General features: G+C 66.0%; 52 protein-coding genes, 4 tRNA genes and 1 pseudogene (1 of these 57 cut by a window edge). 37 read left to right on the forward strand and 20 right to left on the reverse strand.

Features of this window, described 5'->3' with window-relative positions; genetic code table 11:
- On the reverse strand, positions 1-130 hold the beginning of the coding sequence (locus BSZ40_RS03840) for an AMIN-like domain-containing (lipo)protein (protein WP_073823491.1). The gene continues 557 nt to the left of window position 1, outside the view; only the first 130 of its 687 coding nucleotides appear in the window; it begins with the start codon at positions 128-130; the stop codon falls past the left edge of the window.
- Between the two features lie 45 nt (positions 131-175).
- On the opposite strand from BSZ40_RS03840, the gene BSZ40_RS03845 reads away from it, so the two are divergent.
- The 4 genes from BSZ40_RS03845 to BSZ40_RS03860 all read left to right on the forward strand — a co-directional run bounded on the left by BSZ40_RS03845 (position 176) and on the right by BSZ40_RS03860 (position 4,188).
- Positions 176-1,306, forward strand: coding sequence for a D-alanine--D-alanine ligase family protein (locus tag BSZ40_RS03845; RefSeq protein WP_073823493.1), 1,131 nt, complete (start codon positions 176-178; stop codon positions 1,304-1,306).
- A 118-nt stretch (positions 1,307-1,424) separates the two neighbouring features.
- Entirely contained in the window at positions 1,425-1,706 is a 282-nt protein-coding gene (locus BSZ40_RS03850; RefSeq protein ID WP_073823495.1) for a FeoA family protein, read from the forward strand.
- Positions 1,703-3,655, forward strand: a complete 1,953-nt coding sequence (feoB, locus tag BSZ40_RS03855; RefSeq protein WP_073823497.1) for a ferrous iron transporter B — start codon at positions 1,703-1,705, stop codon at positions 3,653-3,655. Before BSZ40_RS03850 ends, feoB begins: the two co-directional genes overlap by 4 nt.
- Entirely contained in the window at positions 3,652-4,188 is a 537-nt protein-coding gene (locus tag BSZ40_RS03860; protein WP_073823499.1) for a NifU family protein, read from the forward strand. The genes feoB and BSZ40_RS03860 overlap by 4 nt, the downstream gene beginning before the upstream one ends.
- Here the strand turns inward: BSZ40_RS03860 and BSZ40_RS03865 are convergent.
- Positions 4,185-4,553, reverse strand: a complete 369-nt coding sequence (locus BSZ40_RS03865) for a hypothetical protein (protein WP_073823501.1) — start codon at positions 4,551-4,553, stop codon at positions 4,185-4,187. The two genes, BSZ40_RS03860 and BSZ40_RS03865, sit on opposite strands and share 4 nt — an antisense overlap.
- A gap of 131 nt (positions 4,554-4,684) precedes the next feature.
- Here BSZ40_RS03865 and BSZ40_RS03870 point away from each other — a divergent pair, with 131 nt between their 5' ends.
- The 4 genes from BSZ40_RS03870 (at position 4,685) to BSZ40_RS03885 (ending at position 10,411) form a co-directional block, all read left to right on the forward strand.
- The gene (locus BSZ40_RS03870; protein WP_073823503.1) at positions 4,685-5,602 is read left to right on the forward strand and encodes an ATP-grasp domain-containing protein; all 918 of its coding nucleotides are present in this window, start codon (positions 4,685-4,687) and stop codon (positions 5,600-5,602) included.
- 140 nt (positions 5,603-5,742) lie between these two features.
- Positions 5,743-8,967 carry a bifunctional lysylphosphatidylglycerol synthetase/lysine--tRNA ligase LysX gene (gene lysX, locus BSZ40_RS03875; protein WP_245793818.1) on the forward strand — a complete coding sequence of 1,075 codons (3,225 nt, stop codon included), beginning with the start codon at positions 5,743-5,745 and terminating at the stop codon, positions 8,965-8,967.
- Entirely contained in the window at positions 8,964-9,632 is a 669-nt protein-coding gene (locus BSZ40_RS03880; protein ID WP_073823507.1) for a DUF998 domain-containing protein, read from the forward strand. The genes lysX and BSZ40_RS03880 overlap by 4 nt, the downstream gene beginning before the upstream one ends.
- Before the next feature lie 5 nt (positions 9,633-9,637).
- Complete coding sequence (locus BSZ40_RS03885; protein WP_073823509.1) at positions 9,638-10,411, forward strand: alpha/beta fold hydrolase; 774 nt, start codon at positions 9,638-9,640, stop codon at positions 10,409-10,411.
- Between the two features lie 153 nt (positions 10,412-10,564).
- On the opposite strand, the gene BSZ40_RS12345 is transcribed toward BSZ40_RS03885, so the two are convergent.
- A complete protein-coding gene (locus tag BSZ40_RS12345; protein WP_073823511.1) occupies positions 10,565-11,245 on the reverse strand; it encodes a TetR/AcrR family transcriptional regulator in 681 nt (226 codons plus the stop codon).
- Positions 11,246-11,320: 75 nt separating this feature from the next.
- On the opposite strand from BSZ40_RS12345, the gene BSZ40_RS03895 reads away from it, so the two are divergent.
- Both BSZ40_RS03895 and BSZ40_RS03900 read left to right on the forward strand, forming a co-directional pair.
- Positions 11,321-12,442 (forward strand): ABC transporter permease, encoded by a 1,122-nt coding sequence (locus BSZ40_RS03895; RefSeq protein ID WP_187343207.1) that lies wholly within the window; start codon positions 11,321-11,323, stop codon positions 12,440-12,442.
- On the forward strand, positions 12,439-14,292 hold the full coding sequence (locus tag BSZ40_RS03900; protein WP_073823513.1) for an ATP-binding cassette domain-containing protein: 1,854 nt from the start codon (positions 12,439-12,441) through the stop codon (positions 14,290-14,292). Before BSZ40_RS03895 ends, BSZ40_RS03900 begins: the two co-directional genes overlap by 4 nt.
- Here the strand turns inward: BSZ40_RS03900 and BSZ40_RS03905 are convergent.
- On the reverse strand, positions 14,266-14,751 hold the full coding sequence (locus tag BSZ40_RS03905) for a methyltransferase family protein (protein ID WP_073823806.1): 486 nt from the start codon (positions 14,749-14,751) through the stop codon (positions 14,266-14,268). The genes BSZ40_RS03900 and BSZ40_RS03905 overlap by 27 nt on opposite strands.
- A 147-nt stretch (positions 14,752-14,898) precedes the next feature.
- Here BSZ40_RS03905 and BSZ40_RS03910 point away from each other — a divergent pair, with 147 nt between their 5' ends.
- The gene (locus tag BSZ40_RS03910) at positions 14,899-15,207 is read left to right on the forward strand and encodes a hypothetical protein (protein WP_185695844.1); all 309 of its coding nucleotides are present in this window, start codon (positions 14,899-14,901) and stop codon (positions 15,205-15,207) included.
- Between the two features lie 172 nt (positions 15,208-15,379).
- Positions 15,380-16,897 carry a hypothetical protein gene (locus tag BSZ40_RS03915; protein WP_073823515.1) on the forward strand — a complete coding sequence of 506 codons (1,518 nt, stop codon included), beginning with the start codon at positions 15,380-15,382 and terminating at the stop codon, positions 16,895-16,897.
- Here BSZ40_RS03915 and BSZ40_RS03920 read toward each other — a convergent pair.
- Entirely contained in the window at positions 16,848-17,756 is a 909-nt protein-coding gene (locus BSZ40_RS03920) for a DNA adenine methylase (RefSeq protein WP_073823810.1), read from the reverse strand. The genes BSZ40_RS03915 and BSZ40_RS03920 overlap by 50 nt on opposite strands.
- Before the next feature lie 638 nt (positions 17,757-18,394).
- On the opposite strand from BSZ40_RS03920, the gene BSZ40_RS12530 reads away from it, so the two are divergent.
- Positions 18,395-18,748 (forward strand): DNA-processing protein DprA, encoded by a 354-nt coding sequence (locus BSZ40_RS12530; RefSeq protein WP_073823517.1) that lies wholly within the window; start codon positions 18,395-18,397, stop codon positions 18,746-18,748.
- Positions 18,630-18,911, forward strand: coding sequence for a DNA-processing protein DprA (locus tag BSZ40_RS12485; protein WP_073823520.1), 282 nt, complete (start codon positions 18,630-18,632; stop codon positions 18,909-18,911). Before BSZ40_RS12530 ends, BSZ40_RS12485 begins: the two co-directional genes overlap by 119 nt.
- 221 nt (positions 18,912-19,132) lie before the next feature.
- Here BSZ40_RS12485 and BSZ40_RS03940 read toward each other — a convergent pair.
- Positions 19,133-19,205: transfer RNA gene (locus tag BSZ40_RS03940), tRNA-His, on the reverse strand.
- Positions 19,206-19,519: 314 nt separating this feature from the next.
- Positions 19,520-20,131 (reverse strand): annotated as a pseudogene (gene orn, locus BSZ40_RS03945) (oligoribonuclease); the annotation flags it as partial.
- 93 nt (positions 20,132-20,224) lie between these two features.
- Between orn and ilvA the strand changes: the two are divergent.
- Positions 20,225-21,463 (forward strand): threonine ammonia-lyase IlvA, encoded by a 1,239-nt coding sequence (gene ilvA / locus BSZ40_RS03950; protein WP_245793823.1) that lies wholly within the window; start codon positions 20,225-20,227, stop codon positions 21,461-21,463.
- Here ilvA and BSZ40_RS11840 read toward each other — a convergent pair whose 3' ends face one another.
- A complete protein-coding gene (locus BSZ40_RS11840) occupies positions 21,464-22,195 on the reverse strand; it encodes a septum formation family protein (RefSeq protein ID WP_158020861.1) in 732 nt (243 codons plus the stop codon). It abuts the gene before it with no gap.
- A gap of 2,352 nt (positions 22,196-24,547) precedes the next feature.
- A tRNA-Arg gene (locus tag BSZ40_RS03965) sits at positions 24,548-24,623 on the reverse strand.
- A gap of 172 nt (positions 24,624-24,795) precedes the next feature.
- Here BSZ40_RS03965 and BSZ40_RS03970 point away from each other — a divergent pair.
- Positions 24,796-25,359: a single-stranded DNA-binding protein gene (locus tag BSZ40_RS03970; protein ID WP_073823528.1), complete on the forward strand. Its 564-nt coding sequence runs from the start codon at positions 24,796-24,798 to the stop codon at positions 25,357-25,359.
- Between the two features lie 121 nt (positions 25,360-25,480).
- Positions 25,481-27,163 carry an energy-dependent translational throttle protein EttA gene (gene ettA, locus BSZ40_RS03975; protein WP_073823816.1) on the forward strand — a complete coding sequence of 561 codons (1,683 nt, stop codon included), beginning with the start codon at positions 25,481-25,483 and terminating at the stop codon, positions 27,161-27,163.
- Between the two features lie 55 nt (positions 27,164-27,218).
- Here the strand turns inward: ettA and BSZ40_RS03980 are convergent, their stop codons facing one another.
- Positions 27,219-28,208, reverse strand: coding sequence for an acyl-CoA thioesterase (locus BSZ40_RS03980; protein WP_073823530.1), 990 nt, complete (start codon positions 28,206-28,208; stop codon positions 27,219-27,221).
- The gene (ptsP, locus tag BSZ40_RS03985) at positions 28,205-29,896 is read right to left on the reverse strand and encodes a phosphoenolpyruvate--protein phosphotransferase (RefSeq protein ID WP_073823531.1); all 1,692 of its coding nucleotides are present in this window, start codon (positions 29,894-29,896) and stop codon (positions 28,205-28,207) included. The genes BSZ40_RS03980 and ptsP overlap by 4 nt, the downstream gene beginning before the upstream one ends.
- A 166-nt stretch (positions 29,897-30,062) precedes the next feature.
- On the opposite strand from ptsP, the gene BSZ40_RS03990 reads away from it, so the two are divergent.
- The 3 genes from BSZ40_RS03990 (at position 30,063) to BSZ40_RS12350 (ending at position 35,161) form a co-directional block, all read left to right on the forward strand.
- Positions 30,063-30,317 (forward strand): PTS sugar transporter subunit IIB, encoded by a 255-nt coding sequence (locus BSZ40_RS03990; protein WP_073823818.1) that lies wholly within the window; start codon positions 30,063-30,065, stop codon positions 30,315-30,317.
- A 74-nt stretch (positions 30,318-30,391) separates the two neighbouring features.
- The gene (gene malQ, locus BSZ40_RS03995; protein WP_073823533.1) at positions 30,392-32,527 is read left to right on the forward strand and encodes a 4-alpha-glucanotransferase; all 2,136 of its coding nucleotides are present in this window, start codon (positions 30,392-30,394) and stop codon (positions 32,525-32,527) included.
- Positions 32,528-32,824: 297 nt separating this feature from the next.
- Positions 32,825-35,161, forward strand: a complete 2,337-nt coding sequence (locus BSZ40_RS12350; RefSeq protein WP_158020862.1) for a DUF5979 domain-containing protein — start codon at positions 32,825-32,827, stop codon at positions 35,159-35,161.
- Between the two features lie 49 nt (positions 35,162-35,210).
- Here the strand turns inward: BSZ40_RS12350 and BSZ40_RS04005 are convergent, their stop codons facing one another.
- From BSZ40_RS04005 to BSZ40_RS04015, 3 genes are read right to left on the reverse strand one after another with little or no spacing between them, the layout of a single operon-like run.
- Positions 35,211-35,888: an HAD family hydrolase gene (locus BSZ40_RS04005; protein ID WP_158020863.1), complete on the reverse strand. Its 678-nt coding sequence runs from the start codon at positions 35,886-35,888 to the stop codon at positions 35,211-35,213.
- 41 nt (positions 35,889-35,929) lie between these two features.
- Positions 35,930-36,376 (reverse strand): PTS sugar transporter subunit IIA, encoded by a 447-nt coding sequence (locus tag BSZ40_RS04010; protein WP_073823538.1) that lies wholly within the window; start codon positions 36,374-36,376, stop codon positions 35,930-35,932.
- Entirely contained in the window at positions 36,373-36,603 is a 231-nt protein-coding gene (locus BSZ40_RS04015; RefSeq protein WP_073823540.1) for a PTS sugar transporter subunit IIB, read from the reverse strand. Before BSZ40_RS04015 ends, BSZ40_RS04010 begins: the two co-directional genes overlap by 4 nt.
- A gap of 584 nt (positions 36,604-37,187) precedes the next feature.
- Here BSZ40_RS04015 and nagE point away from each other — a divergent pair.
- The 3 genes from nagE (at position 37,188) to BSZ40_RS04030 (ending at position 39,744) form a co-directional block, all read left to right on the forward strand.
- The gene (gene nagE, locus BSZ40_RS04020; protein ID WP_245793826.1) at positions 37,188-38,774 is read left to right on the forward strand and encodes an N-acetylglucosamine-specific PTS transporter subunit IIBC; all 1,587 of its coding nucleotides are present in this window, start codon (positions 37,188-37,190) and stop codon (positions 38,772-38,774) included.
- Between the two features lie 10 nt (positions 38,775-38,784).
- Positions 38,785-39,273: a PTS sugar transporter subunit IIA gene (locus BSZ40_RS04025; RefSeq protein ID WP_073823542.1), complete on the forward strand. Its 489-nt coding sequence runs from the start codon at positions 38,785-38,787 to the stop codon at positions 39,271-39,273.
- Positions 39,274-39,360: 87 nt separating this feature from the next.
- Positions 39,361-39,744: a PH domain-containing protein gene (locus tag BSZ40_RS04030; RefSeq protein WP_245793828.1), complete on the forward strand. Its 384-nt coding sequence runs from the start codon at positions 39,361-39,363 to the stop codon at positions 39,742-39,744.
- A gap of 129 nt (positions 39,745-39,873) precedes the next feature.
- Here the strand turns inward: BSZ40_RS04030 and pepN are convergent, their stop codons facing one another.
- Both pepN and BSZ40_RS04040 read right to left on the reverse strand, forming a co-directional pair.
- Positions 39,874-42,435: an aminopeptidase N gene (gene pepN, locus BSZ40_RS04035; RefSeq protein ID WP_073823544.1), complete on the reverse strand. Its 2,562-nt coding sequence runs from the start codon at positions 42,433-42,435 to the stop codon at positions 39,874-39,876.
- Positions 42,436-42,582: 147 nt separating this feature from the next.
- Positions 42,583-44,562: a M13 family metallopeptidase gene (locus tag BSZ40_RS04040; RefSeq protein ID WP_073823546.1), complete on the reverse strand. Its 1,980-nt coding sequence runs from the start codon at positions 44,560-44,562 to the stop codon at positions 42,583-42,585.
- A gap of 156 nt (positions 44,563-44,718) precedes the next feature.
- On the opposite strand from BSZ40_RS04040, the gene BSZ40_RS04045 reads away from it, so the two are divergent.
- Positions 44,719-45,168 carry a ribose-5-phosphate isomerase gene (locus BSZ40_RS04045; RefSeq protein WP_073823548.1) on the forward strand — a complete coding sequence of 150 codons (450 nt, stop codon included), beginning with the start codon at positions 44,719-44,721 and terminating at the stop codon, positions 45,166-45,168.
- A 49-nt stretch (positions 45,169-45,217) separates the two neighbouring features.
- Here the strand turns inward: BSZ40_RS04045 and BSZ40_RS04050 are convergent, their stop codons facing one another.
- The 4 genes from BSZ40_RS04050 to BSZ40_RS04065 form a co-directional block, all read right to left on the reverse strand.
- On the reverse strand, positions 45,218-45,712 hold the full coding sequence (locus BSZ40_RS04050; RefSeq protein ID WP_073823550.1) for a GNAT family N-acetyltransferase: 495 nt from the start codon (positions 45,710-45,712) through the stop codon (positions 45,218-45,220).
- A 47-nt stretch (positions 45,713-45,759) separates the two neighbouring features.
- Positions 45,760-46,347, reverse strand: coding sequence for a serine O-acetyltransferase (cysE, locus tag BSZ40_RS04055; protein WP_073823552.1), 588 nt, complete (start codon positions 46,345-46,347; stop codon positions 45,760-45,762).
- A 59-nt stretch (positions 46,348-46,406) separates the two neighbouring features.
- The gene (gene cysK, locus BSZ40_RS04060) at positions 46,407-47,336 is read right to left on the reverse strand and encodes a cysteine synthase A (protein WP_073823554.1); all 930 of its coding nucleotides are present in this window, start codon (positions 47,334-47,336) and stop codon (positions 46,407-46,409) included.
- A 97-nt stretch (positions 47,337-47,433) separates the two neighbouring features.
- On the reverse strand, positions 47,434-48,093 hold the full coding sequence (locus BSZ40_RS04065) for an IMPACT family protein (RefSeq protein WP_073823556.1): 660 nt from the start codon (positions 48,091-48,093) through the stop codon (positions 47,434-47,436).
- 167 nt (positions 48,094-48,260) lie between these two features.
- On the opposite strand from BSZ40_RS04065, the gene rpmF reads away from it, so the two are divergent.
- From rpmF to BSZ40_RS04130, 13 genes are all read left to right on the forward strand, one after another.
- Positions 48,261-48,428 (forward strand): 50S ribosomal protein L32, encoded by a 168-nt coding sequence (gene rpmF, locus BSZ40_RS04070; RefSeq protein WP_073823558.1) that lies wholly within the window; start codon positions 48,261-48,263, stop codon positions 48,426-48,428.
- 157 nt (positions 48,429-48,585) lie between these two features.
- Positions 48,586-48,656 (forward strand) — tRNA-Gly (locus BSZ40_RS04075).
- A gap of 28 nt (positions 48,657-48,684) precedes the next feature.
- Positions 48,685-48,760: transfer RNA gene (locus tag BSZ40_RS04080), tRNA-Pro, on the forward strand.
- A 66-nt stretch (positions 48,761-48,826) separates the two neighbouring features.
- Entirely contained in the window at positions 48,827-49,852 is a 1,026-nt protein-coding gene (locus BSZ40_RS04085) for an FAD:protein FMN transferase (protein WP_084542609.1), read from the forward strand.
- 125 nt (positions 49,853-49,977) lie between these two features.
- Complete coding sequence (gene tig, locus BSZ40_RS04090; RefSeq protein ID WP_073823562.1) at positions 49,978-51,405, forward strand: trigger factor; 1,428 nt, start codon at positions 49,978-49,980, stop codon at positions 51,403-51,405.
- Positions 51,406-51,559: 154 nt separating this feature from the next.
- The gene (locus BSZ40_RS04095; protein ID WP_073823564.1) at positions 51,560-52,168 is read left to right on the forward strand and encodes an ATP-dependent Clp protease proteolytic subunit; all 609 of its coding nucleotides are present in this window, start codon (positions 51,560-51,562) and stop codon (positions 52,166-52,168) included.
- A gap of 1 nt (position 52,169) precedes the next feature.
- Complete coding sequence (locus BSZ40_RS04100) at positions 52,170-52,832, forward strand: ATP-dependent Clp protease proteolytic subunit (RefSeq protein ID WP_073823566.1); 663 nt, start codon at positions 52,170-52,172, stop codon at positions 52,830-52,832.
- A gap of 78 nt (positions 52,833-52,910) precedes the next feature.
- Positions 52,911-53,636, forward strand: a complete 726-nt coding sequence (locus BSZ40_RS04105; protein ID WP_073823568.1) for a hypothetical protein — start codon at positions 52,911-52,913, stop codon at positions 53,634-53,636.
- Positions 53,637-53,793: 157 nt separating this feature from the next.
- Positions 53,794-54,093 (forward strand): hypothetical protein, encoded by a 300-nt coding sequence (locus tag BSZ40_RS04110; protein WP_073823570.1) that lies wholly within the window; start codon positions 53,794-53,796, stop codon positions 54,091-54,093.
- A gap of 10 nt (positions 54,094-54,103) precedes the next feature.
- Positions 54,104-55,009 carry a hypothetical protein gene (locus BSZ40_RS04115; RefSeq protein WP_073823572.1) on the forward strand — a complete coding sequence of 302 codons (906 nt, stop codon included), beginning with the start codon at positions 54,104-54,106 and terminating at the stop codon, positions 55,007-55,009.
- Positions 54,996-55,688, forward strand: a complete 693-nt coding sequence (locus BSZ40_RS04120) for a hypothetical protein (RefSeq protein ID WP_073823574.1) — start codon at positions 54,996-54,998, stop codon at positions 55,686-55,688. Before BSZ40_RS04115 ends, BSZ40_RS04120 begins: the two co-directional genes overlap by 14 nt.
- Complete coding sequence (locus BSZ40_RS04125; RefSeq protein WP_073823576.1) at positions 55,685-55,993, forward strand: hypothetical protein; 309 nt, start codon at positions 55,685-55,687, stop codon at positions 55,991-55,993. Before BSZ40_RS04120 ends, BSZ40_RS04125 begins: the two co-directional genes overlap by 4 nt.
- A gap of 21 nt (positions 55,994-56,014) precedes the next feature.
- Positions 56,015-56,467, forward strand: a complete 453-nt coding sequence (locus BSZ40_RS04130) for a hypothetical protein (protein WP_073823578.1) — start codon at positions 56,015-56,017, stop codon at positions 56,465-56,467.
- Positions 56,468-56,469 lie beyond the last annotated feature (2 nt).

Below are 56,469 nucleotides of genomic sequence, written 5' to 3' on the forward strand. Positions count from 1 at the left end.
CGTGCCGCGGATCGGGGCTGTGCCCCGCGGTTGGGGGCGCGGTCGACGTCTCGGCGCACCCCACGGCGAGAAACGCGCTCACACCGCAGGCGAGGGTCAGCCAGAGGTGGCAGGATGGGGCACGCGTCATGGGCCAACAGCCTAGCCCGTGGCAGAGCAATCGAGGAGGATTTTCGTGGGCGAACAGCACAATGTCCAGGCCGAGCGTAAGCCGCGCGTGGCAGTTATTTTCGGAGGCCGCAGCGGGGAACACGGTATCTCCTGCGCGACCGCGGCCAATGTGCTGGCGGCTGTCGACCGGGACCGCTTCGAGGTGGTGCCGATCGGTATCACCCGAGACGGGCAATGGGTGGTGGCCCACGACGATCCTCAGCTGTACGAGCTCCGGGCGGGCCAGGTGGCGGAGATCCTGCCCGCCGAGCACCAGGTGGTTGCCACCCTGGGGCAGGGACCGGCCTCGCTCCTGCAACTGGACCGCGCCGGGCAGCGGCTGGCGCAGCTCGGTGAGGTAGACGTCGTCCTGCCCTTGCTGCACGGCCCATTCGGTGAGGACGGCACGCTCCAAGGCCTGTGCGAAATGGCGGGCGTGCGCTACGTCGGCTGCGGGGTGCTCTCTTCCGCGGTGGCGATGGACAAGCACATCGCCAAGCTGGTGTTGGCAGGACACGGCCTGCCCGTGGGGCGTTCGGTAGGCATCACCGACGCACAGTGGCGCCGAGACCCAGCCGTCTGCCTGGACGCCGTGGCGGCCCTCGGGCTGCCAGTTTTCGTCAAGCCTGCCCGCGCTGGCTCCTCCTTGGGCATCAGCAAGGTGACGCACGCCGGGGCGCTGCGCGACGCGATCGAGGCCGCCCGCGAGCACGACCCGAAGGTGATCGTGGAGGCCGCGGTCGACGGACGCGAGATCGAAGTAGGGGTGCTGCAGGGGCGGGACGGCCAGCGGCCGCGCGTGTCCGTGCCCGGCGAGATCGTGCTGCACTCCGATGGGTTTTACGACTTTTCCACCAAGTACGTAGACGGCACCGCCCAGATGCAGGTGCCTGCCCAGCTGTCCGAGGAGCTAGTTGAGCGGTTGCAAGAGTTGGCGGCGCGGGCGTTCGAGGCGCTGCAGTGCGAGGGCCTGGCGCGGGTCGACTTCTTCGTGCGTGACAACGGAGACGTGGTCATCAACGAGGTCAACACGCTGCCCGGTTTCACGCAGTTCTCCATGTACCCGGTCATGTGGCAGCACAGCGGAGTGGAGTATCGCGAACTAGTCACCGAGCTGCTTGAGCTGGCGCTATCTCGCCCCGTCGGGCTGCGGTAGGCGACGCTGTCGTTTGGGCCAGCTCGCCCAGAATGGGTGAGTTTTGAAACAGTTTGGGGCAGTTGCTGCGGTAGCCTGACGAGTGTTAAGGGTCACTAATCCTCAGGAAGGTATCGACATGGTGCCTAGTTCTCGTCGAGCGCATTCGGCTGAGCCTGCCGGAGTGGAAGTGTCGTTAGCATCCCTCCGGCCTGGCCAGGTAGCCCGGGTGGAAGGACTCGCCCCCTCCGTGCCCCTGCGCCTAGCCCAACGGTTGAAAGACCTCGGTTTTGCCTCCGGCAACATGGTGGAAGTCGTGCGGCGGGCACCCTTTTGGGGACCCACGGTGTTTCGTATCTTGGACTACGAGATCTGTCTGCGGCGGCACGACGCCAAAGCTATACGGGTGGTGGCCCGGTGAGCGGGCAGTCCGGGGCCTGCCACGCCCAGCCGACCGCCGTCGCCGCCCCGGGAGCCAAACGCATCGCGCTGTTGGGCGCTCCCAACTCGGGAAAAACCACGCTGTTTAACGCCCTGACCGGTTTGAAAGCGCGCGTGGGCAACTATCCGGGGGTGACCGTGGCCCGCATCAGCGGCAAGGCCTGGACACCGACGGGCTACGTCACCATCGACGACCTGCCGGGCACCTACTCGCTGTACCCGATCAGCCCCGACGAAGAAGTGGTTATCGACCATCTGGCAGGCACCCTCGATCCCGAGTCCAAGCCCGACGCCCTCGTGCTGGTCGTGGATGTCACGACCCTGCGGCGGTCGTTTGCCGTCATTGTGCGGGCGTTGTCCTACCAGTTGCCCACCTTGCTGGTGCTGACCATGACCGACGAATTTGCGGTCCGCGGCGGGCAGATCGATGTCCCGGCCCTCGCCCGCGCGCTCGGCCTGCCGGTGGTGCCGGTTGTCGGCCACCGGGCACACGGCATTCCGGCGCTCCAAGAACTCCTTGGTGAACCTGAGACGTGGCGTCGTCCGCCCCTGCCGCCGCCCACCGACGAGCGGGAGCAGGAAATTTGGGTCGACTCCATCCTCACCGCGGCCCGCTACGAACCTGCCCAACCCGACCGGCGCACCTCCCGCATCGACTCGGTCCTGCTGCACCCAGTGTTCGGGGTCGTGGTTTTTGCCCTGGTCATGTTCGCTTTCTTCCAGACCATCTTCCGCCTGGCTGCGCCACTCCAGGACAAAGTGGAACAGCTCTTCGGCTGGCTTGGGGAAATGGCGGGAGCGCACATCAGCCACGAGCTGACTTCGCGCTTCGTCAGCGAGGCCCTGATCGGCGGCGTGGGGGCCGTACTCGTCTTTGTGCCCCAAATCTTCCTGCTATTCCTGCTCATCTCCATCCTGGAAGGCGTGGGCTACCTGGCGCGCGCGGCGTTCATCATGGACCGCGCAATGTCGGTGGTGGGGCTAGAAGGGCGGGCGTTCGTGGCCATGCTCTCCTCCCTGGCGTGTGCCATTCCCGGCATCATGGCCACCCGTACCCTGCCGCGGGCCGCCGACCGGGTGGCCACCATGTTGTCCGCCCCGCTCATGACCTGCTCGGCCCGCCTGCCCGTGTACGTGCTGCTGGTATCAATGTTGGTGCCTGCCGACGCCCGGGTGGGGTTCTTCGATGCCCGCGGGGTGGTCATGTTTGGGCTGTATGTGCTGGGGGCAGTGGCCGCCATGTACGCTGCGTGGGCGGTCAAGCGAGGTCTGGCCCACCGGCAGGCGGCGGCCCCGTTCTACATGGAGTTGCCGCCCTACCGGATGCCCACTTTTAAGTCGTTGCTGCTCTCAGTGTGGCGCCCCTGTTCGGGTTTCGTGCGGCGGGCTGGCACCGTGATCCTCCTGGCCACCGTCGTGGTGTGGGCGTTGGTGACGTTGCCGTTGCGGGGCGATGAAGAATTGCTCGAAGCGGGCGTTAATCCGGCCGATCCCACCGCGGTGGCCGCCTACACCACCGACCACTCCTACGCCGCCAGCGTCGGCCGGTTCGTTGAACCAGTTTTCTCCCCGCTAGGTTTCGAATGGCGCACCAACGTCGGGTTGCTGGCTTCCTTGACGGCCCGCGAGGTGTTCGTCTCGACCCTGGGCACCATCGTTAAGGCCTCCGACCCAGAAGACCCGCAGGCGGAACTGGCCAACTTGAAGTACACCGACGGGCCGGACGCTGGCAAGCCGATCTTCACCGTGCCGACCACGGGGGCCCTGATCGTGTTCTTCGCGTTCGCCATGCAGTGCATGGCCACGTTGGCGACGATGCGAAGAGAAGCGGGCAGCTGGCAGATGCCCATCTTCGCTTTCCTGGCCTACTTTGCGTTGGCGTGGACGGCGGCGTGGGCCACCCGCATGGTGCTGGGATTGTTCTGGTGACGGTTGCCTTTCATCCCGAGAGCGGCCGGCGCGCCGCGGAGATCGTGTGGGTGGTGACCGCCGGGCCCCTGCCGCTGGCGGCGGACCTGGCGGACGATCCCGCCCTGGCGGCCCTGCGGACGGGCGGGCAGCTCACGGCGGTGCAGGTGGAGGCCAGCCGGGTCACGACCGTGGCCGCGCCCGCACACAGTTGGGCCACCCTGGCGCCGCTAGTCCGCGCCGCCCTCACCGAGGCCCTGACGCGGGCGGGCCAAGGCCCGGAACTCGCCGCCGCCCGCCGCCGGGCCTTGCTGCGAGAGACGGAGGCCCTGCTGGCGGGGGAGCTGGGAGACTATCTGCGCTCGCACGGCGGACAAGCCACCCTGCGGCAGGCCGGGGAAGACTGGATAGAAGTCGAACTGACGGGCACCTGCCGCAATTGTCCCGCGTCGGCGTTTACTTTGCGGGGGCGGCTGGAACGCCAGTTGCAGGCCCGCTGCCCGTGGCTGAAGAACGTGCGGCAGGCCACCAGCCGCAGTCGGCTCCGCCGCTAGCCCTTGGGGCGTCGGGCCCGCTCGACACTGGCCTTCTGGCGGCGGGCCTTCTTCGACAATTGCGCAGTGGCAGGGGTGGGCGCCGTGGTGGTTGCTTGTTGCTGGCGCGGCGGCCGGGGCTGCGCGGCCTCCTTGGCCTGCGGGGCCGCCGCCCAAATGCGGGGCCGCTGCCCGCGGTGGACGGCCCGCATGCGGGTGAATACCTCGTAGGTGAACAATGTGATGACCGCCATCACCGAGGCGCCCAGGAAGCTACTGCGGTGCGCCAACACACCACCCAGGACCACGGCGGTTACGAACGAGCCGACAAAGAGACCAGTGACGGCCAGCCGGTAGGAACGTCGGGAACGCAGATCGATACTCATCAACTTTGCCTCGTCGCTAAGGGATTGCCTTCCATGGTACCCGCCCGCCCCCAGAGAGCCGAAAGCAGACCGCAGGCCCCGCGCCTCGCCCGGATACCGAGGCAGGGCCGCGGGCGCGCTAACGTAGGGGGGTGGACAAGCCTGTAGTTACTTTTGCAACCAGTGCCGACCGGCCCACTCTGGCCACCGAGGAGCAGCCGCTGCTCGCCGAGGTCGCCAGCCGGGGCATCGACGTGCGGGTGGCCGTGTGGGACGACCCAACGGTCGACTGGCAGCAAGCCGGTATCGTCGTCGTGCGCTCGGTGCGGGACTACGCCCAAAAGCCCGACGAGTTCCTAGCCTGGACCCGCCGCGTGCCGCGCCTGCTGAATCCGGCCCCGGTGGTCGGGTGGAACATCGATAAGCACTACCTACAGGACTTGGCCCAGCGCGGCCTGCCGACGATTCCCACCATCTGGCTCGAACCGGAAGACAAGTTCTCCAAGCACCAGTTGCACACCCGCTTCCCTGCGCGGGGCGACTTTGTGGTCAAACCCGCGGTCTCTTCCGGGGGACGTGGCACCGGCCGCTACACCTCGACCGACGCCCAAAGTCGCATGGAGGCCATCGCCCACGCCCAACGGCAGCTGGCCAAGGGACGCAGCGTCATGGTGCAGCGGTACTTGGAGGCCATCGACACGGCCGGGGAGTTGTCCCTCATCTTCTTCAATGGCCTGATTTCGCACGCCGTTTCCAAGCGCGCCATGCTGCATCCGTCGTTCCGCAACCTTGACGAAGTGGTGCAGGACGAGGAAGTCCAGGCCCGGGAAGTAACCGAGGCCGAGCGGGCCTTTGGGGAGCGAGTCCGCTTAGCGCTCCACGGCTACATGAAAGAAGCATTGGGCCGTGACATGCTGCTGTTGTTTAACCGCATCGACATGGTGCCCGACGGTCGTGGCGGCTACTACGTCATGGAAATCTCGCTGGTGGACGGCTCGCTCTACCTGGACACCTGCCCGCAGGCCGTCACCAATTTTGCCGATGCAATCGCGCAACGTACCTTCTGGTAGGTCGGCCTAGTCCGCGAGCAGTGGCTTGCAGATGGCAAGGTCATTCTCAGGTCCCATGCAGCTTGGGGTTCCAACTGCGACACTGGGACAGTTGTTTTCCCCCGTTGGGGCTTGTTGCGCACTAGGTAAAGGACTGGCAAGTGGCTAAGCCAGACAGGCTCACCAAGGAACCAGTCTTCGTCAGGTGGATTCCGCGCCTGATGATGACGATCGCTTTGTTTTCCCTCCTCAGCGGACTAACCCAACCGCACTCGGCCCTGAACCGAGTAATGAACTTCGTTGAGTTGTGGCTGATGCCACTGCCGATCTATACGTTCTTCACTTTCTGTGTGTGCGCCATCCTGTCGATTGCGCTCCTGCGCCGAAAGTCGGTGGCCTGGCTGCTCCTCGTCGGCTTCATGACGCTCCAGACCACTGGGTATGTCTACGCATTCGTGCTCACGGTGCGGGGAGAGCTCGATTTTGTAGAAATTGGGGTATCGCGCGGCTATTTCTTGTGTCTAATTAGCGTCAATCTGGTGGAACTGGGCCTGCTGCTCTTCGGCTTCATCTGGTACCGACGCTGGTATTGCGCCCGAGTGCGGCGAGGCAATCTGTGGCGGGCGCTCGGTGCGTTGCTCATCGGTTTGACGATTTCCGCCCTGATAGTTGTGCTGCTACACGGTTTGACCCGCGGGCTCACGCCGCAGTCGCTGTCGCACCTCGCCCACGGTTTGCTGCTGCCGGAAGGAAAATCTTGGGAGATAGCCCCCTGGCTGCCTCGTGTCTACGCCGCCTGCCTGGGGATCTCTTGGTTGGCGGCCCTCAGCACCTTGATGACCTCGCAACGCGGCGCGGAACTGATGACCCTGGCGGACGAGGCGCGGGTGCGCGAACTTTTGGCCCGATACGGAGGGGACTCGCTGTCTTACTTCGCGACCCGCCGCGACAAATCGGTGGTGTTCGCGGGCGAGGCCGCGGTGGCCTACCGGGCGGTGCTGGGCTGCGCCCTGGCCTCCGGGGACCCCATCGGTAACCCCAGCGACTGGCAGCGGGCCGCTGAAGCTTTCGTGGACGTCGCCAACAGTTACGGCTGGGCCCCGGCCGTCATCGGCACGTCCCGGCGCGGCGCGGCCGTCTACCACGCGGCCGGGCTGAAGGTCCTGCAACTAGGGGACGAGGCGGTGCTTTCCACCACCCATTTCAATCTCGCGGCGCTGCCCGAGGTCCGGCGGGCGGTACGCAAACTCACCGATGGCGGCTACACCCTGCGGGTGCGTCGCCACGGCGACATCTCCGACACCGAAATGGCGGAGATAGCCAGCCGGGCCGACGCCTGGCGGCAGGGGGAGGACGAGCGCGGCTTCTCCATGGCGCTGGGACGGCTGGGCGACCCCGCGGACCGCGACTGCGTCCTGGTGGAGGCCCTCTTCGCCGACGGCAAGTGCGCGGGCCTGTTGTCCTTCGTGCCGTGGGGGAGCGACGGAGTCTCGCTCGACCTGATGCGACGCAGCCCGCTGGCAGACAACGGAGTGACGGAGTTCATGGTCGCCGGCCTGCTGGAGCAAGCCACCAGCTGGAGCATCGCCCGGATCTCCCTCAACTTTGCGGTCTTCCGCGCCACCTTCGCCGAGGGCGGTGAGCTGGGAGCCTCGCCGCTCAAGCAGTTCAACCGCCGCCTGATGCTTTTTGCGTCGCGTTGGTGGCAGCTGGAGAGTCTCTACCGGTCAAACGCCAAGTACGATCCGCAGTGGTTGCCGCGGCTGATCGCCTTCCGGGAAACCTCAGACCTCGGCAATGTCGCCCTAGCGATGGGGGTGGCGGAGGGATTCGTTAAGCTGCCCGCCCGCTTCACGCTGGACGTCGAACAGCCGCGCCTGACCCCCGAGCAAGCCTTGCCGATGCTGCCCGCCCGCCCGGAGCCCGCCGCGCCGACCTCGGCGGTGCCCGAACAAGTGCGCCACCGCCTGGAGCGTCGCACCCAACTGCTGAATGCGGGGATAGAGCCCTACCCCGTCGACTTCACCCCCGACACCACCTGCGCCGCCCTCGCGCAGGGGCAAAGCGGCACCCTGGCCGGGCGGGTGGTGGCACTGCGGGATCACGGCGGCGTCGTCTTCGTCGACCTGCAAGACTGGACTGGCGAACTGCAGCTGATACTGGAACGCGACCGGTTGGCAGACTCTTTCCCCCAGTTCGCGGACACGGTGCAGCTGGGCGACCAGATCGGGGTGCACGGTGTGCGGGCAGCGTCCCGCACCGGGACGGACAGCCTGCTCGTGGACACCTGGCGGTTGACGAACAAGGCCATGCGGCCGCTGCCGAGCCGCTACTACGGCTTGAAGGATCCCGAGGCGCGGGTGCGGCAGCGCTACCTGGACCTGGTGCTCAACCCGGAGGCCCGCGACCGGCTGCAGGCGCGTTCGCGGGCGCTGCAGGCGGTGCGGGAGCAGTTGCTGGAGCGCGACTATTTGGAGGTGGAGACCCCAATCCTGCAGGCGGTGCACGGGGGGGCGAACGCGCGCCCCTTCATCACGCACATCAATGCCTACGACATGCGCCTGTACATGCGTATCGCCCCGGAGCTATACCTCAAACGGCTGCTGGTGGGCGGGGCGCCGCGCGTGTTCGAGATGGGGCGCAACTTCCGCAACGAGGGGGCGGACGCCACCCACAATCCCGAATTCACCATGCTGGAGGCCTACCACGCCTACGCGGACTACCACGTGATGGCCGCCACCGCGCAGGATTTGGTGCGTAATGCTGCGCTGGCGGCTTTGGGGACGACGGTGGTGCGCGGCACGGTGGCCGGCCAGGTGCACGAGGTCGACTTGGCGGAGCCGTGGCGGCGCGTGTCGGTGCACGACGCCATCGGCCAGGCGGTGGGACAGGAGATCACCCCCGACACCCCGCAGGCGGAATTGGAGCGCTTGGCCGACCGACTCGGCATTAGCCTGGACCCGCGCTGGTCCCGGGGGGCCGTGCTGACGGAACTGTACGAACACCTGTGCGAGGCAACGACGGTGGCCCCCACGTTCTTCTACGACTTCCCGGCCGAAACTTCCCCGCTCACCCGCCCGCATCGGCAGGACGCGCGGCTGGCGGAGCGGTGGGACCTGGTGGTGTTCGGCTCGGAGCTGGGCACGGCCTACTCGGAGCTGGTGGACCCGGTGCTGCAGCGTCAGCGGCTCACGGAGCAGTCGCTGCTGGCGGCGCGCGGGGACGCGGAGGCGATGGAGCTCGATGACGCCTTTTTGACGGCCCTGGAATACGGCATGCCCCCGGCCGGCGGGCTGGGCATGGGGCTGGATCGGCTGGTGATGTTGCTGACTAACACCTCGATCCGCGACACGATCGCCTTCCCGCTAGTGAAGCCGAACCGATGACGCGGCGATGGTGGGCGCGGGCGGCGGCGCTGTGGGTGTTGGTGGTGTACAACTCGTGGGTGACCGCCCCGTGGCTGAGCCCCAACCCGCAGGCGCTGCTGGGTTACCTCTCGGAGCTGGCAGCCACGGATCAGCCCGCCAGCGGGTTCTACCGGGTGGCCGATTCCCTGGCCGCCTGCGGTCTGCTGTTAATCGCGGCCCTCGGCTGGCGGGGCTGGCGGGCGTGGTTGGGGCGGCGCGGCGCGCAATGGACAGCCGGTTTGCTGGCTCTGGTGGCGCTAGCCACCATCGCCGACGCGATCTGGGCGATGCCGTGCGCTGTCACGTTGGATCCGCTCTGCGCGGCGGCCTATCAGGCCAATCCATTTGGCATGGACCATTTCCCGCACGTGGTGGCATCGGTCACGGTGGGGACGGGGCTGGTGGCCAGTGTCGCCTCCGCCGCGCTCGCCCGGTGGCGGGGCGGGCAGCGGCGCAGTGCCCGGCGTTTGCTGCTATTTGGGGCCTTGTTGGGGCTGTCGCTGCTGGGATCGGTTGCGCTGGAGGTCACGGTTGGTCTGGGCCAAGGCGTCGTGCAGGCGGGCCAGGTACTGCTGGCAACAGCCTGGGCTGGCTATTTGGCTTGGCGCGTTGACCGCCCGGCGGGCGCGGAGGGAGCAAACTAGGGGGCATGGACAACGTGCGTGACGAGATATGGCGCAACGGTACCCGCCAGCTGCGGGTGGCTTGGCGGGACGGGCAGACGCCCACCACGGTGCTGCTGGCCGGGGCGAGCCTGGGGGTGGAGGTGTGGCGCGAGGTGCTGCCCTCCCTGCCGGGCCGGGTGGTGGCCTACGACCGGGCCGGGATGGGGGGCACTCCCTGGGAGGGCGGGCTGCCGCACCTGGACGACGTGGTGGAGGACCTGCACGCCATCGTCCAGCGGGCGGGCCAGGGGCAGCCCGTGGTGTTGGCGGCCCACTCGATGGCTGGTTTCCATGCTGAGGCATTCACGCGCCGCTACCCGGAGCTGGTCAAGTCGGTGGTGTTTGTCGACTGCTCCGTGGAGTTCGAGCCGTTGTCTACCGACCACGTGCTGCTGGATCGCTTCATGGGGTGGCTGCAGCCCGCCTACGAACCGATCTTGGCGTTCTTCCACGGCAAGGAGTGGCGCGAGCGGCATCCGTCGCACTCCCGGCGCGCGGCCGGAGCCGAGGTGGCCGCCTACAACGAACAGGCGAATGCGCTTTTGGAGATGCGGCAGGCACTGCCGTGGCCGCCGATCAAGTCGGTGATGTTGACGGCGTGGGCACCGTTCTTTGGTGGCGGGTGGCTGGCTAAGCAGGCGCAGTACGCCGAACTGCTGGGGGGTAAGCAGGTGCGGATCCGGTCAGGGCACAACATGATGCTGGATCGTCCCGAAGTGGTGCTGGAGGCCATTCGCCAGGCCCGGGTGACCGGCTGAGCGCAAGATTGCGGGTGGGGGCACCCCAGTAGCCCCCACCCGCCAGGCAAGTCCTCGATCCAGGCGTGTGGCCCGGCGGCACTATAGCGCGTTAGTACCAATGTCGCCGATGTGGCCGCCGATGGCAACCATCTGGCCGCCCGGGAGAGGTGATTAGGGGTGGTCTTTGGGGCGGGTGGCCCGGTGGGGGCGCTGGTCGGGGCGTTCGCCATCCAGGCCGGGCAGCTTCCCGGTCAGATAGTGGTCCAGAGTGGGGCCAACAAGCGCCGCCACCTGGGGAATCGGCAGCTCTGCCAGGGGCGACATACCCAGGATGTAGCGCGACGTCAGCAGGCCCAGCATCTGCGCTCCAAGCAGGCCCGCCCGCACCGTGGCGTGCGGGCCGGGCAGGTGCGCCACCAATTGGGGGAGGAAAACCTCGCGAGCCACGTGCAGCAGGAGTTGGCGGGAGGGCTCGTGGGTGCCGACGGCGCGCAGCAGTGCCAGGTAGCTCGGGCCGAGCTCGGGGTTTTCTATGGCGTTCAGGGCGGCGTGGACGTAGGCGGTGCCGGGGGAGGCCTCGGTGTCGGTGGGGGAGAACAGCAGCGTGGGCAGCCCCAGGGTGGTGAAGGCATCGGCGACGGCGGCGGCGAACAGCTCTTCCTTGCTGCCGAAGTAGTAGTGGACGAGCTTGCTGTCTACCCCCGCCGTCTGGGCGATCCGCCGGATGGAAGCCCCCTGGTAGCCGTGCGCACCGAAGACCTGGCGGGCGGCGGCCAGGATGGCGGTGTCGGGTTGCCCGCCGCGGGGACCGCGGCGGGCGCCGGGTTCGGGAGACTGCACTTCTTTTTTCATCACCCCAGCCTATTTCATTGAGTGAGGAAACGCGCTACAGTGTATTTCACTGGTCGATGAAATATGGAGGTGGGGATGCTCGCCCTGATCATCAAGGAGTTCCGGGAGCTCGCCCGGGACCGCCGGACGCTCGTGCTCCTAGTGGCGCTGCCCGTCGTGCTGCTGACCGTTTTCGGCTACGCGGCCAATCTGAATGTCTCCCAACTCAAGGTCGCCGTCGTCGGGCCCGACGCGGCGGGCACCGCCCGCCAGCTGGAGGCCCACCCCAGCGCCGCCGAGCGTTTGCGCATCGTCGGCCAGCACCCGGCGGGCACCGACCCCGTGCCCCTGCTGCAGCGGCAAGAGGCCGACGTCGTGTTTGTCGCCGACTCAGCCAATCCGCATCTCCCGCTGGCTATGCGCAGCCATGTGCACGTCGACGGTGCCCGCTTGCTGGCCGCCGAAGCAGCCCAGGGCATCTTCGCCCGCCTGCTGGCGGCCGACCTTGCCCCCCACCTGGCGGCAGACCCCGACCTGGCGAGGCTGGCGGAGCTCGGCACCGCGGGAGCGCTGCCGCTAACCGTCCACTTCAACCCCGACCTGCGCACCTCCTGGGTCATGATCCCTGGCCTGATCGGCCTGGTGCTGTCGTTCGTGGGTACCATCATCACCTCCATCGGTTTGGTGCGAGAACGCGAGGCGGGTACCCTCGAACAGCTCGCCGTCATGCCGCTGCGGCCGAGTGCCATCATCCTGGGCAAGATCACCCCCTACCTGCTGTTGGCCCTCGCGGACATGGTCGTCATCACCGTCGTCGGCCGGGTGCTGTTCGACGTGCCGTTCGTCGGCAGCCTCGCCCTCTTCGCGTTCACCGCCGTCGTCTTTTGCTTCCTGGTGCTCGGCATCGGGGTCTTCGTCTCCTCGGTGTCGGGCACCACCGGGCAAGCCGTGCAAAGCGCCATCATGTTCGTGATGCCGCAGGTGCTCCTCTCCGGCCTCGTCTTTCCGCTGGAGGCCATGCCGCTTGGCATCCGGGCGCTCGGCTACTGTTTCCCCCTGACCTGGTTCATTGAGGTCGCCCACGGCCTTATGCTGCGCGGCGCCCCCGTCGGCCACCTGGCCTGGCCAGTGGGCGTCCTGACGGCGATGGCGGTCGTGTCCTTCGGGGCCGCGACGGTGCGCATGCGCTGGCTCCTCACGCACGGTGGTGCCCGGTGATCGCCGTGCACGGCGCCACCGTCCGCTTCGGTCGCCAGGTGGCGCTGACAGCCTTCGCAGGCGCCTTTCCGGCTGGACAAGTCACCGTCCTCGTCGGTGCCGCCGGGGCGGGCAAGAGCACCGTGCTGCGGCTGCTGGCCGGGCAGGTCCTGGCCGAGGGGGAGCGGTGGCGACCGCCCAGCGGCGTTCGGCTTGGTTACCAGGCTGCGACCGGGGCGGGGTGGTCCCACCTGACGGTGCGGGAGAATCTCGAATTTGTGTCCCGAATCCACGGCGTTGGCACCTCGGCCAGCCGCACCGCGGACCTGCTGCAGGCCGCCGGGCTATCCCCGTTTCGCGACCGCCTGGCCCGGCAGCTGTCCGGCGGCATGCGGCAGAAATTGGGCTTTGTGCTGGCGAGCCTGCATGCCCCCGAGCTGTTGCTCCTAGACGAGCCGACTACGGGGGTCGATCCCGCCAGTCGCAGCCAACTGTGGACCCTGATCGCCGCGGCGGCAGCGGAGGGGGCGGCCGTGGTTCTGTCCACTAGCTACTTCGACGAGGCTGAGCGGGCCCACCAGCTCTTCCTCCTCCACGCCGGGCGCACCCTGGCCGCAGGCACTCCGGCCGAGGTGTGTGCCGCCAGCCCCGGCCAGGTGCGGGGCGGGATCGGGGCGGAAGGCGTGCCGTCCGGCGTGCCCGCCCGCTGGCGTTGGCAACGTGGGGCGCGCCAGTACTGGTGGCAGCCCGTCGGCACCGGGGCTACGGAGGTGCCCGACCTGGAGAACGCCGCCATAGCTTACGCGCTGCACGCCGAAGAAGAGGCCGGCCAGGGCGTGGCGGGGCCTGGGGTTGCGGATGGCGGCCAGTCCGGGAACACGATGCGCACGGCGGCGAGCGAGGCGACCGGAGCGGCAGCTGGGGCGGGGGACTATACCGGGCCAACACCTGCTCCGGTGGCCGGAGGAGGGGCGGAACGTGACGAGAGTAGTCGTCCGCGCTCCAACGTGGCCACGCGGCCGGGGCAGGTGCTGGTGCGGGCCCGGGGCATCACCCGCCGCTTTGGTAGCTTCACCGCGCTGCAGGAAGTGGACATCGACGTGCAGGCGGGCGAGATAGTCGGCCTCATTGGCGGCAACGGCGCGGGCAAGTCCACCCTCATGCGAATCCTGCTTGGTCTAGACCAACCGACCAGCGGTGAAGCACAGCTACTCGGCGCCCCGCCCGGCTGGGCCGAGCGGCGTCGCCTGGGCTACGTCGCTCAGGGGCTGGCATTGGCCGGGCAGTTGGGGGCCCGACAGAATCTGGCGTTCGTGGCGCGAGTGCAGGGGGTGCAGGTGCCCGCCGCGGCCCGCGCCTGGGTTGCCCGGCTGCCGGAGAGTCCGGTGCGGGAGCTGCCCCGCGGGACGCAACGGCAGCTGGCTTGCCTGGCCGCCCGCCTGCATCGCCCCGCCTTGCTCGTGTTGGACGAGCCGACCTCCGGCATGGACCCCCTGGCGCGGGCCCGCCTGTGGCGCGACCTGCGGGCTGAGGCCGCCGCGGGCGTCGGCATCCTCGTGACCACCCACTATATGGAGGAGGCGCGGCACTGCGACCGCCTGGTGCTGCTGCGCGGCGGCCGGGTGGCGGGAGAGGGAAGCCTGCGGGACATCGTCGGGCGGCGTACCGCGGTGCTCGTCAGTGCTGCCGATTGGCGGGCGGCCTTCCGGTGTCTGCGTCGCGCCGGGCTGCCCGTGCTGCTCGCTGGGAACCAGCTGCGGGTGCCCGGGGTTGAGCCCGAGGAGGTGGCCGCGCTGCTGGAAGATCTCCCGGGTGGGGCCGAGGTGGCCCAGGTGCCCGCGCAGCTAGCGGAGGTACTGGCCCGGGTTTAGGGACAGCCAACGCGGAACTCGAAGGCGGTAGACCGAGAATGCGTGGCCAAAGCGTGTTCGCAGCGCTTGCTCTTCGGCGGGAATCTGAAGCTGGTCGAGCACAACCACGAAAAGCCCAACAGGAAGAATCCCGGCCCCTGAACGTCGTAAAACGCTGTGGGCCAGGAGGAAACCTGCCATGCCGACATACATCGGGTTCCGGGTCACATTGAAAACACCAGTGGTGACCAGCGACTCGGCCCGCTCCACCGCCAAAGGATCCACGGTCGTGCCTGCATTACGGAAGGCGGCGACGGAACTCCAGATCAGTCCCGCAGAAGCTGTGGCCAATGCGCCAGCGGCCAATAGCGCCCCAGGGCTGGGGCGCCGCCCCCGAGCCAGTGCCAGCTGTGCCAGCCCAGCCCCCACTGCCAGCGCTGCTGGGGGTACTCGCCTGTACGAAAGCAATTTGGACAACATGCTGGTAAGCATAATGGGGGGGCATGGGAGTCGCCCTAGATGGTCACCAGACCCAACCGCCTAGACGGTGGGGTCTACGAGGTTTCTCAATGTCCCCAGGATACCGCTCCGAAGGATGATCGTGGCCCTGTTGTGAGGACTGTCGAGATGGCTCAAACTCTTCTCACCGCCTCCGAGGTGGACGCGCTCGTCGGCGACTACCTGGTCGGGATAAGCGTTAAGGTGCTCGCTGAGAGGTACGGCCTCCACCGCGCAACGGTGTTCTCTCACCTGCGTCGCCGCAACGTGCCGAGCCGACGGCTGGGGTTGGGGATCGACGAGAAGGCCGTGCGTCTAGCCCGAGCAGGCGTCTCGATGCGTGCGATTGACCGCCGGATGGACGTGGACCGCAAGACCGTACGCGCGGCGCTGGTCAAGGCTGGACTCATTGCGGATGGGTCTGCTGGCGGTTCGTAGCACCGCTCTGGGCCGCTGATCACCCAGAGGACTTCGGCGGACATCGTCGCTCCCGACGTGTCTCAGCCCGGAGACCAAGGTGTGCGGCTACCGTTGGAGACGAACGACTGCTCTCGCCAGTTCGGCACCGAGGGCGTGGGTCGCCGGACGGAGCACGAGAGCAGGGTTGGATATGGCTTACGAGCAGCTACCGATAGTTGAGGTCGACCTCGACCAGCTCCTTCTCGACCTGGAGAACTACCGCATACCGACGCGCCGCGACGATGAAGCAGGTGCGCTGAAGTACCTGTTTGCATCCGAGGACGTCCTCGGAGCGGCGCGCCTAATCCTCCGTGATGGCTACTTCGACAACGAAGTCCCGATCGTGACGTCGGCATCGGCGTCCGGCGGTAGCTCCCCATACACCGTGCTGGAAGGCAACCGGCGAGTCAGCGCGCTCAAGGCGCTCCAGGACCCGACGATCGTGCCCGGCCATGAGGCAGAGATTCGCGCGCTGCTGAAGCGATACGCAGTGGAGGCGGAGAATCTCCCCGAACGAATCCGTGTCATCGTCGCTCCCGACCGGGCGACGGCTGCACCCCACGTCGCGAGGTTGCACACCGGTATCTCAAAGAGGCGCTGGAGCCGCGATCAGCAGGCAACCTTCTACTATTCGCTCGTCGACGATCAGACTACGGTCAACGATGTGAAGGCACAGTACCCCGACGTCGAGGTTACCAGGTTCATGCGCATGGCCGTCATGCGACGCTTCCTCAGCGCAGCGCCATTTTCCGATCACACCCTCCGGCAGTACGACGCGAGTGACGACCTGGCGATGTCAGCCTTCGAGTACGCCTACCGGCGCAAGGAGATTGCTTCCGCGATCGGCGTGGAGTTCGACAAGGACGGCATGCTTCTGCCGCGGGCCTCGACACCTGAGAAGATCGCTTCGAAGTTGCCGAAGAAGAAGCTCAGCGCTTTGGAGTACCTCGTTAGCGAGTTCCGCGCAGGCCGTCTCAACACACGCTCACCAGAGTTCAAGAAGCGCAGCCAGGACTATCAGCCCCTGGTGGATCGCCTCAACGGCGTATCGACTGCGCCTCCGGTCCAACCAGCGGCGCCAACTCCTCCCGCGCAACCGACGCCATCCGGGCCATCCCAAGGCGGCGCGTCCGGCGCGCCGGGTGGCTCCAACACTGGCAGAAGTGGTGCTGTTCCGAACCCACCCGGCCCTCCTGGCGGCACGGGCAGCCGTGGGCCCAACCATCCAGACACTAAGGACACGCTTGATCTGTCGGGGTTGGACTACGAGAACGCGCCGCTGAATCTCAAGCTGCGATACTTCGAGTTGCGCAAGATCAGCCTCTCCAATTTCCCTATCGCGGCCGCGATCCTCATGCGCTCAGTGCTGGAGACCACCATCAAGGTCCATTTCGAGGAGTCTCCAACCCCCGCCACTGGTCAGTTGAGCGATGTATTCAAGCGCGTGGTGCAGGCCTATGGACAAGAGAAGTCGCTCAAGTCAGGCATTAGTGCAATCCAATCGGGTAATGCGCACAAGCACGGATCGATCCAGTGGTTCAACCTCATCGCTCATAGTGCCGATGCTTCCGTGAGTGCGGATGACGTTCGCAAGGCGTGGAGAGTCGTGAACCCGCTGCTTAGGCGCTTGTTGCGCCCGTCATCGCAGGCGTCGTCTGCAACGACTTGATCGCCCGCGCGACCGAGGGGGACGCCACGAGCAGCTCCTCCGCCTGTCCCGGATACCTGGCGGAATAGGTGAGTTCCAGTTGGCACTGGAACTGATCTCGGTACAGCTTTTCGATCAGCGGGGCTGTGTCATAGGTCATCAACCAATGTGCACTTTCAACGGAGTTGACGATCGTCGAGAGTGCCTTGTGGTCTCTTCCGTCGAAGGCGTTGAGATAGAGTTGGGAGCCTGCTTGCACGTAGGGCGGGTCGATGTACATGAATGACCGGTCATCGTGAGAGTACCGCTGGATCACAGTTCGGCCATCCAGATCAGAGACCGTGATTCGATCCGCTAGAGCACCGATCGCAGTCAACCGCTCGACGAGTGTCAGCCGGTTGAATCGTGCATCAATCTTGTACTTTCCCTCCTGACGCTGACCACCGATAACGCCGGCGTTCAAAATCCCGGAGCGATTGGTTCGATTCAAGAAGAAGAAAGCGAAGCCCAGGCGCAGTGCATCGCGCTCGTCCCGTGAGCGATATATCTCCCGCTGGCGTTGCCACTCGTCGATTGTGAGTGGCGTTGACACGACCATTTCCACGAACTCTGCGTTGTTGCCAACGACGGACTTCCAGAAGGCGTGGACGGCTGGGTCGATGTCGTTGACTACTAGGTGTTGGACGATGCCCTCGCGCAGAAGCGCGATCCCTGCGCCCACACCTCCGGCGTAGGGTTCGATGTAGCGGGCGTCCTTGATGCCAAGAATGTCGATAATGTCAGCGAAGAAGCCAGCGAGCGCAGCCTTTCCGCCGGGGTATCGCAATGGTGAGAGGGTGCCGTATCGGCGTGACCCGATGACACGCAGGCTGTCAGTCATTGGAGTCCTTTCTCGCCCGGTGTGCGGCAACACGGCAGCGGGCTGAGCAGAAGCGAGCATCACCTCGTCCGAGGAACGCTTGGTCGCAGTGCTCGCAACCTCGCCATGCCTCGCGGCGGCGTAGGCGTTCATGGCGCAATGCGCGATCAAGCTCGGTGAGCCCCACGTCACTCAGGTTGCCTAGACGCTTCATGTTACGGATAGTACCCGTTACAGATCACCTCGTGGTTCGCCACGCGGACGCTCCCGCGAATAGGTCGTTCTTCGGAGTCCGCCGGGTGAATCTCTGTAGCTGCACCCGTGTCGCCTCACGCGGGAGAGGACCGCTGAGCAGGGTGGGTGTCCGTGAGGCTCGGTTCGCGCACCCCGTCGGTAACGAGCACCGAGAGGAGCCGATGATGGCCAGGTTGAGTGATGTCGCGAGCGACGAGCGCACCGCGAGGGTTGCGCTGTCCTTGCTCGTCGAGCCCAATGACCCGGTGACGGGATGCATCTTTTCCAGGCTCGGAGCAGTCGAGACGCTCTGGCTCGCTGAACGCGACGGTGCGGTGGTGGGGCTGAGCTCCGTAGACGCGTAGGTCTGGCGCGACCGCCTCAGAGTGCCAGGTGTGAAGGAACTGACGGGGCGTATCGACCAGATGCAGCAATCGGGGGTTCGAGCACTCTTCCCAGGCGATAGCGACTGGCCTACCGCCTTCGACTATCTTGGTGAAGTTGCGCCCTACCTGCTTTGGACTCGCGGCGCGTCATCCTTCCTCTCCCGTACGATGAGCGATTTCGTCACGATCACCTGCGCTCGGGCATGCGCGTCCTACGGCGACTACGCGGCTCGGGAACTCGCTAGTTCCGTTGACACAGACGAACGAGTTGTCGTTGCGGGAGGCAGAAAGCGCGTCACACCTGGCAGCCCTCGCGGCGGGTGGCGACACGATCGCCATCCTCGCCAACGGAGTCGATCGTCCGTACCCCGTCGGCCATCGCGACCTGCTTGATTGCGTCGCTGATGTCGGTCTTCTCGTAAGCGAGGTTCCGCCCGGCATCGTTCCGACTCGGCACCGGATCATCGTCCGCGCCCGGCTGATGGCTGCACTGTCCTCTGCCTCGATCATCGTCGAGGCGGGCGGTCGGTCAAGTTCACTGGTGGTTGCCCAGTGAGCTGCCGAACTCGTCCGACGTGTCTGAGCCGTCTCTGGCCCGGTCACGAGTACCGCGAGCATCTGACACCACCTATATGGCGGATAGCGCCTCCCAGTAGCCAACTAGGGCGCGAGGCGGCGCGCCACGCGGTCCGGTGCGCGGTGCCACCGGCCCGGGAGAGTCGAATAGGGGGAAGGCAAGCAAAAGGGGCCCGGACCTGTCGGTCCGGGCCCCACCCGGGTGAGCAACGGGGCTTGAACCCGCGACCTCCTGGACCACAACCAGGCGCTCTGCCAACTGAGCTATGCCCACCATGTGCACCTTGCGGCGCAACGAGAGCTAACAATAGCGGGTTTTGCCGCAGAGTTAAAATCCGTGGACTGTCTGCCCGCCCACATTTTCCACCACGGCCAATCTGTCCGCAGCAGGGGGAGGTGGTTATGCCAGCAGACACCCCATAAATCAGGGTCGGGCTAGTCAATCCGCCTCGGGGTGCCAGCAGTGGCAGCCCCTGTCGCTGGGGCGGCCTCCGCCCCGGCGGCGTCTGCGCCGACTTGCTCCCCCTGGTCCCCGGCCACCGCGCCCGCACCTGCGGCCTCCGCCGCCGGGCCGCCCGCTGCCAGCGCCCGGGCGGCTGCCCCGGCCACGGCCGCTGCGGCCCGGCGGCACGCCCCCGTGCGCGGTTGCTCCAGCGGGAAGAGCACCGCCCGGTAGTAGGCCAATTCGTCGATCGACTCCAGAATGTCGGCCATCGCCAGGTGCCCCCCGGCCTTCTTCGGGGCCGCATAGTAGGCCTTCGGGTACCAGCGGCGCGCCAACTCCTTAACGGAGGACACATCGACGATGCGGTAATGCAGGTGCTCCATCAACGTGGGCATGTCTCGGTCCAGGAACGCCTTATCCGTGTGGACCGAGTTTCCCGCCAGGATCGCCTTCCGCGGTACGGGTGCGAACCGCTTAACGTAGTCCAGCACCTCAGCCTCAACCTCGGCCAGGGGACGCCCCTGGGAGGCCACCACCTCCAGCAGCCCCGACTTGGTGTGCATGTTGCGCACGAAATCGTCCATCTGCTCCAACGCCTCCGGTGGGGGAGTGATCGCGAAGTTCAGGCCCGGCGCCAAGGGCACCAACTCGGAGTCGGTGACGACCACCGCGATCTCGATCAATGCATCGTCGCGCAATGACAGCCCTGTCATCTCGCAATCAATCCACACCAAAGGTTCGTTGTCCAAGTTCATGCAGTCAGCATAGGACCGCTGGACGAAACTGCGACATTGGCCGCCAAGACGTATCCTGAGCGCGGCAAAGCTCCGTTGCGGAAAGGAAAACCCGTGCCCCTCGATTTTGCTGGTGCCCGTTCCCGCCTGCGCGGAGTGCTCAAGCACACGCCGTTAGAGCCATCCGAGCGCTTGAGCGACCTGCACGGTTTCCCAGTGCTGCTCAAACGCGAGGATCTGCAGGTGTGCCGCTCCTTCAAAGTTCGTGGCGCATTTAACACGATTGCCGCGCTGCCTGCGGCCGAGCGCACCAAGGGGGTGGTGGCGGCCTCCGCAGGCAATCACGCCCAAGGGGTGGCCTACGCCTGCCGCGAGCTGGGGGTCGACGGCCGCATCTTCCTGCCCTCCAACACGCCCCGCCAAAAACGTAACCGCATCGCCGAGATCGGGCGCGGCTGGGTCGATCAAGTCATTGTCGACGGGACTTTCGACGTTGCCAGCGCCCAAGCGCAGCTGCACGCCATCGAGGCGGGCGCGGTGTGGGTACACCCCTTCGACGACGACCTCGTCATTGCCGGGCAGGGCACCATCGCCCCCGAAATCGTTGCTGCGCTCGGGGACCAGGAACTAGACACGGTACTCGTACCCGTCGGGGGCGGGGGGCTGCTGGCCGGTATCGCCGCCTGGTTCGCCGAGAATCAACCCCAGGTGCGGGTCGTGGGGGTCGAGCCCGAAGGTGCGGCTTCCATGCAGGCGGCGCTGGCCGCCGGTCACCCGGCGTTGCTACCGAAGGTAGACACCTTCGTGGATGGCACGGCGGTGGCGCGCGTCGGCAAGCGCAGCTTTGAGATCGTGCGGGAGTTGCACCTCGACTTCGTCACCGTGCCGGAAGGGGCGGTGTGCTCGGAGCTGCTGGACCTCTACCACTCCGAAGGGGTCATCGCTGAGCCGGCCGGGGCGTTGGCGTCGGCCGCGCTGCGCATCGGCTTGCCGCACACCCCGACCGGAGCGGTGGTGGCTGTAGTCTCGGGCGGCAACAATGACCTATCCCGCTACGACGAGATCGCCGAGCGGGCCGCCCGCTACCAGGGTCTGCGCCACTACTTCCTTGTCGCTTTCCAGCAGCAGCCGGGGGCGCTGCGCCACTTCTTGGATGACGTGCTGTCGGCTGACGAGGACATCATCCTGTTCGAGTACACCAAGAAGAACAACCGCGAGACCGGCCCGGCCCTCGTCGGGATCGAATTGGCCGACCCCGCCGACATCACCCAGCTGCGGCGCCGTATGGACGCGAGCCCACTGCATGTGGAGGAGATCCCGGCCGACTCCGACCTCTTCGGCTTCCTGATCTAGCTAGTTGGTGCCTTGTCGCAGCGAGCCCTGCTGCGGCGTCGTGGTTCCCGTGCCGACGACGCACGCCACCGTGCGGCTGCCGTCGCGCCACTGTTCGGCCGTGGGGGCGAGCCAGCTGAGTGCCAGGTCGCTGTCCGGATAGGACTGACCCACATAGTCGGCGAACGGCGCCATGCAGGTTTCCTCCGCCCACTTGCTGAGCTTGTTGTTGTCCGGGAGCGCCGTACCAGAGACCTCCGTCAAGAAGACGACTTCCCAATGGTGGTCAGCGGTGCAGTCGACCTGACTGGAGCCACCGGTCGTGGGATCAGCCAGCACGCAGTCGCCGACGGCGAGATCGCGCGGGTCCACTGCGGCGGTCGAGTTGCCGAACCACCCCAGTAGGTACATGACCCCCACGGCCGCCCCCACCAGTGCCAGGACGGCGAGGACTCGCCCTCCCCACTGCCGCCGGGTAGGTGAGCTGGGGGTGGCCTGGTCCGTCTCCGCCTCGCCGGGAAGCAGCGGCTTGAGAGGGCGATTGTCCGGCCGCCGCGCCGCAGGACCCAGCGGGGGCCGACCTGGTCGAGGCGAACTCGGTTGTGGGATTACGGGGGCGCTGGGGTGGACGGGTACGCTCGGTCGCCGCACCCGCGCGGTGTCTGGGGTTGCAGGCAAGCGCAGCGACTTGACGGAGAACGGCCGCAGCCCCGCCCGGGCGAGAGCCTGATCAGCGGCGGGTGCCCCCGTCACACTCGCCGGGTATGGGTAGGGACTAGCCACCGGCGTCGCCCCACTAGCGCCGGGCACCGTGTCGGAATCCGATTCTCCTGATTCCGGGGGCACCGGTGGTTTGGCGGTCCATGGGCCTACCGGGCGCCGTAGGCGTCGCACCGAGAACTTTCGGCGGCCCGCCGGTGCTTCTGCCGCCGGGGCGGAAGCTGCTGGTTTTGGGGCTGGGGCGGTGATCGTCAAGACCGTGTCTGCAGCGGGTGGGACAGTGTCCGTGGGTGCGGGCGAGGCAGGGACTATTGTCAGCAACGGGGCGTCGGATGCGGGTTCCGGCTCGGGTGCGGGTTCCGCTTCGGTTTCTGGTGCGGGTTCCGGCTCGGATGCGGGTTCCGGCTCGGGTTCCGGCTCGGGTTTGGGTTCCGGCTCGGGTTCCGGTTCGGGTTCGGGTTCCGCTTCGGTTTCTGGTGCGGGTTCCGGCTCGGGTGCGGGTTCCGCCTCGGGTTCCGGTTCGGGTTCGGGTTCCGCTTCGGTTTCTGGTGCGGGTTCCGGCTCGGGTGCGGGTTCCGCCTCGGGTTCCGCTTGCTGCTCTTCCGCAGCCTCCGGTTTTGCCTTGGACTCCGGCTCTGTCTCAACGTGCGCCCCTGCTTGCAGCTCAACGGCGCGGGCCTTCTCCGTGTCCTGGGTATCTCCGCCGGAAAGGTTGTCCGGCAGAGAAGCGCTCGCGGGTAAGCCTTCCGGCTCGGCACTTGCTGCGCCTGTGGCGGCAGACGCGGCCGGTCCCTCCGCCTCGGCGATTATCCCTCCCGCGGTCTCGGTGGCCAGGGAACCATAGGTTCCCTCGTCATCCCCGTCTGCTGCTTCCATGTGGTTAGCGGGTGTCGTCGAATCTGCCAACTCAGTTGCGGCATCGTCTTCGTTCTTTAGCGGAAGAGCGAGGGAGGATTCTTGGCCAGGGGGAAGCGACAGACTAGGTTCAGGTTCCGGTTCGGATGCGGGTTCGAGCTCGGCCTTTGGTTCTGGCTCAGGTTCGGGTTCGCGTTCCGGTTCTGGTTCGGATGCGGGTTCCGGTTCCGGCTCAGGTTCAGTTTTGGGTGTGGGTCCAGGTTCCACTTCCAGCGCGGTCGCCGGTCGCGGAGCATCTTCAGGGCCCGCCTTCGGCACAGCTGCGGACGCGGGTATGGTCTCACACTCCGTGGCACAGAAGCCGGTTGGTTCTGGCGCAGGGGAGTGGGGTTCCTCTACCTTCCCGTTGTCCCCTTCGCGCTGTGCCTCCGCTGAAGCTCCTTCACCGGGGCCCTCGGCCTCCGCCGGTGGTGGCGTATCGACGGATAGCTGGCTGGCCCGGAGGGAAGCGGAGACAGTTTCTGCTTGCTGGGGCGTCGGCGGGGCGGCAGCACTTCCTGGTTCTGTCGCCCCGGCAGGGGGAGGCAGGGACGGCAAAGCGGCCGCAACTGATTCCTGGGCGGCCGGAATAGCGCCAGGCAAATCATCGGGGGCGGGCAGCGGCAAGGCCTCGGTGTGGGGACGCTCCGGCTGGCCAGACGGTGGTGGTAAAGGCACAGGCGTAGACGTTTCCATCCCCGGGGCGGGGTGCTGCGGATGGGCCGAGGGGCGGCCGATGGGGAGGCGCTCGGTCAACTCGGCGGAGCTCTCTTTGGCAGCTCCTTCGGCGGTGGTGGCCCCGCGCGGCTTGGGGCGGGTGATTGGGTGCTGTGGGTGCCGCACCGGGCGACCGGTGGGGAGGCGCTCGGTAAACTCGGCAGACCCCGCGCGCGGGGTGGCGGATCCAGGGGCGCCTGCCTGCGTCCTGGCGCGAGGGTGTCGGGGATTGGGGCGCGGCGGTCCCATCAGGAGTTTTTCGGTGACGGCGATGGTTTCGATACCCGCCGTCACGACCGAGACCACTGGCGCACGCCCCACCCTTGGTGGCGTGCTAGCAGGCGCCGTGGAATCCGCCTTGGCTGCAGGCGCGGCAGCCGCAGTGCCGTCAGGAATAGCCGCGGCAGGCGGCGGTGTCTGCGAGGGAGGGGCAGGTACCGGCTCGTTACTCGGTGGCGGCAGTGAGACGGCAGCGGAGTCGGGGTGGGGGAGCGGAGGCGGGGTGGGCGACTGCGTGGGGGGTGGCAGGGGCATGGACATGCCAGCGGGGCGCGGCAGATCGCTGGGGAGGCCATGCTTCTCAGTCATGCAGTTATCCGCCTTCCTTAGCGTCAGGGGCATGCCGAAGATTACCTAGCCATTATTGCCGCCGAGGGCAAGAAATACTGGGAAAACGCCGGGCAGTGTGGCCCCTATTTGTGTCAGCGACACGAGGGCGGAAAAGGGGTAGCTGGCCCTGCTGCGCCTGTGGTTTGTCACTGTAAGAGCATGCGGTGGTGCCCCCAGCAGGACTCGAACCTGCAACCTGCGGATTAGAAGGCCGATGCTCTATCCATTGAGCTATGGGGGCTCGGGCAGCATCGTACCGCCTTCCGCTGCCCCACGAAGCCACCCTCTTGGTATCCCCAGTGGGTGGCACAACGGAGTGTCATCCACAGGCGGCGGCCGACGTTTGTGTGGTAGCGGACAGCGGCAGACAGTGGGGTTTGTCCACCGGAGGCAGGAGGAGTAAGGAGAGCACCATGTTTGATGCGTTCGAGGTCACAGTGCACGGGTACGTCGCCAGCGACGCCGTGCTGCGCGAAAGCCCCGATTGGGCCCCATTCGCCTACTTTCGGATCGGGGTTACGCCCAGATTCCGGACGGCGGACGGGTGGCGGGAAGGCAATTCAGAGTTCGTCACCTGCAAGGTCTGGCGGGACTTGGCTTTCGACGTGGGCAGGTCGATTAGGCGCGGCATGCCGGTGATCGTGCGCGGTCGCCTGTCCACGGAAGAATTCGTGCGCAAGGACGGCTCGCGGGGCTTTGCCAACGTCATTCACGCCCACTCGGTGGGGGTGGAGCTGCGGCGCGGCATCGTCACCTTCACTAAGGTCGACCGACGCGAACTGTCGGAGGCGGAGGCCGCCACCCATATCGACGCCCCACCCGCAGCGGCCGTGGGCCCCGAGAACGCCGCCGACCCGTGGGAGCTCACGGCCCCCCAGTCGCAGCCCGACGACGCGGCTTCCGCCCCGCAGGATGCCTCGCCTTCCTCCTCACAGGCGCAACACAGCGAGCGGGCCTACGAGCTGGCCCCCTTCTAGGAACCCGCGTCGGAGCGGGCAATGCTCGCGCCAGGCATCTCACGCGTCGCGGCGGTGGGATTGCGCCCGGCGGTGGCCTAACCTAGGCAGCAGGTAAATGGCCCTGGAGCGAAAGGCAATCGTGGCTGAGTACATCTATTCGATGATTAAGGCGCGCAAGGCGCACGGGGACAAGGTGATCCTCGACGACGTGACGATGATGTTCCTGCCGGGAGCAAAGATCGGCATGGTCGGCCCTAACGGGGCCGGGAAGTCGACGATCTTGAAGATCATGGCCGGGTTGGAGACGCCCTCCAACGGGGAGGCCCGTCTCACCCCGGGCTACACGGTCGGGATCCTGCAGCAGGAGCCGCCGCTGAACGAGGAAAAGACCGTACTCGGCAACGTCGAGGAGGGCGTCGCCGAACTGAAGTCCAAGCTCGATCGCTACAACGAGATCTCCGAGCAGATGGCGGACCCGGACGCGGACTTCGATGCGCTCATGGACGAGATGGGCAAGCTGCAGGAGTACATCGACGCCCACGACGGTTGGGAGCTGGACTCCCGCCTAGAGCAGGCTATGGACGCGTTGCGTTGCCCGCCCCCGGACGCCGACGTCAAGGTACTCTCGGGAGGTGAACGGCGGCGGGTGGCCCTGTGCAAGCTGCTGTTGGAGGCCCCGGACCTGCTGCTATTGGACGAGCCCACCAACCACCTGGACGCCGAAAGCGTGCTGTGGCTCGAGCAGCACTTGGCTTCCTACCCGGGGGCTGTCATCGCGGTGACGCACGACCGCTATTTCCTGGACCACGTCGCGGGTTGGATCGCCGAAGTGGACCGGGGGCGCCTCTACCCGTACGAGGGCAACTACTCGACCTACCTGGAAAAGAAGGCCGCCCGCCTGGAGATCCAGGGCAAGAAGGACGCCAAGCTCGCCAAGCGCTTGGCGGAGGAACTGGAGTGGGTCCGACAGTCCGCCAAGGGCCGCCAGGCTAAGTCCAAGGCCCGTTTGGCCCGCTACGAAGAAATGGCCGCCGAAGCCGAGCGCACCCGCAAGCTCGACTTTGAGGAGATTCAGATCCCGCCGGGCCCGCGCTTGGGCAACGTGGTACTGGAAGCCACCGACCTCAAAAAGGGTTTTGGGGACCGGGTGCTAATCGACGGGCTTTCCTTCTCGCTGCCGCGCAACGGCATCGTCGGCGTGATTGGCCCCAACGGGGTCGGCAAAACCACCCTGTTCAAGACCATGGTGGGGTTGGAGCCCCTGGACGGCGGAGAGCTGAAGGTCGGGGAGACGGTCAAGGTCAGCTACGTCGACCAGACCCGTGCAGGCATCGACCCGAACAAGACCCTGTGGGAGGTCGTCTCCGACGGCCTGGACCACATTCAGGTCGGGCAGGTGGAGATGCCGTCCCGGGCCTACGTTTCGGCGTTCGGTTTCAAGGGCGCCGATCAGCAGAAGCCGGCAGGCGTGCTCTCCGGTGGGGAGCGTAACCGCCTCAACCTGGCGTTGACCCTGAAGCAGGGTGGCAACCTGCTGCTGCTGGACGAGCCAACCAACGACCTTGACGTCGAGACCCTCGGTTCGCTGGAGAACGCGCTGCTCCAGTTCCCCGGTTGCGCCGTCGTAGTCACCCACGACCGTTGGTTCCTCGACCGGGTCGCCACCCACATCCTCGCCTGGGAGGGCGACGACGAAAACCCCGCCAAGTGGTACTGGTTCGAAGGGAACTTCGAGGCCTACGAAGCCAACAAGATCGAGCGGCTGGGCCCGGAGGCGGCTCGTCCCCACCGGGTGACCCACCGGCGCCTGACGCGCGACTAGGTCCACCAGACGGGTGGGGGCCGAGCACTTGCTCGGCCCCCACCCGTCTGCGCAGCTATCCCTCCAGGAAGTTGGCGCGCTCGACGTGGGCGGCATCGTCGCCCGGCACCCGCACCATGCCCTCCTGCGCGATGCTGGCCACATGCTGCCCAGCAGTGTTAAACACCTCGGCCCGGCCCAGGCCCCGGCCCCCCACGGCAGAGGGTGCCGACTGCACGTACAGGTGCCAGTCGGTGATGTCGATGTCGCGGTGGAACCACATGGCGTGGTCCAGGGTGGCGAGCGACAGCCCGGGCGCCAGCCAGCCCAACCCGTGTCCCCGCAGCACTGGTTCTAGCATGATTTGGTCGCAGGCGTACAGCATCAGGGCCCGGGCCACGGTCTGACCCAACCCCTGCGGCACCTGCCCGCGCGGGCGCATCCACAGTGCCTGGCTGGTGGCAGGTGGGCAGCTGTGGCGCACGTACAGGGCCTCGTCGATGTGGCGGGTATCGAAGGCCGCGGTCTTGCCGAGGAACTTGGCTACCGGATGGTCGATGGTGCGGAAGATCTCCAGCGCGCTGGTCAGCTCCTGCGGCCCCGGCACCTCCGGGGCCGTCAACGCAAATGACGGCCCCGGTTGTGTCTCTTGGAACGAGGTGATCATCGACAGGATCGGCTCGCCGCCCTGTAGGGCGTGGGTGCGGCGGCGCGTGAAACTGCGGCCGTCGTGTAACCGTTCGACTTCCAAGGTAATCGGCTGGTCCAGCTCCCCTGGGCGCAGGAAGACCGCATGCACCGAATTGGGCAGCCGCGGGCCGTCAGCGTCCTCCACGATCGTGGCCGCGGCAGCCAGCAGGCCCTGCGCCAGTACCTGTCCGCCGTACACCCGTCCCCCCACCTGCGGCAGCGAGGTGGCGGTGAATGCATCAGTCGGAAGCCCCACCGGGCGCACGCCGCTCGCCTCCGCGGCGGGCGGCGTGGCGGCAGGGGTCAGCTGCAAGACCCGCAGCACGGAGGCCAAAGGCTCGGTAAGTCCCGCCTGGACCGGTAAAACCCGAGTCATAGGCCCAGTTCTTCAAGGACAGGAATGAGGGCGCGGGCTGCCGCCTTGGCGTGCTCGGCGTCGGCCGCCTGCAACGCCACCTGGGCAATGTGCTGGCACTCGGCAAGCGTCAAGGATTCCAACACCATGGCCACGTCAGGCAGAGCGCGCGACGTCATGGACAGGGACTTCACCCCCAGTCCGACGAGCACTACCGCCAGCGCTGGGTCCGCGGCAGACTCGCCGCACACCCCGACGGGCCGGTCGTTCTTGCGGCCGCCCTCGCAGGTGGCGGCAATCAACGACAAGACACCTGGTTGCCACACGGTCGACAATTCCGCCAGCGAGCCAAGCATGCGGTCGGCAGCCATCGCGTACTGCGTCAGGTCGTTGGTTCCAATCGACGCGAATTGGGCCTTGGCCAGCAGCCGGTCGGCGGTCAGGGCCGCGCTCGGCACCTCGATCATGATCCCGGCGGTCGTCAGCCCCACCTGGCTGCACAGCTCGATGAACTGCTCTGTTTCCGGCAAAGTGGCGATCATCGGCGTCATGACCCAGACGTCGGCTTGTTCTTCTTTTGCCGCCGCAGCCAGGGCCGCCAACTGGTTGGTCAAGACGTGCGGGTGGGTTTTCGCGGTGCGGAAGCCCCGCACCCCGAGTGCCGGGTTTTCTTCCTCATAATCCGTCACGAACGGCAGGGGCTTGTCCGCACCGGCGTCCAGCGTGCGCACCACCACCTTCTTCCCGGGGAACTCTGCAAAGACCGCGCGGTAGGCAGCCACCTGTTCGGCGTGGCTGGGCTCTTCGGCCTTGTCGAGGAAGGCGAACTCGGTGCGGAACAGCCCGACCCCCTCGGCTCCGGCGCTCGCGGCTGCCTTCGCGGAGGCCGCGTCGCCGACGTTGCCAAGCAGCTGCACGTGATGCCCATCTTTGGTCAGGCCCTTGCCGGAGAAGGTGCGCTTTATCCCCTTCAGGGCGGCGACGCGCTCCATGTCTTCGACGCTCGGGTTTGTTTTTACGGTGCCCTTGGAGCCGTCCACCAGCACGTAGGTGCCGTTGGGCAGCGTGGCTGCCGCCGCCCCGCCGACGCCGACGATTGCCGGGATCCCGAGGTCCCGGGCGAGGATCGCGGTGTGGGAGGTGGGGCCGCCCTCGGCTGTGACGATGCCGATGACTTTCTCCGGGTCGAGCAGGGCGGTGTCGGCCGGGGCGAGGTCACGCGCCACTAGCACGAAGGGCTCGGGCAGGTCGGGGATACCGGGCAAATCCTGCCCGGTGAGGCGGGCGACGATGCGGTCGCGCACGTCCGCAACGTCGCGGGTGCGTTCAGCCATGTAGCCGCCGAGCGACTCCAACTGTTCCCCGATGGCCAGAGCCGCCTGCCACACAGCACGCGCCGGGGTCAGGTTCTCGTTGGCCACCAGTTTGGCGGCGTTCTTGATCAAGGACTTATCCCCAGCCATCTGGGCCGTCATCTCTAGCACGGCGCGCCCCTCTCCGGATGCACGCTCGGCCATGGCTTCCAGCCCTGCCTTCGTGGCGGCCGCCGCTTGGGCTATTTGCTCGCGGGCGAGTTCGGGGTCGCCGTCGTAACGCACCGTTGCGCTTGGTTCCTTAATCCCTTCCCCCATATGCGCTACCGGGCCGACGACCAAGCCCGGGCTGACCCCAATTCCGTCAATCTGCGCGTTCTCGGCGTGCTGGTTCACCTGGTCCTCCTTGCTGTGGGATGTCCCAATTGTGCCTGTTGTGGTCGGCTATTGCAGGGACTCAGGCCAGTGCCCTTGCGAACCTGCATCTGTGACGCATGCCACCGTCGTGCGGTATGCTATCGGCTGTGTATGTATTCCGGACGAACGAATGGGTAGGGGGATGATGATTTCAGGGAAAGCCGGGGAGGTTCTGTCGGCATTGGGGGGTTTGCGCAACGTCGTGGATGTCGAGCCGTGTATTTCCCGGATTCGGGTGACCGTGCGCGATCAACGGGCGGTGGACTGCCGGATGCTGCGGGAATCCTCCAAGGCGTTCGTGCAATCCGGTGATGTGGTGCAGGTCATCCTGGGGGTGGAGACAGACGAGGTCACGCAGGCGATTGTGGACGCTGGAGCTCAACTGCGGCCTTCCCAGTAAGGTGTGGTGCGCGGACCGGCACCGAAAAGTGGCAAACTTGGCCGCAGCGACATTCCTTACGAGAACGGATAAACATGCAGGCCTCCGAAGTTGTCACCCCCAATGATGTTGATGCGTTGCGCGGTTTGGCCTACGAGTGCGGCGTAGCTACGGAGTTTTGGGACTACTCGGGCAACCATCGAATGGTCTCGCCTGCGGCCCTGGTAGCGGTGCTGGAGGCGCTCGGGGTCGACGCCACCTCTGACGAGGCCGTGGCCAAGGCCCGTTGGGAACGGGATATCGCTCCCTGGCGGTTGACTTTGCCGCCGAGCGTGGTGATGCGCGCGGGCTATAACTACGAGCTGGCCGTCCACGTGCCCCACGGCGCTGGCGTGACTCTGCGGGTGGAGCTGGAGGATGGTGGGGTGCGGCACGCCCCGCAGCTGGATAGGTATGTGCCGCCGCGCCACGTCGACGGGCAGCTGGTCGGGCGGGCCACCTTTGAGCTCGCCCCGGACCTGCCACTCGGTTGGCACGAGATTGTCGCCACGGTTGAGGGGGCCGATGTGGCGCGTGCCGTGCTCGCCGTTACCCCGTTCCGGATGGAACTGCCCGCGGGGCGTTCCTGGGGACTGATGTCGCAGATGTACTCCGTGCGGGGGGAGGAATCCTGGGGGGTGGGCGACTATGTTGATCTGGCCGACTTCGCCTCTTTCGTGGGCGAGGAGGGCGCTGACTTCGTACTCATTAACCCTATGCATGCCTGCCAACCGGTCGCACCCCTGACGCCGTCACCTTATCTCCCGGTTTCGCGTCAGTTCCTCTCCCACCTTTATATTCGGCCGGACCGGATCACTGAGTATGCACTTCTTAGTGGGCGGCAGCGGCGGCGAGTGGATTCTCTCGCCTTGGCGATGCGCGCCCGCAACCGGGACGCGGCCGCCCTCGACCGGGACTTGGCCTGGACGGCAAAATTGGAGGCTTTGAGCGTCATCTTCGCGGCGGGGCGCTCGGCAGGGCGGCAACGAGAATTTGCGCGTTTCCGGCGCCGGGGTGGCCAGCCTTTGGAAGATTGGGGCCTGTGGTGCGCTTTGGTTGAGGCCCGCAAGTCGGCGGAGGATTGGCCGACGGAGCTGGCGAACATTGAAGCCCCGGGGATTAGCGCCGCGCGGGTGGAGCACGCTGACCGTATTGAGTTTTTCATTTGGCTGCAGTGGATTGCTACGCAGCAGTTGCAACAGGCGCAGCAGGTCGCGAAAGACGCCGGGATGCGGTTGGGGCTCATGGCGGACCTCGCGGTGGGGGTGCACGCAAACGGCGCCGACGTGTGGACGATGCCGGATGCGTTTGCCAAGGGCATCGGGGTGGGGGCGCCACCGGACATGTACAACCAGTTGGGGCAGAACTGGAACCAGCCGCCTTGGCATCCGGGAGAGTTGGCTCGCACTGGGTATCAGCCGTTGCGGGACATGGCCCGGACGGTATTGGCCAACGCGGGCGCCTTGCGGGTGGACCACATTATCGGTTTGTTCCGTCTGTGGTGGATTCCTGAGGGCCTGGGCGCTGCGGAGGGCACCTACGTGCGCTATGACCACGAGGCCATGTTGGGTGTGTTGTTACTGGAGGCGCACCGGGCGGGAGCAATCGTTATCGGGGAGGACTTGGGGACAGTCGAGCCGTGGGTGCGGGATTACTTGGCTGATCGGGGGGTATTGGGAACCTCCATCATGTGGTTCGAGAAGGACGAATATGGACAGTTCCTCGCTCCGGAGAGGTACCGGCACTTGGCATTGTCGACGGTAAACACGCACGATCTGCCCCCGACGCCCGGATACCTGGCGGGGGAGCATGTCGAGCTGCGGCATCGGCTGGGGTTGCTGGAAAACACGCTGGAGGAAGCCCGGCAGGAGGCGCGTACTGAGCAGGAGTTCATGGTCGAGACGCTTATTCGCCGTGGACTGCTGTTGCCTGCCGCCAACCACTCGGAGCAGGACATTATTGAAGCGATGCATCGCTATGTGGCAGCTACCCCGTCGCAACTAATCGGGGTGGCGCTGGTCGATGGCGTGGGAGAAAAGCGCACCCAAAACCAGCCGGGTACCGACAACGAATACCCGAACTGGCGTATTCCGCTGGCGGACGGTCTCGGAGCGGCGCAGCTCGTGGAGGACCTACCTGCCAACGAGCGGTTGACTGCGCTCATGGCAATTATGCGCGAGACTGTGCGATAACTACTGCCCAGGGGGCGGTGGTCGGAAGGTAGTCGACCACCGCCCCCTTTGCTGTGCCTGCTCCCGGAGGAGGGAAGTGTGATTTCGCCAAAGTGGCAGTGAGCTGCTTCGCGATTATCGTCCATACCTGAACTGACGATGCTGTTAGTTCGGTCTAGTTGACGTTGCTGCATGTAGGTCGACGCCGGTGTTTGTTACATAAACAGCCGGTAACAAATTTTGATTTATTCTAAAGTGCGGGTAGATTCCCTCCGCTGAGTTCTGTCCGATAAATGATCAAGGAAATTAGGGGGGATTGTGTCTAATGTCGCATTTTGGCGGCGGGCCTTACTGAAGCTCGGGTCGTTACTGGTTGCTGCGGCGCTGGTGTGGGCGTCCGGGGCAGCGGTGGCGCAGGCTGGCGAGTCGTCAGGTGGGTATCCGCGGGGAGCGGACGGTGATGCTCAGGGGGTAGCGCCTGCTGGGTTTGGCAAGGTGACCTTATTTGCCTCCACTTATAGCCATGATGACGTGAATGTGCCGAAGGACACCGCATTCGTGGCCACCGTGGTCTACCAGCTGCCGCCCCGTTTCCAACCCAGCGACCATCCGCAGTGGCGGCCCCCGGTGGCGCCCGATGCCACCGGGCGGGGGGAATTTCCGATAGACCTAACTTTTGCGGAAACGGTGAAAACGCTGGGGGTTTTCCCGGTGGGAACGACGTTATCGGTGCGAGCAGACCTCAATGCCCAGCAGGTGCTCGCCGGTGCCGTTTACTGGTCGTCACCGCAGCTGTACGGTCCCGGCGGCCGCGGGAGGCTCAGTCTTGTCGTCTCGGAGCCACTCGTCGCCGGCGAGCTGTTCCTGCAGGCCCATGACCCGTTGGCGGACCTAGAAATAAAGGCGCATGCAGAGGAAACAGCCCCTGCTGTCAGTAACGTGCAAGTCCGCTACGACTGCGGGGAACAGACCGGAGTTGTTGAGGTGCCTATCGGCGGTAAGACGGTGACCGCCGCGAGCAAGGTACGCCGCGGGGAAGTCTGCGAGTTGTCGGTGGAACGTGATGGCTTGGAGGTGCCGGGGTACGAACTAGAGATTGTGGGGGCCGGGCCGCGCAGGAATGGGGAACTGCCATGGACCCGCCGGGAAATTGTGTTGCGCTATGTGGCTGATGCGGCCAACGGTGGCGGCTACGGAAAGGTTTCGCTCACCACGGCTAGCGAGGGTATTCCCGCGGTAGGCCAATGGGAAAATGAATACGTGCTTTACTGCACTAACCGGCACATCAACGAGAGAGTTTTGCTGGTGCGTGATGGTGGGCACTGGGAAAGTAAACCGCTGCCCGCTGGCTCCGAGTGCTTCATCAGGTACATCGGCAACCATCCCGGTTTGGCCGACCTAGACGAGACTGTTGAAGTCACGCCGGAGGAATTCACCATCGAGAAGGACGCCACCGTTGCAGTTGCTGTGCGACACAACGTCACCACGTTGCAGGGCGCGTTGCAGATTGTAAAAAACGTGCGGGGTGACAACGCCGAGGTGTTCGCGCGCGACAACTTTGAGATCTCTTACTCTTGCACGTCTGGGCAGCAGGGGACCGTGAGCGTGCCTGGTTCCGGGACCGTGACTGCGGGGCCACCGCTGTATTACGGTGCACACTGTACTTTCAGTGAGAGTGATGAGACGCGCCAGCGCCCCGGCTACACGGTCGAGACGACGATCGAGCCGGAGGAAGTGCGATTGCCGGACCCACCAATGCGGCCGCCTATGCCAGTGATGATGCCTGGGCCGATTGCCCAACCTTTGTTGTTGCGGCAGCTCCAAAACGAGCAAAATTCGACAACGGTCAAGGTGACGGTGACCAATACGTATCGCCGCATTGAGGAACCGCCGCCACCGCCGGAGACAGACTCGCCGCAGCCACCGGAGACGCAGCCACCGCTGCCGCCGGTCGAGCCGGAGCAGCCGCCCGCGCAACCCGAGGAACCGCAGGACCCGGAGACTCAGTCGCCGCAGCCGCCGCCGGTCGAGCCGGAGCAGCCGCCCGCGCAACCCGAAGAGCCGCAGAACCCGGAGACTCAGTCGCCGCAGCCACCGCCGGTCGAGCCGGAGCAGCCGCCCGCGCAACCCGAGGAACCGCAGAACCCGCCGGTGGATCCCACGCCGGACCCGAGCCCGTCGGCGACCCCCACGCCGACGCCATCGGCAAGCCCGACCCCGTCGGCTACCCCCACACTATCGCCATCGGCAAGCCCGACCCCGTCGGTCACACCCACGCCGACGCCATCGGTCGTACCGACTCCGACCCCGTCGGTAACCCCGTCGGTCACACCCACGCCGACGCCATCGGTCGTACCGACTCCGACCCCGTCGGTAACCCCGTCGGTCACACCCACGCCGACGCCATCGGTCGTACCGACTCCGACCCCGTCGGTAGCCCCTTCGGCGAGTCCCACGCCGACCGTGTCGGCCGGTGTTCCTCCGGTGGTGGGTTCGCCGCGGCCCACGGCTCAGCCGACAGCCAGCCCGACGCCCGGGCCGGGCCGCCCCACCCTGCCCCGCACCGGGAGCATGGCGAGCACATTGCTGTGGTGGACCGCGGTAGCGCTGCTTGGGGGCATCGGAGCCCTAGTAATAGCTAGGCGCAAGGCCTGAGCTGTAAGGGGGCCAGGACATCCTGGCCCCCTTACAGCTATCTGCATTGCTATCCCAAGGGCAGCAGCTCGGCCGGGGTGGGGACAACCAGATCCGCCCCCGCTGCTTGCAGAGCCTGTGGCGCGTGGGAGGTGGCCAGACCGATGAGAAAGCCGCAGCCGGCCTGCCGCGCTGAGTGCAAACCGGCCGGAGTATCTTCCACCGCCAAACAGCGAGCGGGCGGCAAATTAAGCGCAGCGGCACCCAACCGGTATGGCTCCGGATCCGGCTTGCCCAAAGTGGTGGTTTCTGCGGTCACGAACTGCAAGTTTGTTGGTTCCAGGCCCACCGCGCGGACGCCGCGTTCGGCCCAGTGGCGCAGGGCCGAGGTGACGACACAGACCGTGCTAAAGGACTCCACCAGTTCCCGCGCGCCCGGGACAGGTTCGGGGTCCGGTTCGCGCGGCAGCATGAAGGCGTAAGCGGCAGCCTCCAGCTCCTGAGGGTCTTGGCCCTGCCACGGTCCGGGAAGGAGCCGAAATGAATCGGCGGCTCGGCGACCGGAGAATTGGCGGCGAAGCTCTGCCGAAACCTGCCAGCCTTGGGCAGTGAAGAACTCGGCGTACAACGCTTGGTGCCCGGCTTCGGAGTTGATGATGGTGCCGTCCAGGTCGATGAGGAGCCCCCCGGAGCGGGCAAATGAGGTGAGCTTGGCGAGCGTGGCGGTGGGCAGGGGAAGGTTCTGCATGGGCAGCATTCTTCCAGTAGCCCTTGGCGAAGAAAGCGGTCTTAGGGCCAGATTGCCAACAGGTCGCCGGTCTGTACCACCTGGCCGGGTTTAGCTTTGCGCCGCAATTTGCTGCCGTCCAGGGCCACGACGGGCGTGAGCGGTGACAGGCCGCGGGTGCGGGCCACGGCGGTGTCCCAGGTGACAAGTAGCTGGCCTGCGGACACCGCGTCGTCTGCTGCCACATGCAGGGTGAATCCCTCGCCCCGTAAATGCAGGGTATCTATGCCGAGGTGCACTAGCACGAGCCGGTCGGCGGTCGCCAGCACGAAGGCGTGCGGGTGGAGCTTGAAAACCCTACCAGCGCACGGGGCACGAACCGCGTGCTCGCCGGGGGAAGGGGCGATGGCAAGAGTGGGGCCGAGGAGCTCGTCGGCAAAAGCCGCGTCCGGGACTTCGGGCAGCGCCACGATAGTCCCGGACAGCGGGCTTGAGAGCCGCAGACTCACTGCAAGTCTGCGATCTCTTCTGCGATCGCGTCGGCGTTGGGGCCCACGATCACCTGGACGACGTCCCCCATGCGCATGAGCCCGTATACCCCAGCTTCCTTCAACATGGCCTCGTCGACCTTGTCGCCGTCGTGGAGCTCCACCCGCAATCGGGTGATGCACGGCTCGAGGTCGATGATGTTGGCGCTGCCTCCGAGGGCCCCCAGTATCTGCTTTGCCTGGCTCATTGCTCACTCCTGTGTGCTTGGTTTGCCTTCATCCTAACTGTGATCGCACCCTTGGGCCACGCTTGCCTGCCCCGTCCTGGAATTAAAACGCTCTTGAGCGGGAGCGAGGGCTTGCGCTGTTGCTTAACTGTTGCAAAACAATGCTTGGGGAAGGGGCGGTGGATGCTTGACACCCCGTGGTCGGTAGCCTATGTTCACTGCGTGATCGTCCCGATTGGCGACGTTCGTCAATGGTGACGACGCATCTAATCTGTCGGGTTAGACGCTCAAAGAGGAGCTTCAGTGGAACAACGGACCGGAACAGCGCTTCCCGCACCATGTCTAGGTGGTCGGGTGCGGGGCTGTGCTGTTGTGGTCGGCCGCTCCCCGCTGGAGCAGCTCCCCCGCAGCACCGGCTACCAAAATGCTAAGTGGATCACATTGCCGCTGCGGCTTAGTGTGCGGCAACCGGCAAAAAGTCGGACTAGACTACAAAAGCTGGATGGAAGCTGGAAGGCTTGTGGCGCGTGCGTCCCTGTCCGATCAGCTGGCGCTGCCGTGTCGTCCATCTGTTTGCATCCCTCACGAGAATCAAAGGAGTTCCTGTGAAAGACACGATTATGACGAGCCTGCAAAGGCTCGGCAAAGCATTGATGGGGGCTGTGGCAGTGATGCCGGTGGCCGCCATCCTGATGGGTGTTGGGTACTGGCTTGACCCGACAGGGTGGGGCGCCAACAACATTGCCGCCGCCATCCTGATCAAGGCCGGGGCCGCCGTTCTCGACAACCTGGGTTGGATCTTCGCCATCGCGATCGCTTTCGGGCTGGCCAAGGATAGTAGTGGTGCCGCGGCACTCTCGGGCTTCCTGGGCTACGCCACTGTCAAGGCGCTTATCTCTGAAACGGCTGTGGCTGGCTACAAGGGCGTCGATGTGGCCGCTCTCGAGGATGGAGCCCTCATTGATTGGAAGTCGCAGGGTTGGGACAAGATCAATGACAAGAACGTCCTGATCGGTATCCTGGTCGGTATCCTCGCGGCCTACGTGTACAACAGGTTCTCCAGGACCAAGCTGCCGGACTTCCTGGCGTTCTTCTCGGGCCGCCGCCTGGTGCCGATCCTGACCACCCTCTTCTCGATCGTGCTGGCGGGCATCCTGTACTTTGTCTGGCCGTTCCTGTTCCACGGCCTATTCTCGTTCGGGCAGATGATCCAAGGTATGGGTGCCATTGGTGCCGGTATCTACGCTTTCTTCAACCGCCTGCTCATCCCGACGGGCCTGCACCACGCGCTGAACTCGATCTTCTGGTTCGACACCATCGGTGTGAACGACATCGGCAAGTTCCTCGATGGCTCGGCCACCATTGATGCTGCCAAGGCCGCCACCGACGTCGCCAGCTGCCCGGGTGTTTGGGCTGATGGAGCCTGCACCGTCGTGGGTGAGGTCGGTCGCTACCAGGCCGGTTTCTTCCCCGTCATGATGTTTGGTCTCCCGGCCGCCGCCCTGGCCATGTACCTCCGGGCCGATTCCAAGCGCAAGAAGGCCGTGTACTCCCTCATGATCGCCGGTGCTCTGGCCTCGTTCTTCACCGGGGTCACCGAGCCTCTCGAGTTCGCCTTCATGTTCGTTGCGCCGCTGCTGTACTTGGTCCACGCCCTGCTGACTGGTCTGGCGGTGTTCATCGCGGCTACCTTCAAGTGGACCGCCGGGTTCGGTTTCTCGGCTGGTTTCGTTGACATGCTGCTGTCCACGCAGAACCCGATCGCCAACCAGTGGTGGATGCTGCTGGTGCTCGGCGTGATCTACGCAGGCATTTACTTCGCTGTCTTCTACTTCCTCATTGGGGCACTCAACCTGAAGACCCCGGGACGCGGTGACGACACCGACGAGGGCGCCACTCTGGCGGCCGATGCCTCGATGACCGCGGTGGCTTCCCAGATTGTCTCCGGCCTGGGTGGTGCTGCCAACATCGTGTCGGTGGACTACTGTGCTACGCGTCTGCGTGTCATCACCGAGGACAACGTCGCAGTGAAGGAAGCTGAGATCAAGAAGGCTGGCGTGGCTGGGGTTGTGCGTCCCTCGCAGAAGTCCGTCCAGGTGATCGTCGGCCCGCAGGTGCAGTTCGTGTACGACGAGGTGGCCCGTTTGCTGGCCTCCGAGTCGGTCGAGTTGCGCGGCGAGCAAGAAGCCTAAGGAGGCGCCCATGTTCGGTTTGGGGAAGCAAAAGCTGGATGTTCTCCCGCCGTTTGCTGGTGAGGTGGTGACGGTGGACCAAGTTCCGGACCCTGTGTTTGCGCAGCGAATGCTGGGAGATGGATTTGCGGTCCGGCCCGCTCCGGGGGTAACGACTGTCGAAGTCTGTGCCCCGATTGCTGGCAAGTTGCTCAAGGTGTTCAACACTCTGCATGCGTTTGCGCTCGAGGGGGAGAAGGGCACCGAGATGCTCGTGCACATCGGCTTGGAGACCGTGGAGCTCGGCGGGAAGGGCTTTGAGGCCCTGGCCGCTACGGGTGACGTGGTGGAGGCTGGTCAGCCGATCATCCGCGTGGATCTTGCGGTGTTGCGTGAGCAGGGCTGTGAACTGATTACTCCAGTGGTCTTCACCAAGGCCGGACAAGTCTCCAGCGTAAAGGTAGCTACAGGCAACGTGTTGGACGTCGACCAGAAGGTCTGTACCGCCACACTCGCCTAGGAGCCTGCCGGGTGGCCCCTCCCGCTCCAGCGGGAGGGGCCACCGTCATTAGACGGGAAGATCGGTAGAGGTTAAAGGAGAAAAACAGTGGGGCTGGACATGTCGTGGTTCGCCGTAAACAAGCTTGAGATGGTGGATATTTGTGATATTTCTGCGGAATTTTCGCCGGTGCTCATGGAAAATGAGCGAGTGGTTTTGGGGTTTAAGGGCATACGTGACGCTGTAGTGTTCACCGATCGTCGGGTATTGTTCATGAACCGACAAGGATTGACTGGGAAGAAGACGGCTTATACCACGATTCCCTACACGCGGATTCAAGCCTTCGAGCTGGAAACCGCGGGAACTTTGGATATCGATAGCGAGGTCAAGATGTGGGTGGCCGGACTTGGGGCGGCAAGGTTGTGTTTCACTCCAGGGACCTTTATATACGGGATAGGTGAACTTTTGAACGAAAAATGTCTCAATTATTAACTGTGGCACCGTGCGAAGAGACAGGGGTGAACAGCTAACAGCGAGCACGGACGTCCTTCTAATAGTAGATTCCCAACGCACCGGGGGCCCCAGAGAGTCACTCTCTGGGGCCCCGGCTATCTGGCTGAGCTAGCGCACGTCAGCTGCCTGCGCACGCACCGCTCGCTCGGCCCGGTCCAGCCCTTCTACCACGAGGCGGCGCAGGGCGGGGGCAGCGTCGGGATTGGCCGCCAGCCAGTCGCGGCCCGCCGCAACAACGTCGAAGCCGAGCTCCTCGCCCCAACCGGCCAGTTCCACTGGGAACAGGGCCTCCACCAGGGTCTGGGCCATCTCGCCGGTGCGCTCGCTCCACCACTGCGACAACAGGGTGAAGTACTCCCGCCCGCCGGGCACCAGCAACGCCACGTCGGCGGTGTCGCGGTAGCCGGGCACCATGTGCTCGACCATGCCGTTGGGCAGCGTGTCGTCGTGCGCCAGAGCCTTGAAGGCGGCCTCCTTGGCGGCGGCCGTCGGCAGGCTGGCGCGCGCCTGCGCGGCCTTTTGCTTGCCGGTGACGGTGTTGTCGGCCGCTTCAAACTCGGCGATCTCGGTTTCGCCGAGCGCTCCGGCAGCTGCCAGACCGATGACTAGCGTCCACTTCAGGTCGACGTCGATCTCCAGTCCCATCAGCGACTGTTCACCGTGCAGCAGCGCGGCGATCGCCTCAGCGTGGTCCGGGGTAGCGATGTGACGGGCGGCCGCCGAGACCAGCTGCAGCTGCGCGTCCGAGCCCGCCGGGGCGGTCTGTGCCAGGCGCAGCAGGCGCTCGCCGACCTCAACCGCGGTGGCTTCCCGGTTGGCGGGCGCCACGTACTGCGTCAGGGCCGTCTTGAGCTGGCGCAGCGACATCATAATGACCGTCGAATCGGTCTCGGTGCCGAGAGCCCCCAGCACGAGGTCGATGTAGTCGCGCGCCGACCACTCGCCGTCCCGCGTCATGTCCCACGCCCCGGCCAGAATCAACGCCCGGGCCATCGAGTCGGACAAGTCAGCGACATGGGCGCGGGCTGTGGCTAGCGACTCGGCATCGAAGCGGACCTTGGCGTAGGCCAGATCCTCGTCGTTGACCAGCAGCAGGGCAGGCCGGGGCTGCCCGACCAGGTCACCTAGTTCCGTCACCGCACCGTCGACGTCGAGCTCCAGGCGACCGGTGCGCTGCAGCTGGCCGTCGACCAGGTTGTAGGAACCCACCACGAGGCGGTGCGGACGCAGCGACGCCCCCGGGCTGAAAGCCTCCTGGTGCAACACCGCGCGGGTGACCACACCGTCGGCGTCCGTCTCGATTTCCGGCCGCAGCAGCGTGATACCCGCCTCCTCCAACCAGACGGAGCTCCAGGCCTGCAAGTCCCGTCCCGAGGTGGCCTCCAGCTCGGTCAACAGGTCCGCCAGCACCGTGTTACCCCAAGCATGCTTCGCGAAGTAGGCCCGCAGTCCGGCAAAGAACTCCTCCCGGCCGACGTACGCCACCAGCTGGCGCAGTACAGACGCGCCCTTGGCGTAGGTGATGCCGTCAAAGTTGACCTCGACGTCTTCCAGGTCGTTAATGGTGGCCACGATCGGGTGGGTCGAAGCCAACTGATCCTGGGCATAGGCCCACGCCTTCTCCAGCGACGCGAACGTGGTCCAGGCCTGGCTCCAGCGGGTCGCCTCCGCGGTGCACAGGGTGGAGGCAAACTCGGCGAACGACTCGTTGAGCCACAGGTCGTTCCACCACTTCATGGTCACCAAGTCGCCGAACCACATGTGCGCCAACTCGTGCAGGATCGTCACCGCCCGGCGCTCGACCATGGCCTCCACAGGCTTGGAGCGGAAGACGTACTGATCGCGGAACGTTACGCACCCAGCGTTTTCCATCGCACCGGCATTAAATTCGGGCACGAAAATCTGGTCGTACTTCCTAAACGGGTACGGGCAGGCGAAATGCGACTCGTAGAAAGCAAACCCGGCCCGGGTGATGTCCATGATCTCTTCGGCATCCAGGTGCTCGGCGAGCGAGGCGCGGGCCCACACCCCGAGCGGGATCTCGCGCCCGTCTGCCGAGGTCAGCGAGCCGGTTGCCCCCTGGAACGGGCCGCCCACAATCGCCGCAATGTAGGAGCTCATCTTCTCCGTCGGCGTGAACTCCCAGCGAGCCACCCCGTCGCGGACCGGGAGCGGCTGCGGGGTCGGGGAGTTGGAGAACAGCTGCCAGTCGGCGGGGGCCGTGACCGTGAACTGGAACGTCCCCTTGAGGTCCGGCTGCTCAAAAACCGCGAACACGCGCCGCGAATCGGCGACCTCAAACTGGCTGTAGACGTAGGCCTGCCCGTCGGCGGGGTCCACAAACCGGTGCAGGCCCTCGCCGGTGTGCGAGTAGACGCAATCCGCTTCCACCACCAGGGTGTTTTCGGCGGCCAGTTGCGGCAGCGGCAGGCGCGAATCGGTGTAGCTGGCCAAGTCCAGATCCGTGCCGTTCAGGTTGGCCGCCCGCAGCGAACCCGCGATCAGGTCGATGAACGTCTCGGCGCCCGGGGTGGCGGCGAAGGTCACCGTCGTGCGCGAGAAGAACGTCTCCTCGCCTGCGGTTAGATCCAGTTCAACCTGGTAAGCGGCAGAGTGGACGAGGCTAGCGCGCTCTTCCGCTTCCACGCGAGTGAGGTTTTCTCCAGGCATTTGCACTTCTTTCCCTCAGGTATGCCAATAGGTGCAATCCCCGCATCATGACAGATGGACCGCCCGCGCGTCATTTTTAGCCCGGCACAGAGGCGGCGACGCGGGGGCAGGCCCTCCTCGGGCCCGCTCCCGCGTCGCATGTCGCTGCTACCAGATGCGCACCCGGTCTGCGGGGTCCCGCCACATGCCATCGCCCGGCTGCACGTCGAAAGCCTCGGCAAACTCGTCGAGGTTAACCACGATGCCATTGCACCGGAACTCAGTGGGGGAGTGGGGGTCGGTGGAAATCTGCTCGATCAGCGCCTCGTCGCGGGCCTTCAGCCGCCAAATGCGGGCGTAGGCGTAGAAGAATCGCTGCACCGCGGTCAGGCCGTCGATGACCGGGGCGTCCGCCAGCGAGGCGATGCCCTCCTTGGCCAGCGCCAAGCGGTAAGCCTTCAAAGCGATGCTGGCCCCGCCCAGGTCCCCGATGTTCTCGCCCACCGTCAAGGCGCCATTGACGTGATGTTCGCTGCCCGCCAGCTGGGCAGGCACAAAGGCGTCGTACTGCTCGATCAGTTTGCTGGTGCGGCGTTCAAACTCGGCGCGGTCTTCCGCCGTCCACCAGTCCTCCAGCTTGCCATCGCCGGAGTACTTCGAGCCTTGGTCGTCGAAGCCGTGTCCGATCTCGTGGCCGATCACGGCCCCGATCGCGCCGTAGTTCAACGCGGGGTCCGCTCCCATCTCGAAGAATGGCGGGCGCAGAATCGCGGCGGGGAAAACAATCTCGTTGCGCAGCGGGTGGTAGTAGGCGTTGACGGTCTGCGGGCTCATCAGCCACTCGTGCGGGTCGACTTCCTGGCCGATGCGTCCGAGCTGGAAGTCGGTCTCGAAGGCGCTGGCCGCCCGCACGTTTTCCACCAGTTCGCCGCCCAGGGTCAGGGCCGAGTAGTCCCGCCACTGGTCCGGGTAGCCAATCTTGGGCTTGAAGGCCGCGAGCTTGGCCAGGGCCTTAGCGCGGGTGGCCTCACCCATCCAGTCGAGGGCCGAGATGGACTCCTCGTAGGCCGCCACCAGGTTGGCCACCAGCTCCTGCATAGCCTCCTTGTGGGTGGGCGGGAAGTGCGTGGCCACGAAGACCTTGCCGACCTCTTCCCCGATGGCTCCTTCCACCAGGCCCACGCCGCGCTTCCACCGGTCGCGCAGTTGCTCGGCCCCAGTCAAGGTCCGGCCGAAGAAATCGAAGTTCTCCTCCACGACGGCCGCGCTCAAGTAGGGGGCCCGGGACCGCACGACGCACCAGCGCACGTAGTCCTGCAAAATCGCCAGGTCGGTATCCGGCCAGAGCCTGGCCAGGTGCGCAAAGTACTCAGGTTCGATGACGATGAGATCCTGCGGGAAGTTCGCGTCGGGGCTCAACGCGGCCGCGTACCCTTCCCAGTTGAAGCCCGGGTGGGCGGCGACGAAGTCGCTCCAGGTGAACGGGTTGTTCATCTTCTCTGCCTGCCGGGCAGTGACCTGATCGCGGTGGCCCTGCGCCAAGGCAGTTTCGAAGTCCACCACCCGGGCGGCGAACTGAGCGCCCCCCAGCCCGACGTTGGTCGCTTGGCGGGCGACGTGCTCGCGGTACTTGGCCAGCGTCTCGGCGTGCTTTTCTTCCCGGTAGTAGGCCTCATCCGGCAGCCCCAGGCCGCTTTGCGACCAGAAGAGATAGTAGTGCTCCGGGTCGGAGAAACCGGCCTCGGCACCGAAGTCGACGACGCTGGCCACACCCGTGCGGGCCAGCGCCCCCAATGCTGCCGCCAGTTCGGCAGCAGAGGTGGTCTGCTCGATGAGCGCGAAGTCGCGGTCCAGGGGAGCAGTCCCCAGCTTTTCCACCTGCTCGGTGTCCATGAAAGAGCGGTAGAGGTGCCCGACGCGCGCCTGGGCCCCGGTGGCCGTGCCTGCGCCCGCCGCCTCGGCGCATTCCTCCACTATCTCTCGGACCTGCGCCTCAGCTAAGTCGCGCAACTCGTGGAAGGAACCGTGCATGGCCCGGTCGGCGGGGATCTCAAAATCCCGCAGCCAGGTGCCTTGCACATGCCGATAGAAGTCGTCCTGGGGACGGATGTTGGGGTCGTAGATGGTGGGGTCCGAGAAGTCAGTCATGCACGCGATAGTAGTGGTGATCACCCTGCGTGGGACGGTGGTTTCGCTGGTGGACTAGCCGGGCGTGTCCGTCTGTGGTCAGCAAACAAGATCACGCGCCTGGTTGGCGGCCCGGCGGAGCTGGCAGGCACAGCAAAAGGTGGTATGGATTGACCTATGCGCATCCATCTAGCAACTGACCATGCCGGCTTTGAAGTGAAGAACGCGGTAGCTGCGCATCTGCGCGGCCTCGGCCACGAGGTGGTGGATTACGGGGCGCATGTTTTTGATGCCCTGGATGACTATCCGCCTTTCTGCTTCGAGGCGGCCACCGCCGTCGCGGAAGACCCGCAGTCGTTGGGGTTCGTCTTCGGGGGCTCGGGGAACGGTGAACAGATCGCGGCCAATAAGGTCACGGGGATCCGGGCCGCGCTGTTGTGGAGCACACAAATCGCGCAGCTGGCGCGGGAACACAACGACGCCAACGTGGGGGCCATCGGGGCGCGGCAACACCCGTTGGCGGACGTGCTGGCCATGGTCGAGACCTTTGTGGCCACCCCGTTTAGTGGCAATGAGCGCCATGCGCGTCGTATCGGCTTGCTAGACGAGTACGAAGCGGGCCGCTAGCCGCCTGCGTCCGCCCGTCAGCCTTTGCAGCGCGGGCGGGCGCAGGGTGCTACTCGACCGTCGCAAAGCCCAAGAACTCGTACAGGCGGAACGCCTCGGAGGCCGTGTGCATATCCACCCGGAGGGAGAGGGTGTCCTGGCCTTGGCGGGAACAGTTCTCGGCGGCCAGCGACAGCAATGCCGTGGCCACGCCCTGGCTGCGGGCGTCGGGGGCCACAAAAAGTTCGATGATGAAGGGGCCGGGGGGAACGTCGTCCCACGGCGGGTCCACCACCGTCATGACGGCGCCTATTAACCGGTCGCCGTCGAAGGCCCCCAGCGTGGCCTCCGGAATAAGCTGACCAAAGCCACCGTCGAAGGCTAAACGCATTTCTGCCTGCGCTTCTTCGAGGGAGCCGGCGGCCACGCCCGGCGGGTAGGAGTCTAGATACAGCTGGGACAGCTCTTCGCAGTCGCTTACTTCCAGCTCGCGCACCTGAACCAGGGTGGTTCTTTCAAGTCCGGTCAGGCCCGTGGCCTCGATCCGCATTGTTCGAGTGCTCATGTCCACATTCTGGCACGCGGGCCTCGGCGAAGTAGTAAACCGGCGGATTAGATAAATAACGTCGGGTCGACAATCAGTTCGACACTCTGGCATTGCTTGGTCAACGGGCGATTCTGGGCGGGAATGCCGATTGCGGAATGGCAGTCCGGCACCGGTTTTACCACCACCGCGTTCGCGCCAACACGCACGTCGTTGCCGATGGAGATGGGGCCCAGAATCTTTGCCCCGGCCCCCACCATCACCCGGTCGCCGAGGGTGGGATGCCGCTTCCCTGGGGTCATCGACACCCCGCCCAGGGTTACCCCGTGAAAGATAACCGCGTCGGTGCCCACCTCGGCGGTCTCCCCGATTACCACCCCGGAGCCGTGATCGATGAACAGACGACGCCCCAAGGTGGCGGCCGGATGAATCTCGATACCGGTGAACGTGCGGGCCAGCTGGGCCAGCATCAACGCCGATAGCTTGCCGCGCTTGGTGTGCCACAGTCGGTGCGCTAAGCGGTGGGCCCACACCGCATGCACTCCGGGGTAGGTGATAGCTACCTGGAGACGGGAGCGGGCGGCTGGATCAGAATTGCGGGCGGCCTCGAGGTCTTCCCGCATGAGCTGGCGCAGTGATATTCCCGAAGAGTGCATATCACCGAGTTTAGAGCCAGTGGGCGGGGGAAGCAGCTGGTGCGTCCCCCGCCCATCTTTCACTCGGCTAGGTCAGCCCACAGCGGAGTAGAGATGTAGCGCTCGCCGGTGTCGGTGAGCACCGTGACGATGGTCTTGCCCTGAGATTCGGGACGCTGCGCTAGCTGCAGGGCGGCCCACACGTTGGCGCCACTGGAGATGCCCCCCAAGATGCCCTCCTGGGCGGCCAACGCCCGCGCGGTGGCGAAGGCATCGTCGGCGGAGACGTGCAGGATCTCCCCGAAGACCTCGGTGTCGAGAATCTCGGGCACAAAGTTGGCACCAATGCCCTGGATTTTGTGTGGCCCGGCCTGGCCGGTAGCCAGCAGGGGGGAGTCGGCGGGTTCCACGGCAACGATCTGCACCTCGGGCTTGCGCTCCCGCAGCACCTGCCCGACCCCCGAGACGGTGCCGCCGGTGCCAATGCCCGCTACGAAGATATCGACCTGGCCGTCGGTGTCTTCCCAGATCTCGACGGCGGTCGTCTCCCGGTGCGCCCGCAGGTTGGCGGCGTTGGCGAACTGCCGGGCCTTTACGACTCCCGCGTGCTGGGCGGCGTACTGGTCGATGGCCGCTACCGCGCCCCGCATGCCCTCACTGGGCGGGGTGAGCAACAGTTTGGCGCCGAAGGCACGGGCCAAGGCGCGGCGCTCCTTCGACATCGATTCGGGCATGGCCAGCACCACCTGGTAGCCGCGGGCCGCGCCGAGCATGGCCAGGGCCACGCCAGTGTTGCCGGAGGTGGCCTCAGCGATCGTGCCCCCTGGCTGCAATTCCCCCGCCTCCTCGGCGGCCTCGACGATGGCTTTGGCGATGCGGTCTTTGACGGAGAAGGCGGGGTTGCGCGATTCGAGTTTGACATAGACGTCGACGCCCGCCGGGGCGAGCCGGTTTAGGCGCACCAGCGGGGTGCGGCCGACCAGGTCCGTGATGCTGTGCACGAGAGTCATGGGAGGCAGGATCCTTAACAGCCGAAATAGTTAATCAGTGAATCAGTCTAGGGGGTGGGCGGGCCGCCTGCCAACCGGTACCCGGTGCGGGCCGAGGCTAGCTCCCCAGTGGGCGCCACTGCTCGCCCTGCACTAACAATTCCACCGCCCCCGCCGACAGTCGTGAAACCAGTTCCTGGACTTGCGCTAGGGCTGCGGGGGCGAACGCCACCTGCAAAATTGCCTGCTGGGCATAGTCCACCTGCATTATCTCCACCCCGCGCCCGCGCAGCTCGGATTCAAAACGACCCGCCACCGCGAAGTCCACCGCCAAATTAGCCACCGTCCGCACCTGCCAGTCCACCAGCGTCGCGACGGCCAGGGCTGCGCGCACCGCCTCGCTATAGGCGCGCACCAGGCCACCGGTGCCCAACAGCACGCCACCGAAATAGCGGGTGACCACCGCGGCCACATCTGTCAAACCCGCCCCGCGTAACACCTCCAGCATGGGGGTGCCCGCTGTCCCGGCCGGTTCGCCATCGTCCGAGGAGCGCTCCACGTTTAGTGCCCCCTCGCCAAAGAGGATGAAGGCACTGCAATGGTGGCGCGCCGTGGGAAACTGGGCCCGCGCCTGCGCAATATGCGCGCGTGCCCCCTCCTCCGAGTCGGCGTGCGCCAACCGGGCAATGAAACGGGAACGCTTAATCTCGATCTCTGCCTCCCAGCTGCCCCCCGGGGCGGGGGAGCGACGCGGGGGCGGGGTAAGCTGCCTGTTCACCGAGTGATTTTCTCACCCCGCAACGTGGGCGACGCCACGCCGCCCGGGCAGGCATGGGCGAATTGGGCTGTTAAGATTGCCTGGTTTGCCGCAACGGACACCTAGTCCGGGGCCCCAACCGGGGCTGTGGCGCACAGTCTCAAGAGTTGGAAGGAGCGGCAGGGCTCATGGCAGTTCCCAAGCGCAAGATGTCCCGCAGCAACACCCGCGCTCGTCGGTCGCAGTGGAAGGCTGAGCTCACCGGGCTCGACAACGTCCGCGTCCAGGGGCGGGAGCTGCGTATTCCCCGTCGGCTGCACAAGGCGTACAAGCTGGGTCTGATCAGCATCGACTGATCGACGACGCGTAACTATTTGGGCCCCGCCACTGGCGGGGCCCAAATTGCTATGCGGGGCCGGGGCGGGACGCGGGCGCTGCCTGGGTGACCGGGAGGTGTTTTTTGCTTGCGGGCCGCCGAACGCTATACTGCTGCGTTGTCAGGGAAACCTGATCGCGGGTGTAGCTCAATGGTAGAGCCTCTGCCTTCCAAGCAGATTGCGCGGGTTCGATTCCCGTCACCCGCTCTGTGTCGGGCAAGTAGGCCCGTCGAGACGGGCTGTGGCGCAGGTGGTAGCGCGTCCGCTTTGGGAGCGGAAGGCCGTGGGTTCGAGTCCCGCCAGCCCGACCACTGATTCCGATCCAGCTTTCGGTGACTTTCAACACTTTTTTCAGTTCGGGCGCATAGCATCGCCGCATGACTGAGCCCAATCTGTCTCGCGGACCTCAGGTGGCAGTTGCCGCCACGGCGACGTCGTTGACCCCCGGCTTGGCGATCGCTGAACTTTTCGAATGGTCCACCCCCGTCACCGTTGTCACCACCAACCCCCTAGCGTTGGGGCTGGCCGTCGACTACACCCGGCACATGCTGGCCGCGGTCGCGGATGTGGCTTCCCGTTTCGATCCCACTTCCGAGATAAATCGCCTGGCCCCGCACCTCGCCACCGGCGTGACCCCCAGCGTGCTGTTGGCTCAGCTCATCCGGACCGCGCTGGAAATCGCTGAAAATACTGACGGCGACGTGGATGCGGCCATCGGCCCCACCTTGGCGCACCTCGGCTACGACGAGGACGTGGCAAGTCTGCTCTCCCCGACCCGTGTGGCCGAGACCCAGGTAGCGGTGGATCCGCAGTTGACCACGCGCGGTTGGCAGCGTCCGGTTGACGCGCGCCAGTTCCAGACCGAATTTGCGCGGCGGGCGAGCCTGCCCACCTGGCGGAGCCTGCGGTGGCACGACAGGCAGCTATATGGCCCGGCGGGGCTAGTGCTGGACCTGGGGGTATGCGCCCCGGCCTTCACCGCCGACAAACTCGCCAAGACCATGTCGGCCGAGTTTGGTTGCGGGGTGCTGGTTGACATCGGGGGAGACCTGGCGACGGCCGGGCCAGCCCCCGCCGACGGGTGGCGGGTGCGCCTGCCGGGGGAGGCCGGCGGACGGGAAGTGACCGTGCCCGCCGGCATGGCGCTGGCCACCACCGGCACTCACTCGCGCCGCTGGGCGCACGCCGGGCGTATCCTGCACCACATCGTTGATCCCCGCACCCGCCAGCCAGTGGTGGATCCACCGCGCGCCGTCACGGTGTTGGCCGCCACCTGTGTGCAGGCAAACGCAGCGGCTACCGCCACCGTGGTGCGGCGCGGTGCCACCAACGTCTTGGCGGGCCTGAGCGCCCAGATCGTGCACGCCGACTCCTCGGTCACCCTGCACGGCCGTTGGCGGTAAATATCACGCGCACGGCCAAAACCACACGCGTGAATGTGCCTGAAAGGTGCTACTACGCCTAGACTGGCCCGGATGAAAGCGGGAGCACACCCGCCCGTACCGATCCACTGACTGGAGTCCACCAAGTGAAGAGCGCTGTCGAAAAGCTCGACCCGACCCGCGTCAAGCTGACCGTCGAGGTGACGGCCGAAGAGTTGGAGCCGCACCTGAAGGCGGCCTACGCCGAAATTGGGAAGCAGATCTCTGTCCCTGGTTTCCGTAAGGGCAAGGTCCCGGCCCGCATCATTGACCAGCGCGTTGGCCGCGGCTACGTGATGCAGGAGGCTGTCAACCCGGCCATCGACGAGGCGTTCCGGGCGGCCTTGGAGGAGAACGAGCTGTTCCCGATGTCCCGCCCCGAGGTTGACGTCGTTGCGGTGCCGGGCGTGGAGGACGCCACCGAGCTGAAGTTCACCGCTGAGCTGGACGTGCGGCCGGAGATCAACATTCCGGATCTGAGCGGCCTGGAGTTGACGGTCGATTCGCTGGCCGTTGACGCCGAGAGTGTCGAGGAAGAGCTGACCCGCTTGCGGGAGCGCTTTGCTTCCCTCACGGGCGTCGACCGGGAGGCCCAGGCGGGCGACTTCCTCTCCCTGGACCTGCAGGCCACCATCGACGACAAGGTCATCGACGAGGTCTCTGGCGTGTCGCACGAGATTGGGTCCGGTAACCTGCTGGAGGGCCTCGACGAGGCGGTCACCGGTGCAAAGGCGGGCGAGACCGTCAACTTCACCACCAAGCTGGCTGGGGGTGAGCACGCCGGGCAGGAAGCCGACGTCCAGGTCACCGTCACCGCGGTGAAGGTGCGGGAATTGCCGGAGGTGGACGACGAGTTCGCCCAGCTGGCTTCCGAGTTTGACACCGTGGAAGAGCTGCGCGCGGACCTGGAGAAGACCGTGCGGGAGCGGGCCGCCGCCGGGCAGGCGATTACGGCGCGCGACAAGCTGGTCGACCACCTGCTGGAGACCGTGACCTTCGATCTGCCCAAGACGCCGGTGGAGGAAGAGGTCAAGCGGCACCTGGCGGCCGAAGGCAAGGAAGAGGACGACGAGCACGCCGCGGAGGTGCGCGCGGACGTCGAAAAGGCCCTGCGGGCCCAGCTGTTGCTGGACGTGCTGGCCGAGAAGAACGAGGTGGAGATCACCCAGGGTGAGCTCATCGAGTTCCTGCTGCAGACCGCGCAGCAGTACGGTGTGGAGCCCGGCCAGTTCATTTCCGGGGCTGACCGCGCCGGGCAGATTCCGGCTTTCGCGTCCGAGGTGCGCCGCAACAAGGCCATCGCCCTGGCCCTGCGGAACGTGACCGTTAAGGACAGCGACGGCGAGGTGGTGGACCTGGAGAAGTTCGTTGGGTCCGACGCCGCCGACGCCCAGGCGCAGGTGGAAGCGCTGGCGGCCCAGGCCGCCGAGCTGGTGGAGTCTGACGAGGCGGCGGCCACCGTCGACGCCGAGATCGAGCGGCTGGCGGCCCAGGCGGCGGCAGACATCGAGGCGGGCGACGGCGACGAAGCCTGAGGATAGAGTCCGGCGGGGCGCATGGCAGTTGCCGTGCGCCCCGCCGCCTTTTGTACTTGGGTGCGCCTACCGCGAAAAGGGGTCGAAACGGTCTGTGCGCCGTACCCGGGGGCACTAATGTTCGAGGCAGCAAACATGGGATGAGGAGGAAACCGTGGACCTGCCTGTTTCGGAAGGTCGAGGCAACGGCCTGGCGCTGAACGACCACATTTTCAGTCGGCTGTTGAAGGAACGGATTATCTGGTTAGGTGCGGAGGTGCGAGACGACAACGCCAACGCCATTTGCGCCCAGATGATGCTGCTGGCTGCGGAAGACCCGAAGCGCGACATTTACCTGTACATCAACTCTCCGGGCGGCTCCGTGACGGCGGGCATGGCGATCTACGACACCATGCAGTACGTCGAGCCGGACGTGGTCACGGTGGCCACGGGACTGGCGGCGTCGATGGGGCAGTTCCTGCTGTCGGCGGGCGCCCCGGGGCGGCGCTACATCACTCCGCACGCGCGGGTGCTCATGCACCAGCCGTCGGGCGGAGCCGGGGGGAGCGCCACCGATATTCGCATCAACGCGGACCTGATCATCAAAATGAAGCAGGAACTGGCGGAGATCACGGCAGCCAACACGGGGCACACGGTCGAGCAGATCATCGCCGACTCGGATCGAGACCGCTGGTTCAGCGCCGCCGAGGCACTGGAGTACGGCTTCGTGGACCACATTGTGCGCTCGGCCCGCGAGATTGACGGCAAGAACGGAGAGAACTGATATGGCGAGCACTCGTCCCTACTTTGAGGCGGTGGCCCGCCAGCTACCGCAGGCACGCTACGTCGTGCCGCAGTTTGAGGAGCGGACCGCCTACGGGCACAAACGGCAGGATCCGTACGCCAAACTGTTTGAGGACCGGATCGTCTTCCTCGGTGTCCAGGTCGATGACACTTCGGCAGACGACGTCATGGCCCAGCTGCTGGTGTTGGAATCGATGGACCCCGACGGTCTGATCACGATGTACATCAACTCGCCGGGGGGTTCGTTTACGGCCCTGACCGCGATTTACGACACGATGCAGTACATCAAACCGCAGATCCAGACGGTGTGCCTGGGGCAGGCGGCCAGCGCCGCTGCGGTGCTGCTGGCGGCGGGCTCGCCGGGTAAGCGTTTGGCGCTACCGAACGCCCGAGTGCTCATCCACCAGCCGGCGATGGAAGGCATGCACGGGCAGGCCTCGGACATCGAGATCGTGGCCAACGAGATTGACCGGATGCGGGCCTGGTTGGAGGACACGCTGGCGGCGCACACCGGGCAGGATCGACACAAGATTCACCAGGATTTGGAGCGCGACAAGATTCTGACCGCGCCCCAGGCCCACGAGTACGGCATCGTCGATCAGGTGCTGACTTCGCGCAAGAGCCCGACCCTGGTGCAGAAATAGTCGAACGCTGACGGCATAATTGGTGTGGGTGAGAGCTATCTCTCACCCACACCCTTTTGTCGCCGCGAAGGGAGCCTGATGCCGAGAAGACGGTCCGAGTCCATGCAGAAGCCCCCTTTCCCGCTGGTGCAGGCGCTGCTGGGATTTTCATTCATCCTGGTGTTGCTGTCGGGGCTGGCGTGGTGGCACCTAGGGCAGGCTGCGGCGGGGGACGTGGAGGCGTGGAAGACGTGGGACTTTCTCGCGGTTGGAGCCAACTACAGCATGCCCGCCTGGTGGGGGCGGTTCCTGCGACTGGGCGGTGGCTGGTTCTGCTGGAATGCGGCGCTGGGCGCCAAAAGGATGCGCTGGTGGTGGGGATTGATGACGTTGGTGCTGCTTTTCTCCGCGGTGAGGTCGGTGGAGGTTGACGAAGTATGGATAAATTTCGGGCAGACCTTCTTTGACCTGACGGAGGCAGAGTTCTATGCGTTGCGTGACCTGGTGGTGGGCGCGTTGCGGGTGGCGCTGCCGCTGCTGGCTGGGATCGGTATTGTCCTGCGGCGGTGGCCGCAGCGGCTATTGCTGCCGATCGCGATGGCGATGTTTCTTTACTTCGCTGGATCCCTGGGCTTGACTACGTTGCTGGGCGAGCCAGGAGCGAACCTACGGGCATACTCCGCGGACACGATCGTCCTGCTACACGTGAAAGAACTGCTGGATTTTACCGCCGTGACGCTGCTGCTATGGGTGGCAAGGTCCACGGTTAAGTGGGTTTGGTTGAACCATAACCGCCAGGCGGTAGTGCCAGCGGACGACGAGTGAGGCGCTTGGCGGCAGCCGCGGGGCGGGCCAGGGGCGCCGAATGGCGAGTCCTACTTTTGGTCCGCGGATTCGCTTACTATCGGCTTGACCTGTTTAGTAGCTGTTTAGTGACTTGGTGGTTTACGCCGACTGGTAACTCGCCATGGAAGGAGCCAGCATGCGCCCCACAGATTGGTCTGCCCTCGGTCTGACGGGTGATCCCACTCCGGGGGATCCGGTGGTCATCCGAGGCGGGGCACAGAAGATGCGCACCGTCGCCGACATGATTAACCGGTGCGCGGCGAACCTGCGCGCGCTGGAGGTCGGGAGCTCGCAGTCCGAGAGCGTCAAGGCGCTGATGGAAAGCAAGAAGGTGATTGTCGACGGGGCGCTGGCGGCCGAGGGCCGCTACCGGGCCACCGGCGAGGCGTTAGAGAGCTACGCGTTGGTCCTGGACGGGGTGCAGTCTGATACCTAGGACGACCTGGTTGCGGCCCGCGCAGAACGCCGAAGCGGACGAGGTGACGCGGCTCGGCAAGCTGCAAAGGGGCTACGAGGAAGACCTGAACGCCGCCAACGAGCGGGTTGCGGCCCAGGTAACTGTCGTCGAGGAAGCGCGGGCGCGCCGCGATCGGGCGGCGCAGGATGCCATCGACAAGATCCGGACGGCCGGTGAAGACGGCCTGCGGCACGGTTGGTGGGAGAACTGGGGTTCCAAGGTTGTGGCCCTGGTGACCACGATCGCCGAGTGGGTCTCGATGGTCGCCCAGGTGGGGCGCCTGTCCAGGAACGCGAGCATGTCGGGGATCGGGCGGTTATTCATGCACACCCTGCTGCGGCCTGGCGCGGTGAAAGCCATCACCCGGGTTAAGGGTTTTAACTTCCTGACCGGGCGCCTAGGGGAGGAGATCCTCGGCATCGCCTCGAACGCGCTGCACAAGGCTGTGCCGGTGGTGGGCGGCTTGGGGAAGTTTCGGCGGCCGGACGTCTTTTGGGGCCTGGGGCGGTTTCGCATCGTCGGGGATATCAAGTTTGCCAAGTCGGCGCTGCCCTACAGCGAGGCCTGCGCCCAGCAGCTGGCCGACCTGACGCAGATCGCCAGTTCACGCGGTCTGTTGGGCGGCGGGCGGGTACACATTTGGCGGCCCAACATGTACAACATCGACTTTCCTGTCACCTCCGCGCTCGGTAAACCCATGTACCTGGACTCCCGTTTCGTCTTCCACAGCCTCGAGGAGGTGCTGGGGCGGCGCCTTGGCGGCTGGCTCAACGCGATTGGCGGCGGGCGGGCAGGTGGCCGGGGAGTATGCCGGGTGACGGGGCGGATGGGACCGGCCCTCGGCGGGACGCGCCGCCGCAGTGAGCGGAGAGGAGGGCTGGATGTTGCTGGTTAGCCAAGTGTGGACGCGCCGGGAGCTGACCGAGGCGCAGATCGGCCAGGCCTGCGGGGCCGCCCAGGTGAGGGGAGACCTGCTGGCAGGGTTGATGTTGCTGGTGGATGGCCTCGAGATCGACTGCCGACGGCGGGCGGACCTGCCCGCGACCGTTGCCCGGGAGCTGCTGGCGGCCGAACAGCGAGTGGAGCCGTACGGCTGGTGCTACGACTTCTCGGCCGAGGCGTTGGACTTTCCCGCCGCCGTCCACCAGGGGCTGGTCAAGTTGGCGCAGGCGGGTGATGGCGTCGTGGCGGGCGAAAACGTGCTCCAGTGGCCCGAAACCGCCGAGCCGCAGGACTACCTGGCGCTGGCTCAGGCGGCCCGGACCACCGAGCCGGGCCTGGTGCTCACCTGGTTGGTCGCGGGCGTCGACCGACCAGAGCTGCGCTCCGACTGGGAGCGTGGACTGCTCGCCGAGCCGCGCTACGCGCAGCTGCCGGACCGGCCGCAGCCCCAGGTGGTCCAGCTCACCGCCGAGGGGGCCCGCCCCCTGTGGCACGTCGGCCTGGGACTGCCCCTGCCGTTCGTGGACGTCGACGCGGTGCGGGACCTCTTCGGCCAGACGGCACGCCACCTCCAGCCTGTGCTGGCCACCTGCCAATACGTGCCGGGCATCGCCACGGTGCGGGGCAAGTGAAGATCAGCCCGGAGGCTGACGTGCAGCCCATCGGCCTGTACCCGGTGGGGCTGCTCGGCCTGCCGCGGTGGCCCGCCTGGCTCGTGTGGCTGGGACCCGCCTACCTGCCGTTGGTGCGCCAGAACCTGGTAGAGGAGGCCCGGACGGGGCAATGGCAGGTGGATGGGTACGACGTCGGCGCGCTGGTTCAGACCTCATCGACGCCGACGCAAACCTCCCGCCGGTGGTTTGCTCGCCAGCTGTGCGCGCGCCGCAGCTGGGTGTCCAAGCATCTGCGCCCCGCCCGGCTGCTGCCGCCCCTGTAACTAAGTGGAGTAGGTGGAAACATGGGTGACGTTTCGCGCGATCTCACCCAGCAGCTGCCCGCAGCCGCGCAAGACGACTTGCGGCGCCTGGCCGATGCGCTGGGGGAACACGCCGCCGTGCAGGTGGATCGGGGCCGCACGATGATTCCGGTGGCGGCAGGGTTCGACGTAGACGGACAGTGGCATTTCTTCATCGCGGACCTGGAGCAGGTCACCGACGACAAATCGGCCGAGGAGGCGCTAGCGCAGGAGCTGGCGGGCCGCCGGGACGAACTGCGGCTGCGTGCGGTCTGCCTGGTGGCCGACACGAAGAACTCGGAACTGGGCGACACCCTGGAGTTTCACTTCGACTTTGCCGAGACCGTGCACGGGATAGTGGCGCTGCGGCCCTACCAGCCCGGCGGGTTCCTGCGCCGGGCTCGCTTCGGGCAGACACACATCGCGGCGGGCCCGCGCTTTGTGTTCGGTCTCTAAAG

It is taken from the genome of Buchananella hordeovulneris, from assembly GCF_001907235.1.
Lineage (GTDB): Bacteria > Actinomycetota > Actinomycetes > Actinomycetales > Actinomycetaceae > Buchananella > Buchananella hordeovulneris.

Bases quoted from the DNA above. Each gene is read 5' to 3' on its own strand.
- BSZ40_RS03850 (WP_073823495.1), top strand. From the start codon at position 1,425: ATGGTGCCTAGTTCTCGTCGAGCGCATTCGGCTGAGCCTGCCGGAGTG.
- BSZ40_RS03865 (WP_073823501.1), bottom strand. From the start codon at position 4,553: ATGAGTATCGATCTGCGTTCCCGACGTTCCTACCGGCTGGCCGTCACT.
- BSZ40_RS03880 (WP_073823507.1), top strand. From the start codon at position 8,964: ATGACGCGGCGATGGTGGGCGCGGGCGGCGGCGCTGTGGGTGTTGGTG.
- BSZ40_RS03885 (WP_073823509.1), top strand. From the start codon at position 9,638: ATGGACAACGTGCGTGACGAGATATGGCGCAACGGTACCCGCCAGCTG.
- BSZ40_RS12345 (WP_073823511.1), bottom strand. From the start codon at position 11,245: ATGAAAAAAGAAGTGCAGTCTCCCGAACCCGGCGCCCGCCGCGGTCCC.
- BSZ40_RS03895 (WP_187343207.1), top strand. From the start codon at position 11,321: ATGCTCGCCCTGATCATCAAGGAGTTCCGGGAGCTCGCCCGGGACCGC.
- BSZ40_RS03905 (WP_073823806.1), bottom strand. From the start codon at position 14,751: ATGTTGTCCAAATTGCTTTCGTACAGGCGAGTACCCCCAGCAGCGCTG.
- BSZ40_RS03910 (WP_185695844.1), top strand. From the start codon at position 14,899: ATGGCTCAAACTCTTCTCACCGCCTCCGAGGTGGACGCGCTCGTCGGC.
- BSZ40_RS03915 (WP_073823515.1), top strand. From the start codon at position 15,380: ATGGCTTACGAGCAGCTACCGATAGTTGAGGTCGACCTCGACCAGCTC.
- BSZ40_RS03920 (WP_073823810.1), bottom strand. From the start codon at position 17,756: ATGACTGACAGCCTGCGTGTCATCGGGTCACGCCGATACGGCACCCTC.
- BSZ40_RS12530 (WP_073823517.1), top strand. From the start codon at position 18,395: ATGCAGCAATCGGGGGTTCGAGCACTCTTCCCAGGCGATAGCGACTGG.
- BSZ40_RS03970 (WP_073823528.1), top strand. From the start codon at position 24,796: ATGTTTGATGCGTTCGAGGTCACAGTGCACGGGTACGTCGCCAGCGAC.
- BSZ40_RS03980 (WP_073823530.1), bottom strand. From the start codon at position 28,208: ATGACTCGGGTTTTACCGGTCCAGGCGGGACTTACCGAGCCTTTGGCC.
- BSZ40_RS03990 (WP_073823818.1), top strand. From the start codon at position 30,063: ATGATTTCAGGGAAAGCCGGGGAGGTTCTGTCGGCATTGGGGGGTTTG.
- malQ (WP_073823533.1), top strand. From the start codon at position 30,392: ATGCAGGCCTCCGAAGTTGTCACCCCCAATGATGTTGATGCGTTGCGC.
- BSZ40_RS04005 (WP_158020863.1), bottom strand. From the start codon at position 35,888: ATGCAGAACCTTCCCCTGCCCACCGCCACGCTCGCCAAGCTCACCTCA.
- BSZ40_RS04015 (WP_073823540.1), bottom strand. From the start codon at position 36,603: ATGAGCCAGGCAAAGCAGATACTGGGGGCCCTCGGAGGCAGCGCCAAC.
- BSZ40_RS04025 (WP_073823542.1), top strand. From the start codon at position 38,785: ATGTTCGGTTTGGGGAAGCAAAAGCTGGATGTTCTCCCGCCGTTTGCT.
- pepN (WP_073823544.1), bottom strand. From the start codon at position 42,435: ATGCCTGGAGAAAACCTCACTCGCGTGGAAGCGGAAGAGCGCGCTAGC.
- BSZ40_RS04040 (WP_073823546.1), bottom strand. From the start codon at position 44,562: ATGACTGACTTCTCGGACCCCACCATCTACGACCCCAACATCCGTCCC.
- BSZ40_RS04045 (WP_073823548.1), top strand. From the start codon at position 44,719: ATGCGCATCCATCTAGCAACTGACCATGCCGGCTTTGAAGTGAAGAAC.
- BSZ40_RS04050 (WP_073823550.1), bottom strand. From the start codon at position 45,712: ATGAGCACTCGAACAATGCGGATCGAGGCCACGGGCCTGACCGGACTT.
- cysE (WP_073823552.1), bottom strand. From the start codon at position 46,347: ATGCACTCTTCGGGAATATCACTGCGCCAGCTCATGCGGGAAGACCTC.
- cysK (WP_073823554.1), bottom strand. From the start codon at position 47,336: ATGACTCTCGTGCACAGCATCACGGACCTGGTCGGCCGCACCCCGCTG.
- rpmF (WP_073823558.1), top strand. From the start codon at position 48,261: ATGGCAGTTCCCAAGCGCAAGATGTCCCGCAGCAACACCCGCGCTCGT.
- BSZ40_RS04085 (WP_084542609.1), top strand. From the start codon at position 48,827: ATGACTGAGCCCAATCTGTCTCGCGGACCTCAGGTGGCAGTTGCCGCC.
- BSZ40_RS04100 (WP_073823566.1), top strand. From the start codon at position 52,170: ATGGCGAGCACTCGTCCCTACTTTGAGGCGGTGGCCCGCCAGCTACCG.
- BSZ40_RS04105 (WP_073823568.1), top strand. From the start codon at position 52,911: ATGCCGAGAAGACGGTCCGAGTCCATGCAGAAGCCCCCTTTCCCGCTG.
- BSZ40_RS04110 (WP_073823570.1), top strand. From the start codon at position 53,794: ATGCGCCCCACAGATTGGTCTGCCCTCGGTCTGACGGGTGATCCCACT.
- BSZ40_RS04120 (WP_073823574.1), top strand. From the start codon at position 54,996: ATGTTGCTGGTTAGCCAAGTGTGGACGCGCCGGGAGCTGACCGAGGCG.
- BSZ40_RS04130 (WP_073823578.1), top strand. From the start codon at position 56,015: ATGGGTGACGTTTCGCGCGATCTCACCCAGCAGCTGCCCGCAGCCGCG.